This is a genomic window from Shewanella sp. 1180_01 (genome assembly GCF_052850535.1).
Genome location: NZ_VXCT01000016.1, coordinates 1 through 56,905 on the forward strand (window position 1 = coordinate 1; position 56,905 = coordinate 56,905).

A 56,905-nucleotide genomic window follows, 5' to 3' on the forward strand; every position below is an offset into this window, starting at 1 on the left:
GTCCTCAGGCCGCGGTGCACTCACCGGAAACAACACCCGCAACTTGCTAAACACACTGTCCACTATCGCCATGTCCATTGCCGTGGGTTCGGGTTGACTCACACGCCCCTGCCCAACCAGCGGCTGGCGGATTAAGGTCTGCAGTGATTTCATGCTCGTATTTTGGTTAGCCGTCATATCAAAGGGTCCTCAGGGTCATACACCGCATAACTCCAATCCACTTGCCCAACCGCGGCGGCCATCGGTCTTGGCAACGGCGTTAGCCAATGGCGTTCGCGGATAAACTTGGTAATACCGAGCACAAACTGGCCGTTCGCGCTAAAGCCCCAACTCGTATCCAGCGCCGCAGCGTCCTTCAACCAGCTCACCGCCAACACGCAATCGGCATCAGTCAGCTTTTCAGCCTTCCACGCTTTCCACGCAGCCGAATCCGAGCCGCCTTTGCGATGGGCGGGATACGCTTTGAAAAACGCATTGAAAACCGACTTAGCACTCGTTGCTGGACAACTATCTTTTAAAGATTCATTGATAGGTTCAAAAGAGTGACTGATTCTGGGTGCAGCTCCTGCACCCTCAGAGGGTGAATCTCCTGCACCCATGGGTGCATTTGCTGCACCCTCAAAATTGGCTAGGGGTGAATCTGCTGCACCCCCAATATTTTCTAGGGGTGAATATGCTGCACCCTCAGTATTTTCTAAGGGTGAATTTGCTGCACCCTCAGTAAAAGTTAGGGTTTGCGCAGGTTTATCACTCAGAACACACGATGAAAAGTCCAAAATATACAGGTTGGATGTATTGCGTTTATGCTCACTCTTGCGGGTAATTTTACGCACCAGTCCGACGTCAACCAGCGCGTTAATGTGGTTAATCGCCGACCGCTCGCTTATCTCACAAGCCTGCGAAATATACTCGTAACTCGGCCAGCATTCGCCTTGGTCATTGGCGTTATCGGCAAGCTTGATCAACACCAGCTTGCGCAGTGGATTACCCACCTTGGCCTTCATTGCTTTTACCATCAATTCCATACTCATAAGTCACCCCCAAACAGAGCAACCCACAAACTCGAATTGACGCAAACCCCATGCTTCAGTAACATGATATTGCCTCACTTAGGTATTAAGCCCGCATTCGTCGCCAAAACTTCAGCGGGCTTTCTTATGTCTACAACAACGGGATCAACTGCAATGCGCCCCGTTGCCCTCCGCTCGCTCGCCTTCACTGCCAAGCAAGTAAACCCTGTGCGCCAAGTTGCTGCGCAACTGGCTAAAAAAATCACGCCGCTTAATGTGCACGTTGCGGCTTTTCGCTATTGCACTCATATCAGCCGCGCCTACATCCAATAGCGCAATAGAACGCTCCGCGCGTTGTTCTTCCATTAGCAGATAATTCATAATCCAATCAATGCTCACCGTCGGCAGCAACAACTGCTTACCACTGCCCAGCAACGCCTTATCCACTATGTCGGTCGCGATAACCGCCCAACGCTCGGGGCGACTATGCTGCAATTCATCGCAGCGCCTTAATACCTCAACCATTCGGCCCACCTGCGTTCGCCTAAACAACTCCGCCGTGGTATGCCCATGAAAACAGGCAATGTCTTTGCCCATGTTCACGCCACTTAATGCTGCCCGTTCAGAGGTTGCCGCGCTAAGCTCAAAGACATTAAGTTCCTTGGCATTAAGTTTCTTGGCGTTACGCTCAGCCACATTAGGCTCAGTGCTATTAGGCATGTTCGACTTAGCTTTAAGCGCCATCGCCTTAAGCATTAACTGCTTTGCCTGCATCATGAGTAATGTCACTTGCGCGGTTTCCATCTCGGTTAGCGCGGCCACGGCGGGCCCATCATCACGGCCAACTTGCCCATGCACCGAACACGCGGTGCCGCCCTCCAAACAACAAATTAAACATTCAGGATCAAACATCGTTTATCCTCCTCACTGCCACTTAGGTATCAAGCCCGCATTCGTCGCCAAACTTTGGCGGGCATCGGGATAACGGCGCTTTTTACGCGCCCAGTTATCACTTAACTGATTTGTGAACATGTCATTCACTCCTTCTCTTATTTCAACAAGTCATTTCAACAACTGCCACTTATGCCCATTGGCACACACGGCGCGTTTCGAGCCAGACTTGGTTTGCTTTAAAGCCAAACCGCACTGGCCACACGGCACATCAGCCACCCGCTTAAGCATCACCGCATTAATCTGTGCGCTGTGATTAGCGCGTTTAGGCCGATAACCTAACGCCCGCGCCACTTTTACATACTCTTTCGCAATCCATTTGCCATCGGGTTCTAAATGCAAACCGTCGCCGATCATGTCGCCCAAGCGGATCAACTGCTGATGCAGCTCAGGCTTAGCGCGGGCGATAACATTGATGTTAAGGTTCGATTGCGGCATCGCTATCACTTCTCGGCCGCGTATTGCGCCGCCTTACCGCCATGACTCGCTAAATACGGATACGCCAGCTCTAACGCCGCCATGCTGGCTTGCGTGGTCGCCGCCGACTCTTTTAACTCACGGTGCGCCGCCACTAACTGCTCGCGCTTGGGCTCACAGCCCAAATGGATCACCGCCACTTGCGCCTCGGCGTTCTCTTTGGTGAGCGACGCCGCCATATCGGCCACATGCAACACATGGCCATCATTCATGCGGTCGGCAATCACCGTCACCCCAGCGCAACAAAACACATCGTTGAGATACTGCACCCGCAAATGCTCAGGCAATGCCGCCACCAGTGCTTGTTCAACATGAAACAAGCGATCAGCCTGCGGATGTTGACCCTCGTACTGGCCGAGCCAACGGAACAGCTTTTGCGCATTGATCCGCGCATCGTTGTGCACGTCTTGACTGCTGGCAAAGCTAATGCCCTCCGCCGCCAGCACCTCACTCAGCCCGAGGCGCTCAACCGCCGCAACAAAATCGATTGCCAATGCAAAGCGTGTCATCTTAGGTAACTCCAACACCCGATGAATCGTTTTCATCAACAAATTCAAACGGCTATCTTTTTTACGTGAATTGGTTTTCATGTGTACTTACCTCCTTCAACCTACAGTGAACCTAAGCCACACTCGCCGACTTAGGGATATCTAAAACTGAGTTATCCTGTTTATCGTTTGATTGATTTACAGCATGTGGATCACATTCCAACGGATCAGGAAAAACATCAGAAAATGAACATGAGGAACCTAAGCGATTGAGAGCGTTTACTACTTTCCAAGCCATGTCATAGCTAGGTTTTCTATTTCCATTGGCATAGTGGTTAACAGAACCTTGTGAGATCCCAACCTCGCTAGCCAAATCATCCTGAGACCTATTAATGGCTTTCAGTATTTTTTTGATGTTTGTCATATCGACTCCGTTTTGCCTTTAACACAGATATTACACAATGAAATATTAAACAGCAAACACTTATTACAAAATGGATATTCTGAAATCAATTACAATAGGTAATAATTGCTATATGAAAATAAGTTGGATTGATCTGGTTAAAACCAGAATGAAAGAGGCTGGGGTAACTCAGTCAATGCTTGCTGAAAAGATGGGAATGTCTCAGGGTGCCATCGCTCACTGGTTAGGTGGGAAAAGAAAGCCAAGCATTGAAGACATTGCATCCATGATGAATATCGTGGGGATTCGTCACATGACTTTAGGGGCTGATGGACTGATTGATTACCCTGATTCTGTGCTAGGTAACACTGAGGAATTACCAGCGAAGATATCCTATGTAAATTCATTCCCAGTTATCAGTTATGTCCAAGCTGGCGCTTGGACTGAGGCTGTTGAATCCTGTCCAGCCTCTGCATTGGATGAATGGCAAGACACCACAGAGCGCACGAGCGAAAACTGTTTTTGGCTACGCGTTCAAGGTGACTCTATGACGACACCGACAGGCATTAGTTTTCCTGAAGGCACGCTTATTTTAATTGATGCGGAAAAAGACTATCAAAATGGCTCATTCGTTGTTGCTAAGCTAACAGATATCAACGAAGCGACCTTTAAAAAACTAGTGATAGATGCAGGGCAAAAGTTTCTACGGCCATTAAATACTGCTTATCCAACTCTGCCAATCAATGGTAACTGTAAAATAATAGGCGTCGTTGTAGACGCAAAAATGAAAATTTTTTGACTCTACTAGCAAGCACAAACCGGACACTTTAGTTGAGAGCTTTCAAGCTCTTCAGGTGACAAGGCACTGTTAGCCAAATGAAGTCGTTCCGAGTTGCAGTATTCCATGTAAAGCAGTCACATATGGCTTTATAAATTCCCTTGTTACTTACAACGTTAAAAAACCATTCGTGTTTAAAACCGTCAAAAAATCGATCAACAACAGCATTATCCCAAAAAGCACCTACATCCTCATATTGGCTCAGATATCAAATCCGTAGTCATGTGTTTGTTTATGCCCCATCCACATCACTACCACCAAATACACCCTATTTTTAGATAGTTCACGTCACCAGCTCCAAGCTTGATTAGTCAATACTCAAGATTGCCTCCCTACGTTCTTCAGTTCTATAAACGCTTCTTGTCCTATTAAAACCATCAAATACTTATCCGTTTCTTCTTCCCAATCATTACCACCTCTAAAAATATCAACGCCAATTTGTTTAGTGGAAATATGTCAAAACAAAATATTATTCCATTTTGTAATTGACACATAAATTCCATTATGTAATATTCGTTGCATCAGCGACACGCCACACTCTTTAACAATCTGGCTCATGAACGACTGATAAATCTTTCGAGATTTACTCCCAATGGGTACTACCGAGGACAAGGAAATGATTCTAGCGAAAGTTCACACCACACCTAAGCAACGCGATGAGTTTCGTCTACTGGTTGCGATACGTTTTGCCTGTTTAATGGCGTTGGCCAAGGGCCACACTGACCCAATGGATTGCCTACGAGTGCAAGCCCGCTGCGCCGAACTGGTCAAGCATTTTGCCTATCACCACCCAAGCCCAGCATTTTACCGCCAGTTCATCCGCCACACGGGCGAACTCGGGCTCAACTTCTGCCTGCGCTTCATCGAGCCCCAACAAGGTTTGTACGGCAAGGTGATGGTGTGGCGTAACGACTCGCAAGCCGTCACTAATGTGCATCCGCTGCACACGATGACAACTGCCACGCCCGTCGGCCACTAAGCAGCAGAGCCGCCGCGCACATTCACGATTTAGGCTATCTAGGCAAAGCAACCAAGGGGTGATGGTCCATATCCCTGTAACGATAACGGCGACAGTTTCACCTTGTTGGAGGCAATTATGTTTTTTGTTTACGGCGTGTCCATGACCTTAGCGAAAAATCAAGCGGCCAAAAAGTGCAGCACCTCTGTAGGCGCACACCCTAACCGCCGTCAACTGAGCCCCGATGAGTACCAAGCCAAGTTGGATGATATGGCGCAGCATTTGTTTGAAACCATGAAGCCACAACGCCTGTCGCATTCGTTATCGACGCCCGCGCTGTGCCAGCAATATATCGTGTTAGCCATGACCCAAGAAGCCCACCGCGATGTGCATATTCGCTATCACAAGCTGTCGGACAAGGTGAACCCCAAAACCAAGAAACCCATCATCAATCTGGTGGTGTTTAACGGCGAAGCCGCAGCTTAGAACTGCTGATTCAAAAGGAAGGAATAGCGTATGAACCACCCAACGAGAGCAACATTTTTAAAAGATGTGGCCGAACATCAACTCACCATTCTTAAAGATGATGGGGTGTTCCGTCACATGGTACTCAGCCAAGGCAGCTTTGAGCATCGCTTTGAGATCACCACATGGCCGCAGCATCTGTGCATCAGTGGCGATATGGGCTGTTACGTATTTTCTCGGGTGCAGGACATGTTTTGCTTCTTTCGCCAAAGCGGTGATGACTGGGGCGTGAATGCGAGTTACTGGGAAGAAAAGGTACTGGCTGAGTGTAAAACCGACGGCACTCGCGAGTTTGATGCCAAGCAAGCCGATCAACGCCTTGAGCAGTTTTTGCAGTGGTTTGTCGAAGGGCAGGACCCAACAAACGAAGAAGAAGCAGAGGCGATTAACAGCGCGACCAATGCCGTTAAGGAGTTTACCCAAAACCGCGAAAACGCCGAGTGGGATGTGGTTTACCGACTCAATAATTGGGATGAAGAAGATGCAGGCGGCATGACGTTAGATGATTTTTGGGATGGCTGGAAAGACCCCTTCACCTATCGCTTTATCTGGTGCTGTTACGCGATTGTGTTTGCCATCCGCCAGTACGATGAAGCCACCCAAAGCAAGGAGGCAGCATGAGCAACGAACATGATTTTTATGCCAAACATTACCCTTGGCTCAATGCAGATCAACGTGAGTGTTTTGATTTCCTTTGTGACATTCACAACGGCGGCAATCACATGTTTGGCAAAATCCAAGCCTGTGGTGAGCACGGGTTATCAATCAATAGCACTAGCGCGCATTACATGTCTACTTTCGACTATAGCGCCCTCACGACTGCCGTCGTTCTTGCACATGACCGCATGATCCGCTTTCAAATCGAGCCATCGGGACCACGCATGTTAAAGCTCGTTGCCCATAAACGCCATCAACGTGAGGGCCGAATGCATGAACGCCATCCCAGCATGGAAGATGCGATGAGTAATGTAAGGAAGCAATACCCATGCGACGAGGTGGCAGCATGAAACAGCGCCCTATTATTTTCAACACCGAAATGGTGCAAGCCATCCTTGATGGCCGTAAAACCCAGACGCGCAGAATGTTTAAAGCTCAGCCGCATGATGATTGGGCGCCATTTTCTAAAAATGCCGAATGGTATACGCCGACAATCATTGATAAGCGCGGATTTTATCAAGCCGCAAATGATGATGTTTTTGGGGTTAGCAGCGAAGATTGCGCGTTTATTTCACCGTTCGGCACGCTTGGTGATCAGCTGTGGGTACGTGAGGCAATGACCAAAGCACACTGGCCTGATCTGCATTATGTCTGTGGCGGATTAACGGCAGGCACGGATGATGAAGACTTTGATTATCGTGGCGCTGAATATCGCGGGTTTATTCCCTCTATCCACATGCCACGCTGGGCGGCGCGCATTCTGCTGGAAGTCACTGCAATCAGGGTTGAGCGATTGAATGAGATCTCAGCAGACGATGCCATAAAAGAGGGTTTTGATCATTCACGCTCAGCCGCGGCGAAATCGACGGGCTGGTATGAGAAGCCGCGGGCGGCATTCCTGCGCACTTGGGAGCAAATCTATCACAACGTTGATGCTAACCCGTGGGTATGGGTGGTCGAGTTCAGGGTGATCAGCACCACAGGCGGTGAAGCATGAACCACTTACTCCCGGGCTTTGAATCACAAGAGCGCGTTGCGTTATTGCTGTCGCTCACCCGCATTAGTTCGCCCGAGGTGATTGCCGCGTTAACGCTGCATTACACCAGCGCCCTGCCCGCCGAACGCGCGGCAGCTCGCCACGGTATTGAACTGTCGAACTTTATGCGCGGGCAAAAGAAGTTAGAGCAAATCGCCGCCACGGTCGAGGCCATTAAAGCCATAGACTGGGCCAAGCTGCAATCAACTCATTTGCAATCAAGCCCTTTGCAACCGAAGCAGGTGGCATAAATGACTCAATCAGCGGCGTTTCGCCATCTGTTAAATCATTATCGCAGCCATAAGTTAAGCCTGTTACTCAAGGCCACAACGGGCGACAGCATCAAAATCGCGCTGGCACTGGGCGCGTTAGATTGCCTCTACTGGCAAGCATTGGGCAACGGCTTAACCAACCTCGCCAAGGGCATTAGCCGCACCGTAGTGTATTCGTACCGATATCACTCAATGCGTCTGCCCTGCCATTCGCCAGTCAGCCAAACCAGCGACAACCAAAACAAGGAGGCGGCATGAATGCGTTCAGTACCAAAGCGGGCGTGGTCACGCTATCTAAGCCCTACTTCACCTTGATGTGCGATCAGCAACAAATCGAAGTGAAGTACACCCCCAACAATTACCACGGCTGGGGCATTTGTAAGTCTTTTAACGCCATCGAGTGCAGCGACTTCGGCCAAGCCGACGCCGAAGTATTCGCACTCAACGCAGAATCAAAACTCAGGATAAAAGGAGAAGCAGCATGAGCACACCCAAGATTAAAGCGTTTCAAGTACAAGAACATTGCGAGGGCGCCGCGTGCATTGTGTTTCATCAACATGCTGCCGCCGCTCGCCGCATAGGTGCGGGCGAACTCAATCTGACCTTTGAAGATGATATGTCAGTTACTCGCTGCCCTGAATATGACCAATACGCTGCGCAAGGCAACGTGCCTTATCAAGTGTTACTGGCCGATGGTTGGTGTTTTACCTGTTACCACTGCGGCAACCCAATTAAAGCCGAAGACGATGAAGGCAATGCCACGGACATTGAAGCGGTGATCTGCATTGGCGAGGCGTTTTATTGCAACGCGGCGTGCCATTCACAAAAGCAAGCTGACATCACGGAACACAATGCTAAGGCCGAAGCCTTTAAGCAACAGCTGTTATCACTGCGCCCTGATCTGACCTTCACGGCGTTTAACGGTGCATATCCACAACTGTATTGCACAGCGACATTTACTTTTGAGGGTGCTCAATATGGCGGCTCAGTGGCCTATGACAAGGCTGGCGAGCTTGATTGGCGAGTATCAAACACTGATTTGCCCGCATGGCAAACATACCAAGCCCAGCGCCAAGGAGAAGCAGCATGAACCCGATACAAGCAGCAACAGTTGAACGTGAAGAAGGTTATTGGACCCATCCCGATTTGCCCGAGTGGGATGAAGGTGTGACCCGCGCAGAGTGTGAAGCATGGGCTGCACGCCAAGGCGGCGAGTTTGTGGCGATTTGGTTTGAACTCGATGCGCCTGAAAACCTCATCGAGCGTTACTTTGACGAGGGCGACAACGATATCAGCGATTGGCAACCCGTTTGCGACAAGGCCGGCTCATTCTTGCTGAGTATTCACGACACCGAAGATGGCCCCGTCGCACTGTTCTTCGCACCTAAGGATAAGGAAGCGGCATGAAGCAATCTGCAGTAATCAAAGACGCTTTGCGCCAGTGGTACACCCTGCCCCGCAAACAAGCCGGCAACTGCCAACAATTTTTAAAACAACTCGCCGAGGAATTGGCAAAGGAAGGTAAATGATGATTAAGTCTACTGCTAAACCCGTAATTAAAGGCTATTGGACCACTAAGGATTTAACTGCGCGCTATAGATGTTCAAGCCGCACAATTGTTCGGTGGATGCAGCGAGAAAAACATCCTTTCCCACTACCCAGAATATTAGCCATTGGAAGTTATAACCGATGGGCAATTGATGATATAGAGGAATGGGAAGCCGCCGGAATCGATACATCACAGCATGCAGCCTAATGCTAGGCCGTGATTTTACGTAGTCTTTCAACCCATCCACTATATGCGTTAGCTTGTTCTTCTAGATATTCATAGTGGTCATAAACTTGCCATTGCCCTGGCAGTTTATGGCCCAACATGATCTCGGCGACATGCGGCTCGGTTAAAGTTGAAAAGTTTGTCCGAGCCGTTTTACGCAAATCGTGTATTGACCAGTGTTCCATTTCATAGCTCATGTTCTTCTTAAGCCATTGGATAATGTTGTATGGCAGAGAAAGCGATGAAGAACGCCCCATTGGTTGATCTGTGCCTTCATTATTAAATAAAAACTCACCGTCACCACTCAAAAGTACTGCTTCTTCAATCAACTCCTTTGTCTCTGGAATGATTGGCCTTAGCAATGGTTTTTTAGTTACCTTACCTGTTTTATGATTTTCAGGTGGTACAGTCCACACCATAGTGTTGAAGTCAAAATCTGATTTTTTGCTTAGCCTCAATTCACCATTACGGCAGCCATAGATAAGATTGAGTTTGAGAAAGATTTTATTTTTTTGTGCAATTCTGGATCCTTCTATCGCTAACCAAAACAACCGAATTTCATCATTGTTAAGTGAGCGATCACCCACATTCTTAGTTATTTGTAGGTCGCTCTTGGCGCTGATATCAACCAATACGTTTGACTTAAGTAATTGCCGCTTGACGCCCCACTTGAGTAATTGCTTTCCATTTGTGAGTAATCTATCGGCAATTGAAGGTGAGGTTTTTGCTTTGGTCTCGATAACATCAAGCCAAATATGTAGCGAGACTTTATCTGCAGGCAAGTGACCTATCTTTGGCAGAACGTGTAATTTGAAGGACCTTAAAATTTCAGCGTGACTGGTTTTATTAGCCACACAATAACTCTCATACCACTGCATGAACAACTCAGACATTGTTAGTGCTGTAGAAACAGCTTTGTGCTCAAGTTCCTTTACGGTCTTCGGGTTATTGCCTTGCTCAAGCTCTGCACGCAATCTAACGCATTCAGTTCTTGCATCCTTAAGTGACATAAGTGGGTAAGAGCCTAAGTCAACTCGGCAGGCTTTGCCAACATAGCGGTATCTGATTTGGAAAGTAATCTTACCTTTCGGAGACACCCTAACACTCAGGCCATCACGGTCTGCGCGTTCAAAAGACTTGGGGTAACTTTTAGATAAATTAGCCTTTAACCATGTGTCAGATAAGGACATTTTAAACTCACTGTGTACAAAGTTTTTAAACCGAGTGTGTACAGTCTAAATTTGTACGCAAATTTGTACAAGTTTTTGGTGTCTATAGAGAAGAGAGGACGTCATGATGTGTCTAGCGTGAAGATGGTTAACTATTGATAATTATAGCTAAATTTAATAAAAATTAACTGTTTGTCATATCGAGTCAGTAGGGGCATCTTTTGGGTGCGATATGATCGCGAAGGTGCGACGTTTATCGACCTCTACTTTATTGCCTGACATGTTAACCTATGCACTAGTATCGCTAAAAAGGCGCAAATTATAGCGCCTCAGTTCGAGCTTGGCTAGGCAAAGCCCGAGATGAGCTCGGGCTGATGAGGGTTATTTTGTGGCTTCGAGCAAACCTTTGACTTTAGCGAGCTCAATCCGCGCATATCTATGTTCAACAAAATCATAAATATTGGTCGCCAGTGCGAGGCGGAAATAGTTAGCAGCATCTTGATATTGCTTGTTTTCTATTGCCATTTTCGCCAGGTAGAAATAAGCCTCACATAAACGTTCGGCATATTCTTTTGGATGAGTTAAGCCAACTTTCGCAGCAGCAAACACCTCATCATGGCTCTTTGTTCCTAAATAATAATCAACGATAACGGTCGCCCAAGCATCATTGTCTAAATTCTTACGGTTTTCAGCTAACTGTTTTTTAGCTTCAACTGCATCATCTTTAAAATCAATCAAATACAGCCACAATGCGCGATAACCATCTTTATTATCACCAGCATAAAATGCCTGCATATCTTTAGTGGCTAAATCGTTACGGTCGCCATAGTACAAGGCAATACCGCGATTCAAATAGGCATAATCGTAATTAGGAGCGAGTTCTAATACACCATCGAACGCTTCATAGGCACTAGCGTATTCGCCTTCTTGGGTGTAATAAATCCCAAGGAAATTATAAGCATCGGCGAGATCGGGTTGCAGCTTCAGCGCTTGCATAAAATCGATGCGCGCGAGCAGTCTTAAGCCCACACTGTCGTAAATCACACCGCGATCGTAATGAAATCTGGCTCTTTGCTCATTGGTTAATTCGACCGTAGCCAAAATCTCGTTGAGCTTCGCTAACGTCACTTCCACTTTATAATCGGGCATGACAGGTGCGATAACCAATTTACCTTCAACATCATTATGGTTATCTAAAGGAGACTGGGTGGTAGCGCATCCGGCTAACAACAGACTGGCGCCCGCCAGCACAGCAACGACAGCGGTTCTAATTTTAAGACTCATCCATTTCTACCTTTTTAGATTCCCAACATACGCAGAAGAATCTTCATGATAGCAATCCCACCACAGGACTGCTATTGGGGAATTAAGATTAATACTGACTTTCTTAATGCCAAAAACAAAAAAGGAGATCATTTGATCTCCTTTTGATGCAATCACTTAGAAAGTGTGTCCAATAATAAGTCAAAGACTCATTATTCAGCAGCGGCAGTTTCTTTAGCTTGTGCTTCTTTGATTGACAGACGTACGCGGCCTTGACGATCCACTTCCATTACTTTTACAGCAACTTCTTGGTTCAGTTCAAGGTGATCAGACACGTTAGCAACACGCTCATCACTGATTTGTGAAATGTGTACTAAGCCGTCTTTACCCGGCAGAATGTTCACGAACGCACCGAAATCAACGATACGGATAACTTTACCGTTGTAGATACGACCTACTTCAACTTCTGAAGTGATTTCTTCGATACGACGGATAGCTTCTTTGGTTGCTTCGCCGTTTGAAGAAGCGATCTTCACAGTACCATCATCTTCCAGTTCAATCGTAGTGCCGGTTTCTTCAGTAAGAGCACGGATAACTGCGCCGCCTTTACCGATAACGTCACGAATTTTTTCTGGGTTAATCTTGATAACAGTGATACGTGGAGCGTGGTCAGAAATATCATCACGGTGTGAACCAATCGCTTGATCCATCACGTTCAGGATATGTACACGTGCGCCATAGGCTTGTTGCAGTGCGATATCCATGATTTCTTTAGTGATACCTTCGATCTTGATATCCATCTGCAGTGCAGTAATACCATCACGCGTACCCGCAACTTTAAAGTCCATGTCACCTAAATGATCTTCATCACCTAAGATGTCAGAAAGAACAACGAAATCATCGCCTTCTTTCACTAGACCCATAGCGATACCCGCTACAGAAGTTTTGATAGGCACACCAGCATCCATCAGTGCTAATGAAGTACCACATACTGACGCCATAGAGCTTGAACCGTTAGATTCAGTGATTTCAGATACAACGCGCACGCTGTATGGGAATTCAGCAGCTGAAGGCATAACAGCATTGATACCGCGCCATGCTAACTTACCATGACCGATTTCGCGGCGCTTAGGTGAACCCACCATGCCTGTTTCACCAACAGAGTATGGAGGGAAGTTATAGTGCAGCATGAAACGGTTAGTGCGCTCGCCCATGATGCTGTCAATCTTCTGTGCATCACGTTCAGTACCTAAAGTACAAGTCACTAACGCTTGAGTTTCGCCGCGAGTGAACAATGCGCTACCGTGAGTACGTGGCAATACGCCCGCTAACACGCTTAATGCACGGATCATGTCTGGTTCACGACCATCGATACGTGGCTCACCACGGATGATGCGACCACGAACCACTTTCTTCTCTAAGCTACCCAGCAAGTTGTCTACTTCACGTAAATCAATGCTTGGATTGCTGGCTAACAAGGCTTCTTTTGTTGCTGCTTTAACAACAGAAACTTGAGCATAACGATCTTGTTTAACTTGGATTTTATACGCATCACCTAAACCAGCTTCAGCAAGCTCTTTGATTTGGGCAACTAAATCGGCATCTTGCGTTGGTGCAGTCCAATCCCAAGTAGGTTTACCGGCTTCTGCTTTAAATTCAGCAATCGCTTTGATAACCACTTGTTGTTGATCGTGACCGTAAACAACAGAACCTAACATCACTTCTTCTGGCAATGCTTGGGCTTCTGATTCCACCATTAATACTGCACCAGCAGTACCAGCAACCACTAAGTTCAGTTGGCTGGTTGCAAGTTGCGCAACACTTGGGTTCAACACGTATTCGCCATCAATGTAACCCACACGTGCAGCCCCTAAAGGACCGCTGAATGGAATACCAGAAATAGCCAGTGCCGCAGAAGTACCAATCATAGAGATGATATCTGGCTCGATTTGTGGATCGACAGATACTACAGTAATGATAACTTGAACTTCGTTTTTGAAACCATTAGGGAAAAGAGGGCGAATTGGACGGTCGATCAGACGAGCGATTAATGTCTCATCTTCTGAAGGACGGCCTTCACGCTTAAAGAAACCACCAGGAATTTTACCTGCTGCGTAGGTTTTTTCTTGATAGTTAACAGTCAGAGGGAAAAAGTCACGACCAGCATCTGCTTCTTTTTTACCGACAACAGTGACCAACACAGTCGTGTCACCCATACTCGCTAAAACGGCTGCATCTGCTTGACGCGCTATAACACCTGTTTCCAGGGTGACTGTATGTTGACCATACTCAAAACTCTTTACAATAGGATTCACGTGACCCATTCCTTAATTAATGACCTTGAATTACGCGCGTAAGTATACTGCAAATCGGATCAATAGATAAAGAGCAGATAATGATGACAAATACGTAACTTTTCACTAAAGTGGTTAAATCAACAAAGAGTTGCGGTTTACATTGATACGGAAATTCTCGCAGATGGTGAATAATTATCATAAAGGATGCGCCCGATGACAGGCCGTTTTAAGTCACTGACGTGGAAACAAACTAACCTAGTCGTATTTACTGCCCTATTTTTTGCCATTGCCATTTTTATTGTTGAAATCGCTTTAGTCGTTGTATCAACCAAACAACAACTCACGACTACACAGCAAGAACTCCTTGATTCAGTTGAACAACCTGCAGCAAATGCCGTCTGGGCATTAGATGATAATTTAGCCCGTCAAACCTTAGAAGGTGCCATTAAGGTTGAGCATGTCGGCTCGGCAGTGATCGAGCTAGACGATGGTTCCATGTTTGTATCAGTCAGCAATAATAAAAAGAATAACTCGCAAACTTTTATCAGCTTAAGTAACAAATTATTTGATGATCTCAAGGAAATATCTCGCCCACTCTATCGGCCTTTTTATTTCGAAGGCACTCAACAACAGCAACTCATTGGCACATTAACAGTTTTCTACGACACCCAAGAGCTGACAAACACCCTTTTCTCGCAGTTAAGATTTAGTTTTTTCGCCACGCTTGCCCGCGCACTCTTATTCACCTTGGTGCTTTCAGTGGTTTTCCATCGCTTCTTAACTCAACCTATCGCGCGTATTAGTGAGGCTATAGATAAGATTGAACCAGACTCACCGGACGAAAACCTCTTACCTATGTCGAATGCGCATAAGGATGATGAACTCGGCCTAGTGACCTCAAAATTCAACCAAATTCTTATCCAATTTAGCCAAACCCAATCCAAACTGCGCAAAATGGCGACCCGAGATCCGCTAACGGGTTTACCGAACCGCACACTATTGCTCGAAACCATCGCAGTCACTATCCAACGTTCGCGTGTACACAAGCGCAGTTTTGCCTTAATGTTTATCGACTTAGATCGATTTAAGAATATTAACGATTCCCTTGGCCATGCATTGGGCGATCAATTCCTCGCCCGTATCGCCCGTATTCTTGAACGCTTCGTTGGCGATAAAGGCACAGTGTCTCGCTTAGGTGGCGATGAGTTTGTAATTTTAGCCGACACAGTACAAACCCCAGATCAAGCCGCTGATTTTGTTGATAAGTTACTGATCCAGCTTAATGTGCCAATCCAATTAAATGAGCATGCGATTCATCCTGCGGCCTCAATTGGGATATCCATTTATCCTGAAGACGGTAACAGCGCCGAAGATTTAATACGTCATGCCGACATTGCCATGTACAGCGCTAAGGCTGCTGGTTCGAATCAATGGGCCTTCTTTAAACAGCAGATGACAGAGCGCGCCGCAGTGCGTTTACGCACCGAAGCATCCTTGCATGATGCGTTAAAAAACAACGAATTTTTGCTGTATTTCCAACCTAAACTCGATCTGCAAACGGGCAAAGTGATTGCCTGTGAAGCTCTGATCCGCTGGCAAAAAGACGGCCGACTCATCAGTCCGGTTTCTTTTATTCCCGTCGCCGAAGAAACGGGGATCATCATTCCAATTGGCCGCTGGGTGATAGAACAAAGCTGCAAAGTCTTAAGGGAGTGGCAGAAGAAATATAACTATGCCATCCCGATTGCGATTAATGTCGCCTCACAGCAATTCGCCGACGCCAGTTTAGTACCCGATATCAAACAGATGGCATTGCGTTATCAAATTCAGCCTGAGCTACTGGAAATTGAAATCACTGAAACCTCGCTGATGAACGACATTGAGCTCGCCATTGCTAAGCTTGAACAACTTAAATCAGCAGGGTTTGGTATTGCCGTCGATGACTTCGGCACCGGATATTCATCACTTTCTTACCTACGCCATTTGCCCATCACCACCATGAAAATCGACCGCTGTTTCGTGTCCGATTTACCAGGGGATAGCGCAATCGCATCGACCATTCTGATGTTAGGTAAGCAGCTTAATTTGACCATTGTGGCAGAAGGGATTGAAAACGAGCAGCAATTGGATTGGTTGAAGGAGAATCAGTGTCAAGTCGGCCAAGGTTTCTATTTTAGCCAACCCCTTCCCCAAGCGGAATTTGAAGCCCTGTATATAGCAACACAGACAGCAACGATAAGCAGTCTTGATGGCTTACGTGGAGCTTAGGTTACTTTAATCAGAGTCAAGGTTTAGGCGGCGTTAGCCAGCGTAATAGGCATAACACTATCGACATGCTCAGGCCTAAATCCTACACAGTTCACGCGATCATCTACTGAATTTTAGGCAATAAAAAAGGAGGCTTAAGCCTCCTTTTTTGCGTTAGTCGACGTGAAATTAACGACGTAGACCTAACTTTTGGATCAGTGCAGTGTAACGTGCTACGTCAGTACGTTTCAGGTAAGCAGTTAACTTACGACGTGAGCTAACCATACGTAACAGACCACGACGTGAGTGATGATCGTGAATGTGCTCTTTGAAGTGAGCTTGCAAATGGTTGATTTGCGCAGTTAACAAAGCAACTTGAACTTCAGTTGAACCAGTGTCGTTTTCACAACGGCCAAAATCAGCCAAAATTTTTGCTTTTACTTCAGTACTTAGTGACATGTATATCTCCAAATAAATAATATGAATCTCTAGCCGATCACTAACTCAGCCAGAGGGCGCGCTATTCTACCCAGAAACCCACCATAGCGCAATAAAAGGTGGAGACTAATCCATGAACTAATTTATTAATTTGTTCATGGATAGCGGGCTAATCAGTTTCTGCAGGCTCGTCATGGATCACTATGAGTCGTTTTGGCGCGAGTAGGCCGTCTTCGTTCATAGTGCCAATCCCCACAAATCGGCAAATGTCACCTAAAGTGATACGCACCAGTTCATCGGTTTTCAAGTCTGCATTAACGGGGACTCGAACAGCCTGACCTTGCATTAAGTAAGGGGCGATTGCATCTGGCACATTCACCTCAGGGAAATCGGCCACAGCCGTATCCATAGGTAATAACAGCGGATCAAGTAAGACACTCGGATCTATCTGTTGTTCATGTGCTTGAGCAACAAGCGCTTCAAGTTGTTCTAAGGTAACCATTCTTGCATAGGGATATTGTGCAACTTGAGTGCGACGCAACATGATGACATGGGCGCCACAACCGAGCATTTCACCGAGATCGTCTATGATAGTGCGAATATAAGTGCCCTTAGAACAATGAATGTCTAAGGTCAGCTCATCGCCTTCAAGACCGATGAAATTAAGCTCAAATACCGTAATAGGGCGAGATTCGCGCGGCACTTCAATGCCTTCACGGGCATATTTATACAGGGGCTGGCCCTGATATTTAAGCGCGGAATACATAGAAGGCACTTGCTGAGTCTCACCACGGAAGAAATCAAGCGCGGTTAATAACTGCGCCTCAGTAAAATCAATGGCGCGGGTTTGCACCACTTCGCCATCGGAATCACTGGTATCCGTTCGCTCGCCCAGCTTTGCGGTAACTAAATAGCGTTTATCGGCATCTAACAGATGCTGGGAAAACTTAGTCCCTTCGCCTAAGCACACAGGTAACATACCTGTCGCTAACGGATCGAGTGCGCCCGTATGCCCTGCTTTGTTCGCATTAAAAAAGCGCTTTACCCTTTGCAAAGCAAAGTTAGAACTCATGCCAGTGGATTTATCCAGCAGCACTATCCCATCGATAAAACGACCTTTTGGACGACGAGCCATTAATCTTTACCTTCCGTTTCATCTGCATCATCGGCAACATCATCACCTAAGACTTCATCTTCAACCGATGCGTCTTCGCTGCCAAATTGCTGCTGCTTCGCTTTGTCTTGGTTGATCACTTGGCTAACTAAGTTAGACATGCGCATACCTTCAACGAGCGAACTATCATAGATAAAACGCAGTTCAGGCATCACACGCAGCTTCATACGGCCCGCCACTAAAGTGCGGATATAAGGAGCGGCGCTGATCAAAGCGTTTAGCTTTTCTTGAACAACGGCTTTGTCTTCCTCAAAAAAAGTCACGAAGACTTTGGCATAGCTAAGGTCACGTGAGACATCGACGTCATTCACGGTTACAAAGCCAATACGAGGATCTTTCATGTCGCGCTGTAGCACTTGAGCAAGTTCTTGCTGAAGCTGCTGAGCGATTCGACGAGTACGACTGAATTCTTTTGCCATAATATTTCTTACCATAGCTTAAATTGATAAGGGCGGCTAAAGCCGCCCTTATTATCGTTACAGAGTACGAGCAATCTCGACGGTTTCGAATACTTCGATTTGGTCGCCTACGCGAACATCGTTGTAGTTCTTAACGCCAATACCACATTCCATACCATTGCGAACTTCAGCAACGTCGTCTTTAAAGCGACGTAGCGATTCAAGTTCACCTTCGTAGATAACAACGTTATCACGTAGTACGCGAATTGGTGCGCTACGCTTGATGGTACCTTCGGTAACCATACAGCCAGCAATTGCACCCAGCTTAGGTGATTTGAACACATCACGCACTTCAGCTAGACCAATAATTTGTTGTTTGAATTCAGGAGACAGCATACCTGTCATCGCTGCACGAACTTCATCAATCAAATTATAGATAACGCTGTAGTAACGTAAATCAACACTTTCGCTGTCGATTGTCTTACGCGCTTGTGCATCGGCACGCACGTTAAAGCCAACCAGGATAGCGTTAGACGCTGCCGCTAAGGTTGCATCCGTTTCAGTAAGAGCACCCACACCGCGAGCGATGATGTTCACTTTCACTTCGTCGGTAGACAGACCTGTTAACGAGTCAGTAATCGCTTCGAGTGAACCTTGTACGTCTGCTTTAAGAACGATGTTCAGTTCTTTCACTTCGCCTTCAGTCATGTTCGCGAACATGTTTTCTAGCTTAGATTTTTGCTGGCGTGCCAGTTTCACATCACGGAACTTGCCTTGACGATACAGGGCAACTTCACGCGCTTTACGCTCATCACGTACTACTGTTGCTTCATCACCTGCAGACGGAACGCCTGACAGACCCAGAATTTCAACAGGAATAGATGGACCCGCTTCAGTGATTGAACGACCGTTCTCGTCTTTCATTGCACGGATTTTACCGTACTCAAGACCACACAGAACGATATCACCTTGGCGTAGCGTACCTTCTTGAACCAGAATCGTAGCAACTGGGCCGCGACCTTTGTCCAATTGTGATTCAATGACCACACCGGCAGCCATACCATCACGTACCGCTTTCAGTTCGAGAACTTCAGCCTGCAGTAAGATACCTTCTAACAGTTCGTCAACGCCTTCACCTGTCTTAGCTGAAACGAAGGCAAACATGTTGTCTCCACCCCAATCTTCAGACATAACACCGTGTTGTGACAATTCGCTCTTAACGCGATCGATATCCGCTTCTAGCTTATCCATCTTGTTCACAGCCACGATTAATGGCACGTTACCAGCTTTAGCATGTTGAATTGCTTCGATAGTTTGCGGCATTACACCGTCATCGGCAGCAACAACTAACACAACGATATCCGTTGCCTTGGCACCACGGGCACGCATTGCGGTAAACGCGGCGTGACCAGGAGTATCAAGGAAAGTGATCATGCCGTTTTCAGTTTCAACATGGTATGCACCGATATGCTGAGTAATACCACCGGCTTCGCCAGCAGCCACTTTAGCGCGGCGAATATAGTCGAGTAATGACGTTTTACCGTGGTCAACGTGACCCATGATAGTCACAACAGGAGCACGAGACTCTTGCTTGATGCCATCTTCATCGTCACGATCTTTAAGCACTTGGTGCTCGAGTTCGTTTTCACGGATAAGTACAACTTTGTGGCCCATTTCTTCGGCAACCATTTGGGCAGTCTCTTGATCCAACACTTGGTTGATCGTGACCATAGAACCCATTTTCATCATCTGTTTGATGATTTCAGTCGCTTTAACTGCCATTAAATGCGCAAGTTCAGAAACAGTGACAGTTTCACCGATACGCACATCACGGCTTACTGCTGCAACTGGCTTGTTGAAGCCGTGCGCCATAGACTCAGGTGCTGTACTGCGGTTACGCATGTGTTTTTCACGGCCGTCACGGGCATCTTTACCGCCACGTTTTTTGGCGTTGCTCTTGTTACGAGCACGACGTCCGCGTTTTTCTTCATCCAGATCAGAAGTATCTTCAGCAGCACGAGCCACTTTAGAAGTTGTGATGTGGTGATCACCGTTTTTCTCGGCTTCTAGACGTTGGCGCTCTTCTTCGGCCCAACGCTTAGAATGTTCTTCAGCCAATAGGCGAGCAGTTTCTGCCGCTTTAGCCGCTTCTTCGTCTTGCTTACGTTTTGTCGCCGCTTCTTGTGCTGCTTTTAAACGTTCAGCTTCTAGACGAGCCGCTTCTGCTTCAGGTGACATATCTTTAACCACTTTAACTTCGGCTGCTGCTTTGGCTTTCGCCTTGGCTTCTGCATCCGCTTTTGCTTTCGCATCCGCTTTTGCTTTCGCATCTGCTTCAGCTTTCGCTTTTACTGCCGCAGCAGCTTCTGCTTCGGCCTTTGCTTTTGCCAAAGCTTCTGCTTCGACTTTCGCTTCTTCTTCAGCCTTCAGAGTAGCCTCATTAGCATCACGCTTGACGAAAGTTCGTGTTTTACGAACTTCAACTTTAACATCTTTAGATTGACCACCATTACCGGCCACACTCAGGGTCGATACGGTTTTACGCTGCAGCGTCATTTTCGTTGGCGCATTTTCGCCACCGTGCTGCTTTTTCAGATAATCCAGTAACTGCTGCTTTTCAGCTTCAGTCACATTATCAGCTTGGCCTTTCTTAATTCCAGCCTGAGAGAATTGCTCAATCAGACGTTCAACACTTTTACCCACTTCCGTGGCCAATTTCTCTACGGTAGTATCTGCCATCAGTTAAATCCCCCTGTTGATCGACTTATGCTTCTTCGCCAAACCAACAGATATTGCGGGCTGCCATGATGAGCTCACCTGCTTTTTCTTCTGTCAATTCTTCAATTTCGATCAAATCATCAATGCCTTGTTCAGCCAAGTCTTCTAGAGTCACAATACCTTTGCTAGCGAAAACATAGGCTAAGTGTCTATCAACACCTTCAAGTGCTAGTAACTCTTCACTTGGCTCCACACCATCCAGTGCTTCTTCAGTAGCGAGAGCTCGAGTTGAGATCGCTGCTTTTGCACGTTCACGTAAGGCTTCAACGAGATCTTCGTCAAAACCGTCAATCGCCAATAGTTCAGACACAGGTACATAGGCAACTTCTTCGAGCGACGTAAAGCCCTCGTCCGCCAGTACTTGTGCAAAATCTTCATCGACATCCAGTGAGTTAACGAATAATTCAACCACCTTGGCACTTTCTGCCTGGTGTTTCTTATTCATATCTTCCACTGTCATAACGTTCAGAACCCAACCTGTCAGTTGTGTCGCTAAACGTACGTTCTGGCCATTACGTCCAATGGCTTGTGCCAAACTATCGGCTTCAACGGCGATATCCATAGAATGGTTATCTTCGTCAACTATGATAGAGGCAACATCGGCTGGCGCCATGGCATTGATCACGTATTGCGCTGGATTATCATCCCACAACACGATATCAACACGTTCGCCACCCAGTTCATTCGACACGGCTTGTACACGTGCACCACGCATACCCACACACGCACCGATTGGATCGATACGACGGTCATTCGACTTAACGGCGATTTTAGCGCGCGCGCCTGGATCACGAGCTGCGCCCATGATTTCAATCAGTTCGTCAGCAATTTCAGGTACTTCAACACGGAAAAGCTCGATCAGCATTTCAGGTTTAGTACGGCTTAAGAATAACTGCGCGCCGCGAGCTTCTGGGCGTACTGAGTACAATAATGCACGTACGCGGTCGCCTGGACGGAAAGATTCACGTGAAATTAAATCTTCACGGAACAACACGCCGTCAGCGTTATTACCTAAGTCAACCACTACGCTTTCGCGAGTTGCTTTTTTGACTATACCAGTGATTAACTCACCTTCTTGATCTTGGAACTGTTCAACCACTTGAGCACGTTCAGCTTCACGTACTTTCTGTACGATCACTTGCTTAGCGGTTTGAGTGGTAATACGGTCAAACACCACTGACTCGATATCGTCTTCGATAAACTCGCCAGGTTGGATGTCTGGATTTTCGTATCGTGCCGCTTCTAACGTGATTTCGCGGTAAGGATTTTCTAACGCTTCACCGTGATCATCAACCACCATCCAACGACGGAAAGTATCATAACCACCGGTTTTACGGTCGATAGCAACACGAACGTCAATATCACCTTCGTATTTTTTCTTGGTTGCTGTGGCCAGAGCAATCTCTAGCGCTTCAAAAATTTTCTCGCGTGGAACGGCCTTTTCATTTGAAACCGCCTCAGCGACTAGCAGAATCTCTTTATTCATCTCGTCTTGCCTCGTTCACCTTGAAACCATCAAAACTTAGCGATTAAGTTGCCTTTGCGGATATTATCCAATGCGACAACTAACTCTTTACCATTCACTTTCAGTGAGAGCATTTGCCCGTCGACCGCAGTGATGGCGCCTTTTAAATTACGACTGCCGTCAACCGGCATAGTCAATTGAAGCTTTACATCCTCGCCCACATAGCCCGCATACTGCTCAGCAGTAAATAAGGGTCTATCAACGCCTGGCGAAGAAACCTCTAGGGTATATTCTGTAGAAATAGGATCTTCAACATCGAGTACAGCACTGACTTGGCGACTTGCATTGGCACAATCTTCAATATTGATACCATTCTCACCATCAATGAACACTCGCAGTGTGGAATGCTTACCCGCTTGAACATATTCAATGCCCCATAGCTGAAAGCCTAATGCTTCCACAGGTACTTTGAGCATTTCTGCCAGTCTGAATTCTAACGTTGCCAAGATTGACCCCCGAAAAAACAAAAAAGGGCTTAATAGCCCTAGTACAACGCCACATACGAAGCATGCGACAAATTTAAAAGTCCCAGATAACAAAAAACCCCGTAATCACGAGGTCATTAATTTCAAGAACCTGTAAACCATAACGAATTCAAAGACTATTCGTTACTAGGAGCTGGTTGCGGGGGCCGGATTTGAACCGACGACCTTCGGGTTATGAGCCCGACGAGCTACCATGCTGCTCCACCCCGCGTCAACTGTGTGCAAGTATATTGACTATCGTCATTTCTTGCAATAACTAAGAGAGAACTTATCTCGTCTTTCTTAGTTATATTTGGTGCCGAGAGCGGGACTTGAACCCGCACGACCGTTAGGTCACAGCCACCTCAAGGCTGCGCGTCTACCAATTTCGCCACCTCGGCGACACCTTTTACTAGTCAGGAATTTTCGTTTCTGACTTTTGGGTTCCTTGCTCAACAGGTTGTGTGACCTGTTCAGTGTCTGAACCTAAATTTTTCCATGAATCTTCATTTTTTGCGTGGTTTGCACTTAAGTTGCCAATCAGCAGACTTAAAGTAAAAAACGCAATGGCAAGAATCGCAGTAGTGCGTGTCAGGAAGTTACCTGAACCGCTTGAACCAAACAGAGTACCTGATGCACCGGCGCCAAAAGAGGCCCCCATGTCAGCTCCCTTACCTTGCTGAATTAATACTAAGCCGATCAGACCTAATGCAACCAACAAGTAAATAACTACTAGAACTTCATACATTTTATGCGCTCATCGCTATGGTACACAGACTTAAAAACTCGCTAGAGTTTAAGCTAGCACCGCCAATCAGTCCACCATCAACATCAGGTTGGGCAAATAAATCTGCAGCATTACTAGGTGTTACACTACCACCGTAGAGAATCCTGATATTTTCTCCGATAAACGGAGACACTTCAGAGAGGCGTTTGCGAATAAACGCATGAACTTCTTGTGCCTGCTCTGGTGTAGCGCTTTTACCTGTCCCTACAGCCCAAAGTGGCTCGTAGGCGATAATGGCGTTATCAAAAGCCATAGTGCCATTTTTCTGGATCACTATATCCAACTCTTCCGCAATCACCTCAAAGGTGCGTCTTGCTTCACGTGCTGGACCTGACTCACCCACACATAAAATGGGAGTTAAGCCATGCTTTTGTGCAGCGGCGAATTTCTCCGCTACGATATTACTCGTCTCTCCGTACATACGGCGACGTTCTGAATGCCCGATAATCACATATCGACATCCTGAATCTTTGAGCATCTGACCTGAAACTTCTCCGGTATAAGCGCCAAAGTCATGTTGACTCAGGTTTTGTGCGCCCATCCTAACAAGTGAACCGTCTAACGCTTCCTTGTTTGCTTCTAGCAGTTGCCTAACGCTCTCTAGATAGATAGAAGGCGGGCATAAAACCACTTCAGCTGAATCATTTTGGAGCTTAGAGGCAAATTTTTTGAACAACTCTTGGGCTAATGCCGCACTGCCGTTCATCTTCCAATTGCCAGCTACCATAGGACGTCTGAGTGCCATCACTGTCTCCTCTGAAAGCGGCGTGAATAATAGCGAACCACTTATTAAGTTACAATAGCTAAATTCGAATTTTTTCAGATATCAGGTTGGAATGCTTATTTTTTACACGCCAAAGCTGATTTCTGTTCATTTGTGCAGCTAACACCTTAATTTTAAATTGGTATCAGCCGCACTCATTACAAAATAAGCAAATATTAGCTTGCCGATTTTACCGCATCCGCAATCAAATTTGCGTGCGCCAATACTGCACTATGATCGTCACCTTCTACCATGACGCGGATCAAAGGTTCAGTACCTGACTTACGTAATAGTACTCGACCACGTACGCCAAGCTCAGATTCAACCTGTGCCTGCGCCGCTTTTACTTTATCTGACTTAAGTGGGTCATGCTCGCCCTCAAAGCGCACATTGACTAACACCTGTGGCAACATTTCCATCGCCGAAGTCAGTTCTTCTAGCGTGGCATTTTGGCGACGCATGGCCGCTAACACTAAAATCCCCGCGACAATACCATCACCGGTTGTGCCGTGGTCAAGATTAAGGATATGCCCTGAATTTTCACCGCCGATGCGCCAGTCGAGTTCTTTAAGTAGTTCCATCACATAACGGTCGCCCACTTTCGAACGCGCAAAGGGGATGTCTAATGCTTGCAAGGCGAGATCAAGCCCAAGGTTTGACATTAACGTACCAACTACACCACCGCGTAATACGCCACGGGATTTCGCATCACAGGCCAGAATATATAAAATTTGATCGCCGTCGATCACTTCGCCTTTGCTGTTGACCATCATAATACGGTCACCGTCACCGTCGAGAGCAATACCTAAATCGGCACTTTCGGCTAGAACGGTTTCACAAATTTTGCCCATGGACGTCGCGCCCACTTTATCATTGATGTTCATCCCGTTGGGTTTATCACCAATGGCAATCACCTCAGCGCCTAACTCACGGAACACGGCAGGCGCTATATGATAAGTTGCGCCATGGGCACAATCGACCACAATTTTTAACCCAGTTAACGTGTGTTCTGCAGGGAAGTTACCTTTGCAATACTCGATATAACGGCCACGGGCATCTTCAATACGCGACACTTTGCCAAGCAGATGTGATTCAACACAAACGAGGGGCTTTTCAAGCTCAGCTTCGATTTCTAGCTCTAAGTTATCGTCTAACTTACTGCCGTCGGTCGAGAAAAATTTAATGCCGTTATCGTAATAAGGATTGTGTGATGCGCTGATCACCACCCCTGCTTCGGCGCGAAACGTACGCGTCAAATAGGCGACAGCAGGCGTGGGCATAGGCCCCATTAACATCACATTAAGACCTGCGGCAGAAAGACCCGCTTCTAATGCCGACTCAAACATATAACCCGAAATACGGGTATCTTTACCTATGATCACCTTTTTGGTACCACTGCGGGATAATACGCGACCCGCTGCCCAACCTAATTTCAGTGCAAGCTCAGGCGTCATTTGACCTGAACCGACCTTTCCCCGAATACCGTCAGTTCCAAAAAATTTACGTTCTTTCATATCGCCCCACAAACTCAAATGTGTCCCAATGATTTGGGATCATAATATTAATTAAATGCTTAACGAGAGCATAACGATGCTTAAAAATACGCTTGTGTCGCTTGTAACACTTTGAGCATATCCACAGTTGCAGCAACGTCATGTACGCGAATGATATGAGCTCCCTTTTGGGCGGCTATCATAGCGCCAGCAAGGCTCCCAGCAAGACGCTCTGAGGTCGGTTTTGCTAAGAGGTTCCCTATCATGCTCTTACGAGACAATCCTATCAATACGGGTAAATCAAACTTGGTAAAAGAGTCTAGTTTTTCCAGTAATTCATAGTTATGCTCTAAGCTTTTACCAAAGCCAAATCCCGGATCAAGTATGAGTAATTCACGGGGGATCCCAGCTTGTATACAAGCGTCAATCCGCTCGATTAAAAAGCTAGAAACTTCTTCAATAACATCATAATACGTCGGCGAAGACTGCATGCTCTTCGGCTCGCCCTGCATATGCATTAGACATATCGGGACGTGCAACTCTGCGGCAGCTTCGAGCGCACCAGGTTCCATCAAGGCACGCACATCATTAATCAGGTGTGCACCCGCAGCGACAGCTTGGCGCATCACTTCAGCTTTACTGGTATCGACAGAAATCCACACATCATGGTGCGCCGCCACATATTTTACTAACGGGATCACCCGCGCAAGTTCATCGGCTAGGCTCACCTCGGCGGCGCCGGGCCTTGTCGACTCCCCACCAATGTCTATCATCCCTGCGCCTTGAGCCACCATGTCATCGGCATGCTGACAGGCAAGTTCATAGGAAGAATATTGACCACCGTCGGAAAAGGAATCGGGAGTGACATTCAAAATGCCCATCACAATGGGCGAAGATAACGCGAGGCGTTTAGTGCCAGCAATCAGTTCAAACACGCATTTACTCCAGTAATACGAACACTTACGATTTTACCTATAGGCATAACTTGCGTCATTAGTTTTAGCCTTCACTTTCTATCTGAGGCGACTGATGTCAGAGGCGAAATATCAGTAATGGCAAAGTGGATAAATGGCAGCACAGTCAAATTGCTAACAAGGTAAAACAAGAAAACCCCTTTACGGGGTTTTCTTTTATCTCACAACAAATTACTTAACAGGTGATTCATCAGGCTCTTTCAAGTCTGGTTCAACAGACATTGTAGTCACAGTATCTTCAGCTTTTTCAGCTGGCTCACCATGACCGCTGCCTTTGTCGTTAGAACCATGGTCATCCACTTGCCAATCGGCAGGTTGACGCACTTCACGACGCTTCATTAAATCGTCAATTTGAAGTGAATCAATGGTTTCATACTTCATTAAGGCTTCTTTCATCGAGTGCAGAATATCGAGGTTATCCGTCAATATCTGCCTCGCTCTCGCGTAGTTCTTGTCGATAAAGACTTTCACTTCAGCGTCGATGATAGTTGCAGTTTCATCGGACATGGCTTTGGCTTTACCCATACTGCGACCTAAGAACACTTCACCGTCTTCTTCGGCATACAATAATGGACCTAGCTTGTCCGAGAAGCCCCACTGAGTCACCATGTTACGCGCAATAGAGGTCGCGTATTTGATGTCCTGTGATGCACCAGTCGACACTTTTTCGCTACCGTAGATAAGCTCTTCAGCTAAACGACCGCCGTATGCGACTGAAATTTGGCTTTCTAACTTACGACGGCTCTGACTCACGGAGTCAGCTTCGGGTAAGAAGAAAGTGACACCCAGCGCACGGCCGCGAGGAATAATAGTGACCTTATGCACAGGATCGTGCTCTGGTACTAAACAACCCACAATCGCATGGCCCGCTTCGTGGTATGCAGTCATTTCTTTTTCAGCTTCAGACATCACCATAGAACGGCGCTCAGCACCCATCATGATTTTATCTTTTGCACGCTCAAATTCTTCCATGCCCACAACTCGGCGATTTCCACGAGCCGCAAACAGGGCCGCTTCGTTCACTAAGTTAGCTAAGTCAGCACCAGAGAAACCTGGTGTACCACGGGCAATTACACTCGCTTTCACATCTTCAGAAAGCGGCACTTTACGCATGTGCACTTTCAAAATCTGCTCACGACCACGCACGTCTGGTAAGCCAACGACCACTTGACGGTCAAAACGACCTGGACGCAGCAGTGCAGAATCGAGTACGTCTGGACGGTTAGTTGCCGCGATAACGATAACGCCTTCATTACCTTCGAAGCCGTCCATCTCAACCAGCATTTGGTTCAGTGTTTGCTCACGTTCATCATGACCACCACCTAAACCCGCGCCGCGTTGACGACCGACCGCATCGATTTCATCGATAAAGATAATACAAGGTGCAGACTTTTTCGCTTGTTCGAACATGTCACGCACACGGGATGCACCAACACCAACGAACATTTCAACGAAATCAGAACCCGAGATAGTGAAGAAAGGTACTTTAGATTCACCCGCAATGGCTTTCGCCAGCAAGGTTTTACCTGTACCTGGAGGACCCACCATCAGTACGCCCGTTGGAATACGGCCGCCCAATTTTTGGAATTTAGTTGGGTCACGCAGATAATCAACTAACTCTTTGACTTCTTCTTTTGCTTCGTCACAACCAGCAACATCGGCAAACGTCGTTTTAATCTGATCTTCGCTCATCAGCTTGGCTTTGCTCTTACCAAAGGACATAGCGCCTTTGCCACCGCCGCCTTGCATCTGGCGCATGAAGAAAATCCATACCCCGATAAGCAATAACATAGGGAACCAAGAGATGAAGATTTGGGTTAGGAACCCAGATTCTTCGGCTTCTTGGCCCTTCATGGTGATGCCCTTACGATCAAGATCATTAATTAAATCTTGGTCATATAACGGCATGATAGTCGTGAACTTTTCACCCGTTCGCTTAGCACCTTCAATAGTACGTTGGTCGCTTTTAACTTCAACAGTTGCGACCTGCCCATCACGGACATTATCTAAGAAGGTAGAATAATCCATCTTCTGCGATGACGAAGAAGAGGGGGAGTAACCCTGAAACACTGACATCAGCACAACGGCGATGACAACCCAGAGTATTAGATTTTTTGCCATGTCACTCAAATTACTAGACCTCATTAAGTCTTGCGATTATTAACGCTAGGTTACTACAACTTGTACCCAGTCGCCACAAGATAGACTTCACGGGAACGCGCCCGTGAAGAGTCTGGTTTACGTGTTTTAACGACTTTAAACACTGCTTTTACCGCTTTCATGTATTCGTCAAAGCCCTCCCCCTGAAAGACTTTTACCGCAAAACAGCCATTAGGAGCCAATACTTGATGGCACATATCTAACGCCAACTCCACTAAATACATGGCACGGGGTTGATCAACACTATCTGAACCACTCATGTTGGGCGCCATATCAGACAACACAACGTCAACCTTAGCATCACCGACGCGAGTAAGTAATGCTTGAAGGACTTTATCTTCACGAAAATCCCCTTGCAGAAAGTCTACCCCGACGATGGGATCCATAGGCAAAATGTCACAGGCGATGACTTTACCTCTATCTCCCGCTAATTTAACTGCCACTTGAGACCAACCTCCCGGAGCAGCACCGAGATCAACCACAGTCATGCCTGGGCGAATCAGTTGATCCTTTTGCTGGATCTCCTCAAGCTTAAACGCAGCGCGAGATCGCAAGCCCATTTTTTGGGCGAGTTTGACATAGTGATCATCAAAGTGTTCTAGCATCCAGCGATTAGAACTGGCCGTACGTTTTATACCTGACATTTAAAATCCGCAACAATTGAGAGTTACACAAAGGCTATATAAGGGTAGAATAGCCGTTTTTCAACAGTAACTCAGCAAAAGTTGGTAGAAATGAACTTAACAACCAAACAAAAACAGCATTTAAAAGGTCTAGCGCATCCGCTAAAGCCAGTGGTGCTGCTTGGTGCCAATGGATTGACTGAAGGTGTACTCGCTGAAATTGAAAGCGCACTCGCTTATCATGAATTGATTAAAGTGAAAGTAGCCTCTGCCGACAGAGAGCTAAAAAATGCCATCGTTGATGCCATAGTACGTGAAACTCAATCCGCAAAAGTGCAACTTATTGGTCATATTCTGGTGATTTATCGTCAATCACCAGAAATGAAGATTGCTTTGCCAAAGGCAAAGTAATTTTTCTTGATTTTTATTGTGTTAACAAAGAGGCCACTCAATTGAGTGGCCTCTTTGTTTTTACTACAAATTAAAATAAAGCACTAAGGCGTATCAGAAATCACTTGTTCCTTATAATGCTCAGGCGTTAAACCTAATAACTCAGGCAATGAGGTGCCAACAGAAATCGATGAGAATGTCCCAGTTAAAATACCGATAAACATCGCAATCGAGAATCCTTCCAGCGGCCCACCACCCATGATCCACAGCGCACCGACCGTCATTAAGGTTGTCCCTGACGTCACCATAGTACGGGAGAATGTCGCCACAATCGCTTGGTTATTAATTTCTTGAATCGCAAGCTTTGGCTTAGCAATCAATAATTCACGGATACGGTCAGCAATGATAATCGAGTCATTTAACGAATAGCCTAAAATCGCCAGCACAGCCGCCAGTACCGTTAAATTAAACTCCATCTGCGTCAGCGCAAAAAACGCCAGAACGAAGACAACGTCGTGCACTAGCGCAAACAAAGCACCCGATGCGAGTCGCCACTCGAAGCGATAACTTAAATAGCCTAAAATACACAGCATAGCAACTAACAGCGCTAACCCACCCTGCTCCGCCAGTTCTTGACCAATCTGCGGCCCAACAACGCTGCTGTTAAGGACTTGCACTTCAGAGTTAAGTGGCGCTAATGCCTGCTGAATATCGACATTGCTTTGCTCAGTATCAGCACTCTTTATATCACCATAGCGTAATACCCAACGGCCCGGCTCACTGGCCGAGATCACAGAGACTTCCTGCTGATAGGCAGCCTTAAGCAAAGGTTGTAACTCACTGCTGGTGATTTTTCTATCGAGCTGAACTTCAGTCACCACACCACCGGTAAAGTCTAATCCCCAGTTAAAACCCTTTACACCTATGATGGCTAATGACGTTATCATCAATAAAATTGAGATAGCACTGGAGACATAACGCCATTTTGTTAGATTGATATTTTTCATGCTTATACCCTCACATGACGACTAGCATCACGTCCGTAAACTAAGTTAATCAAGGCTCTTGAAGCAAAGATACCGGTAAACATGCTGGTCAACAGACCTAGACCTAAGGTCAAGGCGAAACCTTGAATTGGGCCATTACCGATGGAATACAGCACGACAGCCGTGATCATAGTGGTGAAGTTAGCGTCGAAAATGGTCGAAAACGCACTATCAAACCCCGTATCAATTGCCAGCGCAAAACTGCGTCCTTCTTTTAACTTGTCTTTTATTCGCTCAAAAATCAGCACGTTGGTATCGACAGCCATACCGACTGTTAACACCAAGCCAGCAATACCGGGTAAGGTCAGCACAGCACCAGGAATAAGCGCCAGTAGGCCGAACAAGATCACCATGTTAGAAATCAGCGCAATATTCGCCACCCAACCGAGACGATGATACCAAAGCGCCATAAACAACAAGGTAATGCCCATACCTAGACCAAGCGCTGCAAAACCGTTTTCAATGTTTTCAGCACCTAGCGTTGGGCCAATGGTGCGCTCTTCCACAATCGTTACTGGCGCCGTCATAGAGCCAGCTCGCAGTAACAAGGCTAATTGCTGCGCTTCTTGATAGGTGCCCGCACCTGTGATGCGAAAGCGATCGCCAAGCTGGGATTGAATGGTCGCAACGCTGATAATCTCTTGAGTTTGCTTGGCCTTACCTTGTTCATCACGACTGTACTCGCTGTAAGACGTCGCCATAGGTTTGCCGATATTAGTACGCGAAAACTCAGACATTTTCTGCCCGCCGACACGGTCGAGATTAATGTTCACCTCGGCCATGCCCATCTCCCCTAAACTCGCTCTGGCATCGACAATGTGATCGCCACCCAGCACTGGCGAGCGGCTCACATAAATAGGCTTGCCAGATTTATCCTTCAGCACTTGCGCATTCACAGAACCTGACTCTTTCACCTCAAAAAAAGCCAAACTCGCCGTAGCACCAATGACGTTTTTCGCGGCAGCAGGATCTTGTACGCCAGGTAATTCAATCCGGATTCGATGCTCGCCTTGACGCTGCACTAAAGCTTCAGTGATGCCGAGTTCTTCAATACGACTGCGCATAACTTGCAGGTTTTGCTGCACGGTCAAATTACGCAGCTTTGTTTGTTCCTCTTGGCTCAACTTAATCTGTAAACCCGCGCCATCGGCATTAGATAATTGCCAATTGGGATAAGACTGTTTCATCATCTGACGCACGGCGGCGCGAGCGTCATTATCGGGCAATGTCAGGTTTAACTGGCTAGCTTGGTCTAAATAGACGCTGGCACCACGGATCTTCTGCTCACGGATAAATTGACGTAGCGAATCAACCAGCGCCTCTGCCTGAGTTTGATACACAGGGTCAACATCCACATCGAGTAGAAACTGCACCCCACCACGTAAGTCGAGCCCTAGTTTAATCGGCTGAAAACCTAAGTTTTGCAACCAACTCGGCGCGGCACTGGCAAGGGATAAGGTCAACTCTTTGGGCTCTGTCACCATAGACGAAACCAAGGTTTTGACTAAGGTTTGTTGGTTATCCGCATCGAGGACAATCAGGGTTTCACCATTTTTTTGGTCGATGCGTTTTACCGTCACGCCTTCAGCTTGCAGCTTATCTCTAAGGGTTACGGGCGTCAGTGTTAGCCCCGCCTTAGCGCCCACTTGCACCGCGGCATCCTCACCATAAAATGTTGGCAAGGCACTGAATAACATCACTATGATGGTGACGATAAGGACTATATATTTCCAAGCTGAATAGTGATTTAGCAGCCGTTTATTGGGTTTTCTTTCCATGGGATTAACTCGCTATTTATCACCTAACTTTGAAATCAAAAGCTAAGCGAACATATTGATATCAGTCCGAAACCTATCATTGAGCACCAGCAAATTTAGCCAGTTAGACTCAAGTCATCACAGCGAATATAGCCGCGATAGAGATGATTTCGGTGAGAACAAAAATGCAATGGCATGCAAGTTCTACGGGAGCAGACTCCAGTAGATAGCACACCTAAATAGGTGGGTTAAGCGGCTTGTTGGCTAAATCGATATTGAAGATTTGAGACTTTCCAACCCGAAATTCGGGCGGGGGAAGATACAGCTGAAAGCGTCCAATCTGATGCGATATCTAGATCGGTCGGTTCAACGACATTGGGTGTCGGTTCAGCAGTAAAGTCTAACGCAAGTACATATACCGGCTTCACCTCACGCACATCGTGCTGGGCAAGACTGATAAAGCGCGGCGAATTTATTGGGGCAAAATTTAAGTCGTCCGAATGACTCACGTAATCTGAGCTTGGACAAGGTATTGGCTGGGATGCTGAGTCTGAATTGACGCGATTGGCATCATGAGTATTCAATGAGCAGCAACTTTCAACGATTTGCGCATCAGACTGTATATTAGATTGGGCATTGAGCTGTGCATTGTCTTGGGTGATAGCGTCGGCATCGGGCAAGCTTTGAGGCTCAGCGCTTGGCATTGCATGGTGAGTTGAGCTATCAAGTCCCACAGTATGCATCTGAACCGTTTGTTTCTGAGCCGTTTGCTTCAGAGTTGTGTGTTTCTGAACATAATGACGAGCGGCATCACTGCGTTGTACTGAGGTTTTTGGCGTATAGCTAGCCGAGTGCGCGATCAACATGATCGCCACGCAAACTAACATCAATCCTGTACGCCAATGTTTTACCAAAGCGTGCCCTCTTATAAAACGAAAGATAAACCCAGTCATACTTAGTTTTTGCTACATAACTGTGGGTTTATAAAGCGAAACTCGCGCTAAATCAATTACACAATACTGAGTTAATTCTGATAAAACTTTCTGATGAAGCTCTAGAGTTGCAGCTTAAGTAAAAGTGCACCAAGAGACAAATTAATCTTTATCCATCTTTCGAGTTCAACCCTGAAGCGCCTTCTCCATCCTTGGCTAAACCTTAAATTCGAAAGCAAAACACAAATCCTAAACACGTATACAAACTCAATTAGCAAATAACAAAAACCGCCCTAGGGCGGTTTTAGAACGAGCGAGAATCACACTCTCGGTAGGATTTAGCAGACTCGATAGCTAAATCGATTCGCTGATTATAAATACTGTACTGAGATGATTTCGTAATCAGTCATGCCACCAGGTGTGGTAATCGACACTTCATCACCTTCATTTTTACCCACTAAGCCACGGGCTATCGGTGAGTTCACTGAAATCAGGTTTTCTTTAATATTCGCTTCATCATCGCCGACTATGCGATAAGTCACTTCAACGTCGGTATCGAGATTCAAAATAGTTACAGTGGCGCCAAAAATGATACGACCGTTGTTCACCATCTTAGTGACGTCGATAATTTGCGCGTTAGATAACTTACCCTCAATATCACGGATACGTGCTTCACAAATACCTTGTTCCTCACGAGCCGCATGGTATTCCGCGTTTTCTTTCAGGTCGCCTAACTCTCTCGCTGAAGCAATGGCTTCAGTGATCTTAGGGCGACGGTCAAACTTGAGAATATCTAACTCTTTACGCAGCTGCTCTGCACCGACAACTGTCATAGGAACCTTAGTCATAACTTCTTTCGTCTCCTTTAAAACAAAAGCAACCCGTGCCAACGCTAAGGTCAACACAGTCAAATGAGGGTGGAATTGCGCTATTCTAATCGTTATGCGCCTTTGATGCATCAAGAACAATGCATTGACGCAGCTTACCCAACCTTAAGCAGAGTTACCAGCAATGAAATCTAAATCCGCGAGCCAGATAGAATCATAGTTACGGCATTGATTAATAGCCGTATAGATAAAGGGTTTTGAATACAAAAATGCCCACTCGCCGTAGAGGTTGTGGGCATTTAACGGTGAACATTACGTCATTTATAACGCTAAATCATTTATAACGAGTCACTTATAACGCTTACTCACTTGAGCGGAAGACTGAATCCTATTCAAGTCCAGCTTCAAACGTAAGGAAAATTTCACTAACGGTTTTATCGGCAAGGGAAGTGTCTGAGTTTGGACGTTCAATCGATGCATGTAAAAGATAACGTCCCGCCGCTGGCAAGGTCATGGCTACTTTACCGTCTTTATCTGAGGTTAAGGCGATTTCTTCAGGCTTGTTTCGGTATAGGCTGCCGTCTTTCATAATCGCAACACTGACGCCTGCAACGGGTTTACCATCATAAACAAACTGCAATGTGGCGGGTTCATTTTCAACGATATCGGCAGGATGGGTCACAGGGACTAATTCCAAATACTCGCCCTTAGGAGCCAAAACCTTATCTGTCGGCTTATTTCGAGTCACGTAGGTTTCCACTCGCGATACATTTAAAGAACCTTCTAATTCAGAGGCTCCCTTTGGCATGACAGCGGCGGTCGCTTTTTTATCTAAACGACTGCGGACAAAGCCTTCTTTGCCTTTCACTTTATAGCGGGAGAAATAACGCGGCGTAACTTCTTTCTCGAACTTATAGGTGCCATCTTGCAGCAACTGCACATCAAAAACCGACTTACGGCCGCCGGTATAACTTGAGCTTGGAGAGCTTGACTCACCATTAGGCAGTAACACACGTACGTCACTGGCGCTGAAAGGTTTATCCATCATAAACACTTGATTGCTGGCAGACACATCAGAGGTTATCCACACGGCTTCTTGCCTTTCGGCCGAAACGTTAAAGTGGCTAGGTAAAATCCATCTGTCGTGGCTGCTTGCCAACGGGCTAATACAAAGTGTGCCGAGTAATGCAATAAGACGTAATTTCATGCCTTTTCCTTAAGTTTAACGAGTAATGTACGGGCAATATATTCAGTAGCAGGCTCAGCGAGCCATGCCGCTTAAGCGTATGTCGATAACGCCGGTTTCAGTGGTGGCGGGTAACTGCACAGAGAAGTCCCCCGCAGCTAAATCGATGTTTTGTCGAACGAGATCGCGGCCGCCATGCTCACGCACCACTTCTATAAACACAGTGTAGCGAGCAGGCTCGAGCGCTTTGCCTGCCTCATCTTTTAAATCCCAATCGATTTTGTAATGACCCGCAGGACGTGTGGCAGATGCAATACCATCAACAAAACTCATATCGTCACGACCCGCTTTACGCCACCAACGACGGATGTCTTTAAGCCATTTATGGCCTTCATCCCAAACCCAAAGGCTTAAGGTTTTTACCGGTTGCCCTTGGGTATTTTCAACCCACACGGCCACATAGGGTCTGTGGTATTGGCCTTCGGTAATTTCCGGCAAGGTTAAATTAACAGTCATTTGCGGCGCCGCAAATGCAGCAGAACTCACAAACAAAGCACTCACCGCAATGGTACGAATAAGATGACGCATACTCGGTCTACACTCCTTATGGAACGAAATAAACATACACAAGTCCGCAACTACCGCTGACAAGTACCATGTATAACAATGACTTTTTGAGGCGCTTGGTTTGAGGCAATAATAAGTAAGCCCCAGTAAGCGAAAACAAAATAATCAGCACGGCGCTAAGATCGAGTATCCAAGCCCATGCTGTGCCTGTGTTACGGCCCTTATGCAAATCATTCACTACAGCAACAACACCGTACTCTAAGGTTTCGACATAGGCTTGGCCGTCGAGTAAGTCCAACGTCAGGCTGCGGTAAGTGCCGGGCCCTTTGCTGACTAAGCTAATTTCGTCTTCATCTATGTCAGCAGTGGCCATATCCATCGCCCATTCACTTTTCAGCCAATGGCCCGTTGCCAAGCGCCACTGTGCATCTTGTGTATCAACGGGTAATAAATAGGCAGGGATGGGCACTTGCTCCCGTTTAGGTTCCTGATCCGCTTGAGAAAACCAATTAGGGTGATTTAACGTTATGCCTGTCACCGCAAAAAACAGCATCAGCAGCAACAACGCCATAGACACATAAACATGGATAATTCGAGCAAAGGACAAAGACGACTTACTGACTCTTAATTTCAATGGTGCACTCTCAAAAGCAACCCGAAGAGAAATGCCTCCAGAATCGGCTTTCCCTATGCAGCCTAAAACTGAAATGAGCTGCATTAAACTAATTTAATGTGCGAGATTAAATGAGATCAATTATCAAATAGAACAAAGTTTACAAACTTTACATATTCAATACTGCAAAAGAAGCTGAAATGTAGGATTGAAGAATAAGACTGAAAAATAAACCGCTTACAGGCAAATCTGCATTTAACACTCAAAAGCCATTATCTTTGATTAAATTAGCAGCAAGTCATTTACGGTATCATCTGTAAATACTCATTGGATTCATAGGGATAAAATCCAACATTCACGCTAACTTTTTGGCATAAAATTTACTTTACGCCCCCTCTCGTTTACCTCATTACAATCGGCTACAATCCGCCGCCGGCGACTTGCTGGTACTCCCAAGGAAATATCATCTTGAGTACATCTCTGCTCAAAAAAATGCGCTGCCTGCATATTCTGTGGCTCGCGTTAATGCTCAACGCCTGTGTTGCTCCACTCTTATTAATGTCACCCCAAGGTCAACTGATGTGGGCCCTGCTCAAACCCCTGGTCGGTTTAGATCCAAATGATGTCGGCTTATTCGAACAGCCACTCATCAAAAACCGTATGCAGGAATTGCTGGGTAAAAATTACGATACCACTCTGTCGCTGCTCAAAACGGCCGATAAGATCCAGCAGGAAGGTCCACTTATTTATTTAGTGTCAACTTATACTCCTGTACCTGAGATGGCAGAAAAAGCGGGTCTAGTTTGGAACTCAGAAACCAACCAAATGGCAGTCATGCTAATGAAAGGCGGCGCGCCCTTAGTGATCTCTGAGCAATTCAGTAATCAGACAGAAAAACGGGTGCCAAGTTGGCCGAAGGAATTAGCCGACTATACCGATCCACAGAAGTTACAACAAAAAGCCTTAGATGCGGGCGCGAACCAAGTGCAGCAACAGTTAGCAGTGCCTAATGCCGTCAAAGCGGTTGCCACGGGTGAGGTTAACGCGGTTCAAAGTGCTGTCACTGAGCATGCTGTATTGCCAGCAACTATCACTGATGCGGCAGCAAAAGTAGCCACACCTGCAATGCCAGCAGTTCCAGCGGAAATAAAATCGCTGCCTGTCGTGCCAGAAGTCAAAAAGCAATAACACAGCTCACCACAGTGCCTAATCAACTGGCACTGTGGTATTCACTGTCGTTATATAACAGTGCCAACTCCCCTTCTTAGATATCCTGATTCAAGCCCTGCTTCTTATGCCTGCTATTATGCTGGTGCTTATGTTGGAGCTTATGCTCACTCATAGATTAGTTATGCTTGCTAACTCTAAACTTCACTCCACGCTCTGCATCCCAGCACTAAACGGATAAGGCTTATTCAGCTCGCTGACGACTTAAAATCCAATACATCATTATTGAGTTACCCAACCTATAAACGGCTAGATAAAAACAAACGACAGAAATTCAAGCCAGCTATAGCAAGGACATTGATAGAAAAGGGAAATGGTAAACGAAGAAAACGAAAGAAACCAAACTGCGAATAATGCGAAAGCAGATAGAGAGTGAAAACGAATAGTAAGGATATAGTGAAAAGCTAGAAAGCAAAAAGCCTGTCCGAAGACAGGCTTTTTAACTTTTGGCTGGGGTACAAGGATTCGAACCTTGGAATGCTGAGATCAAAACCCAGTGCCTTACCACTTGGCGATACCCCAATAAACTTGTTTAATCTTCTATCGAAGATTGCATTTTGATGGTACGGGAAGAGAGACTTGAACTCTCACACCTCGCGGCACCAGAACCTAAATCTGGCGTGTCTACCAATTTCACCATTCCCGCATCAAAATGTACCAAAATTGTCTATTCAACAGCTTTGGATTTTTCTCTGATAAATCACTTTAACAGAGTTAAATATGGTAGCAATGGCGGGACTTGAACCTGCGACCCCAGCATTATGAGTGCTGTGCTCTAACCAGCTGAGCTACATTGCCATGGCTGGGGTACAAGGATTCGAACCTTGGAATGCCGAGATCAAAACCCGGTGCCTTACCACTTGGCGATACCCCAATCAACTTGGAAACTGAGAAAAAATGGCTGGGGTACAAGGATTCGAACCTTGGAATGCCGAGATCAAAACCCGGTGCCTTACCACTTGGCGATACCCCAACTAACTCTGTTTCAAACATCCGCTATTGCCGATGCTTCTAAATTCATATGTCAAACTTATATTTTAAATATAATGGTACGGGAAGAGAGACTTGAACTCTCACACCTTGCGGCACCAGAACCTAAATCTGGCGTGTCTACCAATTTCACCATTCCCGCACAGCTTCATATTTACATCTTGAACAGATGCTAGCAATCAATGCTAGAGTAAAATCGACGTCTATTTTATATAAGAATATGCTTCTTAAATAAAATGGTAGCAATGGCGGGACTTGAACCTGCGACCCCAGCATTATGAGTGCTGTGCTCTAACCAGCTGAGCTACATTGCCACTTCGATATTACGCGCCCCTCTCAGCGAGGAACGGGGCGTATTATGCTTATTCGAGGTATCTAGGTCAACAGCTTTTTTTCGCTATTTCCCTTGGGCCAAGCTGTTCGGCTATTACTTCACCAAAGTGAGCAACAGATGTGCTAAATAACACACTATTGCTCGTACTTAGCTTAATTTATCGAGACTGACTACTTGGATAATCCTTGTTATACGTTAAATAAGAAATGCATCACATCGCCATCTTTAACGATATAGGTTTTACCTTCCACACGTAACTTACCGGCTTCTTTCGCGCCAGCTTCACCTTTGTGGGCAATAAAATCTTCATAGGACATGACTTGTGCACGAATAAAGCCGCGTTCAAAATCGGTATGGATAACACCCGCCGCTTGTGGAGCACTTGCACCTACTGGCACAGTCCAAGCACGCACTTCTTTCACGCCTGCGGTGAAATAAGTTTGCAGATTCAGTAATTGGTAACCAGCACGAATAACGCGATCTAAACCAGGCTCTTCGATACCCAGATCTGCCATAAACTCATCGCGATCGGAGATTTCCATCTCAGCCAGTTCAGATTCAATCGCGGCACACACAGCAACAACGATAGCGTTTTCTGTCGCTGCAATGGCGCGAACAGCGTCTAAGTGTGGGTTGTTCTCAAAACCATCTTCCGCCACGTTAGCAATATACATGGTCGGTTTTAAGGTTAAGAAGTTAAGGTAAGCAACCGCTTCCAGTTCTTCTTTAGATAATTCCATTGAGCGCAGCATTTTCGCTTCGTCTAGAATTGGACGCATTTTTTCTAATACTTCCACTTCAAACTTAGCGTCTTTATCGCCGCCTTTAGCACGTTTTTGCTGGCGTTGAACCGCGCGCTCTAAGCTGTCTAAGTCAGCTAAGGCTAATTCAGTGTTGATGACTTCGATATCGCCAGCTGGATCAACCTTGTTAGCAACGTGAACAATATTGTCATCATCAAAACAACGCACTACGTGACCAATAGCATCGGTTTCACGGATGTTAGCTAAGAACTTGTTACCTAAACCTTCGCCTTTAGATGCGCCAGCTACGAGGCCTGCGATATCCACGAACTCCATAGTGGTCGGTAACACACGTTGTGGATTCACAATCGCAGCTAACGCATCCAGACGTGGATCCGGCACAGGTACAACACCTGTGTTAGGTTCAATGGTACAAAACGGGAAGTTAGCCGCTTCGATGCCAGCCTTAGTTAACGCATTAAAAAGCGTTGATTTACCTACGTTAGGAAGACCAACAATGCCGCATTTAAAACCCATATGCTTACCTTTCTCTCGATTATTGGCTAACGAGTCACACTCATCAGCGAGGTTTAGTCGTCCTGCCCTATGGCAGCACATTACTGAATTAATTAGTTAATTAACTTGAGTCTCGCCAAAGGCAAAACCTACTCCGCTTTAAAGGAGTGTAATCTGTTCATGGCTTTCACCATGTCTTGCTTAAACAAAATTTCGGTAGAACGCACGGCTTCATCTATCGCCGCATCGATAAGCTCTTGCTCTTTAGCAGGTGCTTTTCCCAGTACGTAACCACTCACTTGGTTTTTATCACCGGGATGACCGATACCTAAGCGTAAACGGTAGAAGTTTTTATCGTTAGCCAGTTTAGCAATAATATCTTTCAAACCATTGTGGCCGCCATGGCCGCCACCGAGCTTGAACTTAGCCACTCCGGGCAGCAGATCGAGTTCATCGTGAGCGACCAGAATCTCTTCCGGTGTGATACGAAAAAAGTTCGCCAAAGCACCGACGGCTTTACCACTTAGATTCATATAAGTCGTCGGGATCAATAAGCGGACATCTTTTCCGTGCAATACGGCTCTGGCGGTCAAGCCAAAATACTTACTGTCGGCCACTAAAGTCACGCCGCAAATTCGAGCTAACTCTAGTACGTACCAAGCCCCCGCATTATGGCGAGTGTGCGCATATTCAGCACCAGGGTTAGCCAGACCAACTATTAATTTTATTTCGCTCATGACACTCAATATCGTTATTTCGTCGATGGCAGCCGCGCAAAGCGCCGACTGAACTGACCATAGCTGCTAAAAACGCGGCATTTTAGCACTCAAAGCCCAAGTCAACAAATGCCACGTCATCACACTGAGTCAGAACGCAGAACAACTCAGGATTAATTAAGCCCCATTGCATATTTAAGGACGGTCTTTTTGATTGGAGAATCGATGTTTGCCAACTTTAACGCGCCATTACGCAGCAGCTTTAACGGCAGGATATCGTTGCTAAAACCTGCGTAAAACAAATCCATCGCCGTCATCATCAGCTGGTTATCGCGATAGCGTTTGCGCTGATATTGGGCCAGCACTTCATTTGACCACCAGATATTATCTTGGGCCAATGCATCCTTGATGACCGCCAAAAACGCTTCAACATCCTTAAACCCAAGGTTCACCCCTTGGCCAGCGAGCGGATTAATAGTGTGGGCGGCATCCCCTAAAATCACCACGTTCTGGCTATAGTAGCGCTGGGCATGGCGACGAGTGAGGCCAAAACTGCCTTTATTCTCAACGGTGAAATCGGCATCTAAGCGCGCAGGGAAATGCAAACGTATCTGTTCGGCCAACTGTTTGTTGTTAAGCTGCATTAACTGTTTTATTCGGTTGGCATCGTCGTACCACACCAGCGACGCGTTGTTGCCGGGCAGAGGTAATAATGAACGCGGTCCTTTAGGCGTAAACTGCTGCCAAGTGACATCTTGCTGGCCCTGTGCGGTGTTGATATTGATCAGCATCGCCGATTGAGCATAATCCCACCCTGAAATACCGATCCCCGCCCATTGGCGTACCTGCGAGTGCGCACCATCGGCACCGACCAATAACTTAACGTTAAGTTTACTATTCGATTGTAAGTGCACACTGACGCCATCACTATTACGGCTAAATGCCGCCACTTTATCGGGACAATATAAGGTGATTCCCGCCAATTGCGCCATTTGTTGCCACAGGGCAAGTTGGATTAAACGGTTTTCAACTATATGACCTAAATGACTAGCGCCAATTTGCGAGCTGTGGAATTGGGTGATGCAGCCATCGAGCTCCCAAGTTTCTAAGCCAAGATAAGGCACATTGCGCATCTTCAGCAGTGAGTCCAAGGCGCCAAGACGTTCAAGCAGCGTTTCAGAGGCCACACTGATGGCCGAGACTCGCACATCTAACGGCTGCTCGGCTTGATAAGCCTCTGGCGCAAATGATTCAATCACCGCCACTTGCAAACCCTGCTGGGCCAATCCAATAGCAGTGGCCGCACCGACCATACCGCCGCCGACGAGAATGACATCGAACTCAGCGTCTTTAACATCAGTGCCTTTAACATCAGTGCCTTTAACATCAGTGCCTTTAACATGAGTGACGTCTGAATGAATCACATCAACATGAGTCACGTCAGAATGAGTTGTATCGGATGTCATCGGTGCACTTGTTTCATCAATTTGGCTCATCTTACTTACCACCTTAGTTACCACCTTTATTGCCTTGTTTATTGCTGCCCAAGCACGTCTTTACACTTTCTATCCGCCAGCTATTTTACCCAGATAGCATTGGTTAAACCTATGCAGAAGAAAGCCACGAACTTTGTATCAAAAGTATGTCTCTTAGCACTCAAACGTGAGCAAATGTTGCTATCAGCCCGTCTGCTCACAGTTGCTTACAAAGACAAGATTTACCCGTTTCAACACTGACTAAACTCAAGTGGCACGGGCATCATAGCCAAAATCACTTAATCGAGATTTTGTGATTTGGCTGGCGTTATCCGTGCTGAACACTCTCACTTAACTAGCACCTAGCCCTAAGCCGTATTGGACGAGTTAACAAGTGAATCCACCGTATAGATTAGCGAGGATGTCATGAAAACACTGACTCTTTTACCCATAGCCAGTCGCTTATTAATTTGCAGCGCACTTACACAAGGCACAGCATTTACATTGGGCACTGCACTCATATTAGGCATTACACCGCTAGGCCAAGCCATCGCGGCTAGCTCAGCAACTAACTCTGCCGCGAGCCCAAACATTGAAACCATCACAGTGACCTATCGCGACCCGCTCGATTATGCCTTATATCAACATACCACGGAAATGTTGAGCGCATTTCGACTCGAAATTCGTGAAGACATCGGCATTCAAGCGCGTAATAGCTTGATGGAAATGGCCAAAGCTCAGCATGTTAACCGTCTTAACCTCGCCCAACTACAAGCCAGTAATAAAAAACTAGCATTTGTACGGGTATCGCCCTCAGCAAAAGCCAACAGGTAAAAGTGAGGACAAAGCTGGTCAGCAGCCATAACAGCAGGTAAAATGTCGCGCTATTTTTATTGGTCATCTTAGGGCGACACAACTGATGAGTAAGAAACTCCATATCAAGACTTGGGGCTGTCAAATGAATGAGTATGACTCATCCAAGATGGCTGATCTGTTAGGCGAATACCAAGGTTATACCTTGACTGAAGAAGCGTCTGAGGCAGACATTCTCCTGCTGAACACTTGTTCAATCCGTGAAAAAGCGCAGGAAAAAGTGTTCCATCAGCTAGGGCGCTGGAAGACGCTTAAAGATAAAAATCCCAATTTGATTATTGGCGTGGGCGGCTGCGTTGCTTCACAAGAAGGCAAAGCGATTAAAGACAGAGCCCAATGTGTCGACATTATTTTTGGCCCACAAACGTTGCACCGTCTGCCCGAGATGATCGAGCAAGTGCGCCGTGGTGACAAAGCGGTTATCGATATCAGCTTCCCTGAAATCGAAAAATTTGACCGTCTGCCAGAGCCCCGTGCCGAAGGTCCAACCGCGTTTGTATCTATCATGGAAGGTTGCAGCAAGTATTGCTCGTTCTGTGTGGTACCTTATACTCGCGGCGAAGAAGTCAGCCGTCCATCGGACGACATCATCCTTGAAATAGCCCAATTGGCGGAGCAAGGTGTGCGCGAAGTGAACCTGCTAGGCCAAAACGTGAATGCCTATCGCGGCGCAACTCACGATGGCGCTATCTGTACCTTTGCGGAATTACTGCGTTTCGTGGCGGCCATCGACGGTATCGACCGTATCCGCTTTACGACCAGTCACCCGATTGAATTTACACAAGATATTATCGACGTTTACGAAGATACCCCAGAGCTAGTGAGCTTCTTACACTTGCCAGTACAATCGGGATCTGACCGTATTCTCACGGCGATGAAGCGTGGCCACATGGCGATTGAATATAAGTCAATTATCCGCCGCCTGCGTAAAGCCCGTGAAGGCATTCAAATCAGTTCAGACTTTATCATTGGCTTCCCAGGCGAAACCAAAGAAGACTTTGCCGATACCATGAAATTAATTGAAGACATAGGTTTCGACCACAGCTTTAGCTTTATCTATAGCGCACGTCCGGGCACGCCAGCGGCGGATTTACCCGATAACGTCGATATGGAAGAGAAAAAGCAACGTCTGGCGATTCTGCAGGACCGCATCACCCAGCAAGCCATGCGCTACAGCCGCCACATGATGGGCACAGTGCAACGAATTCTGGTTGAAGGTCCATCGGTGAAAAATCCAATGGAACTGCGCGGCCGTACTGAGAACAACCGAGTAGTGAACTTCGAAGGTCAGCCAAAACACATTGGTACTTTCGTGGATGTCGAAATCGTCGACGTTTACACTAACTCACTGCGCGGTGTCTTTATCCGCGGCGAAGATGAAATGGATCTACGTCGTAGCCTGCGTCCGGCTGAAATTCTGGCCAAGCGCAAGCAAGATGATGAACTGGGCGTGACTCAATTTAAGCCATAAGCTTTAAATCGGCTTAAACAGTACCTCTATAGAAAAGGGCGACTTAGTCGCCCTTTTGCTTTCACGCACTTTTATTTAAGTCTACCGAGGCAATTGCTATTTTCCGTTAGCAATTATCGGCCATGGCTCGTAAACTGAAATTATCTTGCAAGGATTTAGCGACATCAACCTTGCTTTCTTATTCGCTATTTGGAGTGCTATTTGTCCAGTAAATTAACTACCATGAATCTGTATCTCGAACCCGCAGAAACACGCCGTTTGGCTTCACTGTGCGGTCCATTCGATGACAATATCAAGCAGATAGAACGTCGCGTTGGCGTTGAAATCGTCCGCAAGAACAATCATTTCCAGATCACCGGACTGCCACGCAATTGTTTAAGCGCCAACAACTTACTCAAAGAACTCTATATCGAGACCCAAACGGTCAAAGGCAGCACGCCCGATCTTGAGCCTGAACAAGTCCATATCGCCATTCAAGAAGCCATCGCCCTAGAGCAAGAAGACGCGAACGACGACAGCAGCATTAATATCAAAACCCGCCGCGGCGTCATTAAGCCACGCAATCCAAACCAAAGCCTATATGTGGCCAATATTGTGCGCCACGACATTACCTTTGGTATCGGCCCTGCGGGAACCGGCAAAACCTACCTTGCGGTAGCAGCGGCAGTGGATGCGTTAGAACGCCAAGAAGTACGCCGAATTTTGCTGACTCGCCCAGCGGTAGAAGCGGGTGAAAAACTTGGTTTCTTACCCGGTGATTTGAGTCAAAAGGTCGATCCTTATTTACGTCCACTCTACGACGCACTATTCGAAATGCTCGGCTTTGAAAAAGTGGAACGCTTAATTGAGAAAAATGTCATCGAAGTGGCGCCGCTTGCCTATATGCGCGGTCGCACCTTGAACGATGCCTTTATTATTCTCGATGAAAGCCAAAACACCACAATCGAGCAAATGAAGATGTTCCTTACCCGTATCGGCTTTAATTCCCGCGCCGTGATCACCGGCGACATCACGCAAACCGACTTGCCTAAACATCAAAAGTCCGGCCTACGCCATGCGATTGAAGTGTTAAGCCAAGTAGAAGAAATCAGCTTTAACTTTTTCGTCTCCCAAGACGTCGTGCGCCATCCTGTGGTTGCTCGCATCGTCGAAGCCTATGAGGCCTTTGATTTAAAAGAGCAAACCTTAAAGGCCAAGAAAGAAAGCCAATACCAGAAACAACAGGAAGCCGCAGCACATGAGTCTTGATTTAGCCTTAGATATTCAACATGCCACCACCTGCGACTGGTTGCCAACGGACGAGCAATTCGCCCTTTGGGTCACAACCGCGATTGGCAATAGCATGGATGAAGCTGAATTAACCATACGTATCGTCGACAGCCGCGAGAGTCAGATGCTCAATAGCACCTACCGCGGCAAAGACAAACCGACCAATGTGTTGTCATTTCCCTTTGAGGCACCGCCAGAAATTGAACTTCCTTTACTAGGAGATCTTGTCATTTGCGCGGCAGTCGTTGAAAATGAAGCACGTGAGCAACAAAAAACCTTAGAAGCGCACTGGGCACACATGGTTGTACATGGTTGCTTGCATCTGCTAGGGTATGATCACATCGAAGATGAAGAAGCTGAAGAGATGGAGTCGTTAGAGACCCAACTCATTGAAGGCTTAGGCTTTACTGACCCATATAAGGAACAATAGTTAGCTAAGATAATCCCTATCAAAAGCTAATGAGAAAACTATGAGTGACGATATCCCCCCGAGTACTAACGCCCACAAGAAAGGTTGGTTTGATAGAGTAAGTCAGCTATTTCAGGGCGAACCTCAAAATCGCGAAGATTTAGTCGATGTGATTGATGGTGCAGAACAGCGCGATCTGATCACTCAAGACACCCGCGAGATGATAAAAGGTGTATTAGACGTTTCTGATATGCGTGTTCGGGATATCATGATCCCAAGAGCTCAAATTGTCGCCCTCCAGATAGACAACTCGGTCGAAGAATTACTCGCCACTGTGATTGGTTCAGGTCACTCGCGCTTCCCCGTCGTTAACGAAGATAAAGACCATATCGAAGGCATTTTGCTTGCTAAAGATTTGATCCCTTACGGTTTCTCCAACAGTGATGAGCCCTTCTCACTGGACCGCGTGATCCGTCCTGCTGTGGTTGTACCCGAAAGCAAACGCGTCGATGTATTGCTAAAAGAATTCCGCTCACAACGCTACCATATGGCGATTGTGGTCGATGAATACGGCGGCGTGTCAGGTCTGGTGACTATCGAAGATATTTTGGAAGAAATTGTCGGTGAGATTGAAGACGAATTCGACCACGATAGCACGGAAGAAACCGAGATCCGCAAAGTCGGCAACACGGTTTATATGGTTAAGGCCTTGACGCCAATCGAAGATTTCAACGAAGAATTCAATACTGAATTCAGCGATGAAGAGTTTGATACCGTCGGTGGCTTAGTCTCACACGCCTTTGGCCATCTGCCAGAACGCAACGAGAGCATCATCATTGAAGGCATTGAATTTAAAGTTATCAATGCTGACACAAGGCGTTTAATCCAACTCAGAGTTAAACTCCCCGATCCTAATACTGGCGAAGACGTAGAATAATCACTCGTGCTAAAACAAATCCGGGCTTTTGCCCAACAAAAGTCCCGACCTAGTGCTTTGAGACTCGTACTGGCATTTGCCCTTGGCGCCAGTACGGCGCTTTCATTTGCGCCCTATTCCATTTGGATCATCTATCCGTTTGCCATGGCAATTGCCCTCTGGCATAGCCGAGCGCTTGACGCTAAGGCGAGCTTTTACTATTGGTTAAGCTTTGGGTTTGGCTGCTTTGCCGTAGGGATTAGTTGGGTACACGTGAGTATGGATACCTTTGGTGGTATGCCGCTCATCGCCTCCGTTGGCTTAATGGCCTTGTTGGCTTTGTATTTAGCCTTATATCCGGCACTAACAGGTTTAGCGCTGGCTTGGTTAACTAAAACACTCTGTAAAAATGGCGAAACCACGTTTAGCCTTTGGCGTAATCTCGCCCTCTTCCCCGCCCTGTGGACCTTGACCGAATGGGCTCGTGGCTGGGTGATGACAGGTTTCCCCTGGTTATGGGCAGGTTACTCTCAAACCCAAGGGCCGCTTAAACCCCTTGCCAGTATCATAGGCGCACTCGGGTTAAGCTTTGTGCTGGCCATGCTAGCAGGTGCATTAGCCCTTTGTTTTACTAAGCGTTATAAGAGTTTACTGCTTTTATTGCCACTCAGTATTCTGGCAGTTTGGGCTGCACCTAAGGTTTCCGACATTCATCCTACGGGTGAAAATGTTAAAGTGGCACTGGTGCAAGGTAATATTCCCCAAAGCATGAAGTGGGAACCCGACGCCCTGTGGCCGACCCTATTAAAATACATGGATTTATCCCGCGAACATTTTGATGCCGATATCATTATTTGGCCAGAAGCGGCAGTTCCCGCGCCAGAATCTATGGTGCAGGACTTTTTAGATAACGCCAATAAAGTCGCCAATCTAAACCATACCTCAATCATCACTGGCATTATCAGCCATCAAAATAACGAGTTTTATAATTCATTGATTGTGCTTGGTAATCATAATCAGAAACAACAAGCTGGCCCTGACTATGAGGGCGATGGTAGCAATCAATTTAAGAAACATCATCTGTTGCCGATTGGCGAGTTTGTGCCCTTTGAGGCGCTGCTGCGCCCGATTGCGCCTTTCTTTAATTTGCCTATGTCCTCCTTTGCCAGAGGCGAATATCAACAGCCAAATCTAAGTGCCCTAGGCCATAAAATCGCGCCCGCGATTTGTTATGAAATTGCCTTCCCAGAGCAATTACGCGACAGCGTTAATCAAGGAACAGATATACTGTTAACTGTCTCTAACGATGCTTGGTTTGGTAGTTCAAACGGCCCATTACAGCATATGGAAATCGCCCAAATGCGCGCAGTTGAATTGGGGCGCCCTCTATTGCGGGCAACCAACAACGGCGTGACAGCGGTAGTCGATGAACAGGGCAATATCACCGCATCCCTACCCCAGTTTGAAACAGGTGTACTAAGCGCAACCATTCCCTTGGTGACAGGCCAAACTTGGTTCGCAATATTAGGCCAAACACCCCTGCTACTGCTCTGTGGTTTAATCGTTCTGCTTGGTCTTGCCCGACGTTTTAAAGCGCAATAGGATAGAGACCATGCATTACCCAATCAATAAACAAGATGCGGCTGGCTTTACCTTGATTGAACTGGTTGTGGTCATTATTGTGCTTGGGATCTTGGCTGTCATTGCCGCGCCTAAATTTATCGGTTTGAGTAAAGAAGCTCGGGTACAAACCTTGAGCCAATTACAGGCCAGCGTAAAAACTGCCAACACGCTGGCCTACTCAAAAAACCAAATGCCCAGCCTGCGAAGCCAAGCCGTTGCAGGCCGCGATGATATTATTGATATCGACCTCAATGGCGATGGCACGCCAGATACCAGATTAAAATGGGGTTATCTCGATAATACCGACGTGGAAAAATGGATCACCTCAGATGAAAAGCTCATCATTCAATATCAAGGCGTTGATATCACTTACATAGGATATGATCTTAACGGGGACACCTTAGTGAATGACGGTCAATGTTATTTCCGCTACACCCAAGCTAGCGACGCCAGCACTGCTCCGCAATACGATATCAACTCCCAAGGTTGTTAGGCTGAAACTCAGTTAACCTGTGTTATCCCACAATTATCTGCGAATAGATTAGGCTGATTGCGCGTTACACGTTAAGGTGAACGATTAGACGTGGCCTTATACCAATCATAGTTACTGTTGCTGTTACTGTGTCTGCATAGCCAATAGATTGGTACCATTACCTCGTTCCTTAACCAAGGTACACATCAAGGCAACTCTATGGCACTGCTTCGCGTGCGCTACCAAACCCACGAGTTTGGCGATCTCGATATTCATGTCAGAACCCTAAGAGACAATCAGGAATTTGACGACATAGATGGCGAAGCCGAAAAGCTCGGTATTTCCTCCGCAACTTGGCCGTTATTTGGCATAGTCTGGCCATCGAGCCAAGTGCTCTCGCACCACATGGCAGACTACAAAATTGGCAATAAACGTATTCTTGAAGTGGGCTGTGGTATTGGGCTCGCGAGTCTAGTGCTCAACCATAGGCACGCCGATATCACAGCAACCGACTATCACCCAGAATCAGGAAATTTCCTTAAGCAGAATGTCGATTTAAATCATGGTCGGGCGATCCCGTTTGTGCGCACTGGCTGGGCTGATGCAGAAACGAATTTAGGCTTATTTGATCTGATCATTGGTAGCGATCTCTTGTACGAACAAGAACATGCCGATCTGTTGTCACAATTTATTGAGCAGCATGCTAAACCGGTTTGCGATGTGGTCTTGGTTGATCCCGGTCGTGGTAATCATGCCAAATTCAGTAAACGTATGGTCACCTTAGGTTACGAACACACACAACATAAACCCATTCACACTGAATTCTTATTGGCGCCTTTCGGTGGCCAAATCCTCAGTTACTGTCGTACGAACAGTTGATATTGTCTGATTAACTAAGATAGCGGTGATTTCGGTTTAATTGATCAAAAAAAAACGACGCAGATGCGTCGTTTTAACGAAATAAGATCGTTAACGCGACTAAGGCGTTAGCGGCTCACGGGTAAATTCTTCGTGATCACACTCTGGGCAATCAGGGATGGGACTCGGAAATTCAATACTCATTTCATTGCCACAGTTAGTGCATACCATGATGCCCTGACTTACTATGTCGCCACTTTTGTAATAACCATTTTGCTTAAAATCTTGCGTTAATTCATGCCATTCCACTTGGCTGCGATCGGTTATTTCACCCAACCAATGCCAAAGCGTATTCTCCAAAGTAATCACAGTTTGGCTGTGGCTCAGACTATCGGCGTTCTGCTCGCGAAGAAAACTGGTAATATCACGTTTTAAGAATTGTTCTACTAAAGCGAGCTCATCTTCTCCAGCCTGTTGTTTAAGACGTAAAAACTCCTTACCTTGAGTGACAGAGTTAAATAAGTTCTTTACAGTCAGCGTGTTATCTTCTGCAAATTGAGCTTTCACTTCGGTAATTAAGGCTTGATACAGTCCTAGTAACACGTTACTTCTATCATTCATAACCAATACTCCTTCATACGAACCTTTTTAATGCATCGCTTCTAGTTTATTCTATGCAGATCTTACTCGCGCTGATATGGCGTTAGATCAAATAATAGGCGGCACTGCCGGAAATAGAGTGATGCAAGAGCAATATAATCCCTCAGAAATTGAAGCCTTAGTGCAAAAGCACTGGCATGACAACAAAACCTTCGAAGTCACTGAAGACGCAAACAAAGAAAAGTTTTATTGCCTTTCGATGTTTCCGTACCCTTCTGGCAGACTCCACATGGGACACGTACGCAACTATACCATAGGTGACGTAGTTGCACGCTTTCAACGTCTTCAAGGCAAAAACGTGCTCCAGCCTATCGGTTGGGACTCATTTGGTCTGCCCGCAGAAAATGCCGCGATTAACAACAAGACTGCGCCTGCGCCATGGACCTATGAAAACATAGAGTACATGAAGAACCAGCTGAAACTGCTGGGTTTTGGTTACGATTGGAGCCGTGAAATCGCCACTTGTACCCCAGAATATTATCGCTGGGAACAATGGTTCTTCACTAAGTTGTACGAGAAAGGCCTAGTCTATAAAAAGACAGCTTCAGTCAACTGGTGTCCAAACGATGAAACTGTACTGGCGAACGAGCAAGTTCAAGACGGTTGCTGCTGGCGCTGTGATACCCCTGTGGAACAAAAAGAAATTCCACAGTGGTTCATTAAGATCACTGCCTATGCAGAAGAATTATTAAACGATATCGATACCTTAGATGGCTGGCCTGATCAGGTCAAAACCATGCAACGTAACTGGATTGGTCGCAGCGAAGGTGTAGAAATGACCTTCGGCGTCGCAGGCCACGATAAAAGCTTCGATATCTATACCACGCGTCCTGATACCTTAATGGGCGTGACATATGTGGCGATTGCCGCAGGTCATCCATTGGCTGAAATCGCCGCGCAGACTAATCCTGAACTTGCCGCCTTTATCGATGAGTGCAAAAACAGCACAACATCAGAAGCCGAACTCGCGACCATGGAAAAACGCGGTGTCGCCACAGGGCTTTTCGCCATTCATCCTATCACTGGTAAGCAAGTCCCGATTTGGGCAGCTAACTTTGTGTTGATGAACTATGGCACAGGCGCTGTGATGTCAGTTCCTGGCCACGATCAACGTGACTTCGAATTTGCGAAAAAATACGGCCTGGCGATTGAAGCTGTGATCAAGCCAGTTGATGGCGACGTTGATATCAGCGAAGCCGCATATACCGAAAAAGGCGTACTGTTTAACTCGGGGGAGTTCGACGGCTTAGACTTTGAAGCGGGCTTTAATGCCATCGCTAACAAGTTAGTCGCCGAAGGTAAAGGCAAGCGCCAAGTCAACTATCGCCTACGCGATTGGGGTGTTTCACGTCAGCGTTATTGGGGCGCACCCATCCCTATGGCGACCTTAGCCGACGGCACTGTGATCCCAACGCCAGCAGATCAACTGCCAGTATTGCTGCCAGAAGATGTGGTGATGGACGGTATTCAAAGCCCAATCAAGGCCGATAAAGAATGGGCAAAAACCCAAGTCAACGGTCAAGATGCGCTGCGCGAAACCGATACCTTCGATACCTTTATGGAATCGTCTTGGTATTACGCCCGTTACTGCAGCCCGCATGCAGACGAAATGTTAGATCCTGCTAAAGCCAACTACTGGCTACCTGTGGATCAATACATTGGCGGTATCGAACACGCGTGTATGCATTTGTTATATTTCCGCTTCTTCCACAAGTTACTGCGTGATGCAGGTCTGGTTAACTCTAACGAGCCAGCCAAACAACTGCTAACCCAAGGCATGGTGCTGGCCGATGCCTTCTACTACATCAACGAAAAAGGAGCCCGTGTGTGGGTTTCTCCTTTAGATGTAGCGACCACAGAAAAAGACGACAAGGGCCGTATTACTAAGGCTATCGACAAAGACGGCAACGAGCTGGTTTATACCGGCATGAGCAAGATGTCTAAGTCGAAAAACAACGGTATCGATCCTCAAGTCATGGTTGAAAAATACGGCGCCGATACCGTTCGCCTATTTATGATGTTCGCCTCACCACCAGAATTAACTCTGGAATGGCAAGAGTCTGGCGTTGAAGGCGCACACCGCTTCATTAAACGTCTGTGGAAACTGGCAAACGAGCATGTGAACCAAGCTAACAGCGAAGCCTTAGATGTCAGCACGTTAACAAGTGACCAAAAAGCGCTGCGCCGTGAAGTCCACAAGACGATTGCTAAAGTGACCGACGATATCGGCCGCCGTCAGATGTTCAACACTGCGGTTGCGGCCGTGATGGAACTGATGAACCATCTGCAAAAAGCGCCACAAACCACAGGTCAAGACAACGCCATTATCGGCGAAGCCTTATCAGCCATAGTGCGTTTGCTGTACCCTATCATTCCGCATGTGAGCTTTAACCTGTGGAACGAGTTAGGCAATGCTAGCAACATCGAAGACAGCCAATGGCCAGTCGTTGATGAAGCTGCGCTAGTTGAAGACAGCAAACTCATAGTTGTGCAAGTTAACGGTAAAGTTCGCGCCAAAATCACAGTGGCCGCCGATGCTGATAAAGAATCAGTAGAAGCCTTAGGCATGAGTGATGAGCACGTGATCAAATACCTAGACGGCCTGACTGTGCGTAAAGTGATCTATGTGCCGGGCAAACTGCTTAGCATAGTGGCCAATTAACCGCTGCTAATAACTAACTATACCCTAAGTTATTGAAGTGGTGGCAAGGCGGCAATTAAGAACAGCCCATGAGCTTAAGTATTCTAAGTGATTGGGTTACTTGAAGGCCGCCAACAAAGCTGCCGCTTCAAACCAGCAGGTATACAACGAATAGGAAACCGCGAAATCTATGCTAATCAAACGCATATGCTTCGCAATCATGGCGCTAGTGATTATGGCCAGCGCCGGTTGCGGTTTTAAGCTTCAACGCAGTTATCAAATCCCCGATGTCCTCAATCATTTGAGTTTGAGCAGCGCGGATGAATACAGCGAACTCACCCGTTTGGTTCGTGAACGCCTGCGCTTGAACAATATCCAAGTTGTCGACGCCGCCGATGACGTTCCAGTATTAAGGTTAATCACCGACTCCCTAGAACGCTCGACCTTATCTTTATACCCCACAGGTAACGTCGCCGAGTATGAGCTGATTTATTTAGTCGAATTTGCTGTGGCATTGCCGGGCAAAGAAGCGCAGCCTTTCAAGGTTGAAATTCGCCGCGACTACTTAGACGATCCACGTACCGCATTGGCAAAGAGTCGTGAAATGGAATTGCTGACGAAGGAAATGCGTATCCAAGCTGCGGATCGTATTCTGCAAGCGATGGCCAGTACTGAGGTGAATTAATGCGGGTCATCAATTAAATGCGGATAATCTACTAAATGCGGATAATCAACTAAATGAGAGTCTATCCCGATCAACTCTCCCGCCACCTTAACCAGTTATTTCCTTGTTATCTGATTTTTGGTGATGATCCTTGGTTGATTGAAACCACCAAAGATCAGATCCGCCAATTTGCCAAGCGTCAGGGTTTCGATGAAAAAGTCCAACTCATTCAAGAGACGGGCTTTAATTGGAACGACTTGACTCAGGAATGGCAGGCCATGAGCCTATTTTCCAGTAAGCGTCTGATTGAGTTAACCCTTCCACAATCTAAGCCCGGTGCCGAAGGCTCAAGCACACTGCAAGCCCTATTGCAGACGCCCAATCCCGATATGCTGTTGATTATCGAAGGGCCAAAGCTCGCCAACGAGCAAACCAACAGCAAATGGTTTAAGACCTTAGATGCCCATGGCATGTATCTGCCCTGCGCTACGCCAGAGGGCGATCAGTTTATGCGCTGGCTCGATGGCCGCATCAAGCACTTTAAGCTCAATCTGCAGCCGGATGCCCGCGCTATGTTGCATTCGCTATATGAAGGCAATTTACTGGCCGCCGATCAAGCCATGCAGTTGCTGCAACTCCTGAGTCCAACAAATCCCGTCAGTGCCGATGAACTGAGCCACTATTTTGAGGATCAGTCACGCTTCACCGTATTCCAACTCACGGATGCATTACTGAATAATAAACAAGATAGCGCGCAGCACATGCTGGCCCAGCTCAATGGCGAAGGCACAGCCTTACCTATCCTGCTGTGGGCCTTGTTTAAAGAGCTCGGCTTGTTATTCAATTTGAAATGCGAGCAAGCCCAAGGCGTCGCGCTGAGTGCGCTCTGGAGTAAACATCGAATTTGGGATAAACGTAAGCCTCTGTATCAAGCGGCGCTGCAACGACTCAGCCTCGAGCAGCTAGAACACATGCTCGCCCTCGCTTCGAAACTTGAGCTCAACTTAAAGCAGCAAGGGAAAGAGGATTGGACTGGGCTCAGCCACCTGTGTCTGTTATTTGATCCTCGAGCCCATCGGCATCTGGCACATATAGCCATAGACTAATCATAGGTTAACCAAAGAGTTGATATGCGCATTGGTATTTTAGGCGGCACCTTCGACCCGATACACTATGGTCATATCCGTCCGGCGATTGAAGTGAAACACGCATTAGCCTTGGATAAAATCCTGCTGATGCCGAACCATATTCCGCCCCATAAACAGCAGCCTAACTTAACCACAGCGCAGCGGCTTAACATGGTTGCCGATGTCTGCTCACAGCTTGATGGCTTTGAGCTGTGTGACATCGAAGCCAAACGCGACACGCCTTCCTATACAGTTATCACCCTTGAGCAACTGAAAAGCTTACATCCTGAAGATGAGCTGTTTTTTATCATGGGGATGGACTCTTTCCTCCAATTAAAAAGCTGGTATGAGTGGCAACGCCTATTCGACTTTGCCCACCTCGTTGTCTGCCAGCGCCCGGGTTGGCAGCTCGATGCTGCGCATCCTATGCAGCAGATATTGACGGCCCGCAGTCAAGCGCCCCAAGAAACACAGGAAGGGCATGCTAAAAGTACCCATAAAAACAGTGGGCAGATTTTCCCTGTGACAATTACGCCACAGGATATTTCCTCGACTCAAATCCGTGAACAACTAGCAAAAGGCGAAATTCCCGCCGATTTACTCATGCCCGTCACGCTAGATTACATCCAAAATCAACGACTTTACTTACCTTAGCTCGAAC

Annotated in this window: 59 protein-coding genes, 9 tRNA genes and 2 pseudogenes; 28 read left to right on the top strand and 42 right to left on the bottom strand. The window is 46.7% G+C overall.

Annotation, left to right across the window (positions count from 1 at the left end):
• The 6 genes and pseudogenes from FW758_RS10625 to FW758_RS10650 form a co-directional block, all read right to left on the bottom strand.
• Positions 1–177 (bottom strand): annotated as a pseudogene (locus tag FW758_RS10625) (replication protein P); the annotation flags it as partial.
• Positions 174–1,031, bottom strand: coding sequence for a helix-turn-helix domain-containing protein (locus FW758_RS10630; protein WP_446445359.1), 858 nt, complete (start codon positions 1,029–1,031; stop codon positions 174–176). The gene FW758_RS10630 and the pseudogene FW758_RS10625, both read right to left, overlap by 4 nt.
• A 144-nt stretch (positions 1,032–1,175) precedes the next feature.
• Positions 1,176–1,922 (bottom strand): hypothetical protein, encoded by a 747-nt coding sequence (locus tag FW758_RS10635; RefSeq protein WP_446445360.1) that lies wholly within the window; start codon positions 1,920–1,922, stop codon positions 1,176–1,178.
• A gap of 150 nt (positions 1,923–2,072) precedes the next feature.
• A complete protein-coding gene (locus FW758_RS10640; protein ID WP_310802978.1) occupies positions 2,073–2,399 on the bottom strand; it encodes a hypothetical protein in 327 nt (108 codons plus the stop codon).
• Positions 2,400–2,404: 5 nt separating this feature from the next.
• The gene (locus FW758_RS10645) at positions 2,405–3,028 is read right to left on the bottom strand and encodes a hypothetical protein (RefSeq protein WP_446445361.1); all 624 of its coding nucleotides are present in this window, start codon (positions 3,026–3,028) and stop codon (positions 2,405–2,407) included.
• Positions 3,029–3,059: 31 nt separating this feature from the next.
• Entirely contained in the window at positions 3,060–3,350 is a 291-nt protein-coding gene (locus FW758_RS10650) for a helix-turn-helix domain-containing protein (RefSeq protein WP_173243297.1), read from the bottom strand.
• Between the two features lie 112 nt (positions 3,351–3,462).
• Here FW758_RS10650 and FW758_RS10655 point away from each other — a divergent pair, with 112 nt between their 5' ends.
• The gene (locus tag FW758_RS10655) at positions 3,463–4,128 is read left to right on the top strand and encodes a LexA family protein (RefSeq protein ID WP_173243294.1); all 666 of its coding nucleotides are present in this window, start codon (positions 3,463–3,465) and stop codon (positions 4,126–4,128) included.
• A 5-nt stretch (positions 4,129–4,133) separates the two neighbouring features.
• Here the strand turns inward: FW758_RS10655 and FW758_RS10660 are convergent.
• Positions 4,134–4,357: pseudogene (locus FW758_RS10660) on the bottom strand (IS3 family transposase); the annotation flags it as partial.
• Between the two features lie 426 nt (positions 4,358–4,783).
• Between FW758_RS10660 and FW758_RS10665 the strand changes: the two are divergent.
• The 12 genes from FW758_RS10665 to FW758_RS10720 all read left to right on the top strand — a co-directional run bounded on the left by FW758_RS10665 (position 4,784) and on the right by FW758_RS10720 (position 9,371).
• Positions 4,784–5,146, top strand: coding sequence for a hypothetical protein (locus tag FW758_RS10665; protein WP_446445362.1), 363 nt, complete (start codon positions 4,784–4,786; stop codon positions 5,144–5,146).
• Between the two features lie 117 nt (positions 5,147–5,263).
• The gene (locus tag FW758_RS10670) at positions 5,264–5,611 is read left to right on the top strand and encodes a hypothetical protein (RefSeq protein WP_006082041.1); all 348 of its coding nucleotides are present in this window, start codon (positions 5,264–5,266) and stop codon (positions 5,609–5,611) included.
• A 30-nt stretch (positions 5,612–5,641) separates the two neighbouring features.
• On the top strand, positions 5,642–6,271 hold the full coding sequence (locus FW758_RS10675; protein WP_446445363.1) for a hypothetical protein: 630 nt from the start codon (positions 5,642–5,644) through the stop codon (positions 6,269–6,271).
• Entirely contained in the window at positions 6,268–6,657 is a 390-nt protein-coding gene (locus FW758_RS10680) for a hypothetical protein (RefSeq protein ID WP_446445364.1), read from the top strand. The genes FW758_RS10675 and FW758_RS10680 overlap by 4 nt, the downstream gene beginning before the upstream one ends.
• A complete protein-coding gene (locus FW758_RS10685; protein ID WP_446445365.1) occupies positions 6,654–7,304 on the top strand; it encodes a hypothetical protein in 651 nt (216 codons plus the stop codon). The genes FW758_RS10680 and FW758_RS10685 overlap by 4 nt, the downstream gene beginning before the upstream one ends.
• Positions 7,301–7,594, top strand: a complete 294-nt coding sequence (locus FW758_RS10690) for a hypothetical protein (protein WP_446445366.1) — start codon at positions 7,301–7,303, stop codon at positions 7,592–7,594. Before FW758_RS10685 ends, FW758_RS10690 begins: the two co-directional genes overlap by 4 nt.
• On the top strand, positions 7,595–7,873 hold the full coding sequence (locus FW758_RS10695; protein ID WP_446445367.1) for a hypothetical protein: 279 nt from the start codon (positions 7,595–7,597) through the stop codon (positions 7,871–7,873).
• Positions 7,870–8,100: a hypothetical protein gene (locus FW758_RS10700; RefSeq protein WP_259565146.1), complete on the top strand. Its 231-nt coding sequence runs from the start codon at positions 7,870–7,872 to the stop codon at positions 8,098–8,100. Before FW758_RS10695 ends, FW758_RS10700 begins: the two co-directional genes overlap by 4 nt.
• A complete protein-coding gene (locus FW758_RS10705) occupies positions 8,097–8,705 on the top strand; it encodes a hypothetical protein (protein ID WP_446445368.1) in 609 nt (202 codons plus the stop codon). The genes FW758_RS10700 and FW758_RS10705 overlap by 4 nt, the downstream gene beginning before the upstream one ends.
• Complete coding sequence (locus tag FW758_RS10710; RefSeq protein WP_432335809.1) at positions 8,702–9,022, top strand: hypothetical protein; 321 nt, start codon at positions 8,702–8,704, stop codon at positions 9,020–9,022. The genes FW758_RS10705 and FW758_RS10710 overlap by 4 nt, the downstream gene beginning before the upstream one ends.
• Entirely contained in the window at positions 9,019–9,144 is a 126-nt protein-coding gene (locus tag FW758_RS10715) for a hypothetical protein (RefSeq protein ID WP_446445369.1), read from the top strand. Before FW758_RS10710 ends, FW758_RS10715 begins: the two co-directional genes overlap by 4 nt.
• Positions 9,141–9,371, top strand: coding sequence for a hypothetical protein (locus FW758_RS10720; RefSeq protein WP_446445370.1), 231 nt, complete (start codon positions 9,141–9,143; stop codon positions 9,369–9,371). The genes FW758_RS10715 and FW758_RS10720 overlap by 4 nt, the downstream gene beginning before the upstream one ends.
• A 2-nt stretch (positions 9,372–9,373) precedes the next feature.
• On the opposite strand, the gene FW758_RS10725 is transcribed toward FW758_RS10720, so the two are convergent.
• The 3 genes from FW758_RS10725 to pnp form a co-directional block, all read right to left on the bottom strand.
• Entirely contained in the window at positions 9,374–10,579 is a 1,206-nt protein-coding gene (locus FW758_RS10725) for a tyrosine-type recombinase/integrase (RefSeq protein ID WP_173243273.1), read from the bottom strand.
• A gap of 360 nt (positions 10,580–10,939) precedes the next feature.
• A complete protein-coding gene (nlpI, locus tag FW758_RS10730; protein WP_006086937.1) occupies positions 10,940–11,842 on the bottom strand; it encodes a lipoprotein NlpI in 903 nt (300 codons plus the stop codon).
• 191 nt (positions 11,843–12,033) lie between these two features.
• Positions 12,034–14,136 (bottom strand): polyribonucleotide nucleotidyltransferase, encoded by a 2,103-nt coding sequence (pnp, locus tag FW758_RS10735; RefSeq protein ID WP_446445371.1) that lies wholly within the window; start codon positions 14,134–14,136, stop codon positions 12,034–12,036.
• Between the two features lie 195 nt (positions 14,137–14,331).
• Here pnp and FW758_RS10740 point away from each other — a divergent pair, with 195 nt between their 5' ends.
• On the top strand, positions 14,332–16,386 hold the full coding sequence (locus FW758_RS10740; protein WP_446445372.1) for an EAL domain-containing protein: 2,055 nt from the start codon (positions 14,332–14,334) through the stop codon (positions 16,384–16,386).
• Between the two features lie 168 nt (positions 16,387–16,554).
• Here the strand turns inward: FW758_RS10740 and rpsO are convergent, their stop codons facing one another.
• The 14 genes from rpsO to rlmE form a co-directional block, all read right to left on the bottom strand.
• Entirely contained in the window at positions 16,555–16,824 is a 270-nt protein-coding gene (rpsO, locus tag FW758_RS10745; RefSeq protein ID WP_006082713.1) for a 30S ribosomal protein S15, read from the bottom strand.
• A 148-nt stretch (positions 16,825–16,972) separates the two neighbouring features.
• The gene (gene truB, locus FW758_RS10750) at positions 16,973–17,938 is read right to left on the bottom strand and encodes a tRNA pseudouridine(55) synthase TruB (RefSeq protein ID WP_446445373.1); all 966 of its coding nucleotides are present in this window, start codon (positions 17,936–17,938) and stop codon (positions 16,973–16,975) included.
• On the bottom strand, positions 17,938–18,396 hold the full coding sequence (rbfA, locus tag FW758_RS10755) for a 30S ribosome-binding factor RbfA (protein ID WP_014620813.1): 459 nt from the start codon (positions 18,394–18,396) through the stop codon (positions 17,938–17,940). The genes truB and rbfA overlap by 1 nt, the downstream gene beginning before the upstream one ends.
• Before the next feature lie 57 nt (positions 18,397–18,453).
• Positions 18,454–21,114 carry a translation initiation factor IF-2 gene (gene infB, locus FW758_RS10760; protein WP_446445374.1) on the bottom strand — a complete coding sequence of 887 codons (2,661 nt, stop codon included), beginning with the start codon at positions 21,112–21,114 and terminating at the stop codon, positions 18,454–18,456.
• 25 nt (positions 21,115–21,139) lie between these two features.
• On the bottom strand, positions 21,140–22,639 hold the full coding sequence (gene nusA / locus FW758_RS10765; RefSeq protein ID WP_006082717.1) for a transcription termination factor NusA: 1,500 nt from the start codon (positions 22,637–22,639) through the stop codon (positions 21,140–21,142).
• A gap of 29 nt (positions 22,640–22,668) precedes the next feature.
• Positions 22,669–23,124, bottom strand: coding sequence for a ribosome maturation factor RimP (rimP, locus tag FW758_RS10770; protein WP_006082718.1), 456 nt, complete (start codon positions 23,122–23,124; stop codon positions 22,669–22,671).
• A gap of 173 nt (positions 23,125–23,297) precedes the next feature.
• Positions 23,298–23,374, bottom strand: a tRNA-Met gene (locus tag FW758_RS10775).
• Positions 23,375–23,456: 82 nt separating this feature from the next.
• Positions 23,457–23,543 (bottom strand) — tRNA-Leu (locus FW758_RS10780).
• An 11-nt stretch (positions 23,544–23,554) separates the two neighbouring features.
• On the bottom strand, positions 23,555–23,890 hold the full coding sequence (gene secG / locus FW758_RS10785; protein ID WP_006082719.1) for a preprotein translocase subunit SecG: 336 nt from the start codon (positions 23,888–23,890) through the stop codon (positions 23,555–23,557).
• 1 nt (position 23,891) lies between these two features.
• The gene (gene tpiA, locus FW758_RS10790) at positions 23,892–24,674 is read right to left on the bottom strand and encodes a triose-phosphate isomerase (RefSeq protein ID WP_006082720.1); all 783 of its coding nucleotides are present in this window, start codon (positions 24,672–24,674) and stop codon (positions 23,892–23,894) included.
• A gap of 194 nt (positions 24,675–24,868) precedes the next feature.
• Positions 24,869–26,206, bottom strand: coding sequence for a phosphoglucosamine mutase (gene glmM, locus FW758_RS10795; protein ID WP_037392637.1), 1,338 nt, complete (start codon positions 26,204–26,206; stop codon positions 24,869–24,871).
• Between the two features lie 80 nt (positions 26,207–26,286).
• Complete coding sequence (gene folP, locus FW758_RS10800) at positions 26,287–27,120, bottom strand: dihydropteroate synthase (protein WP_446445375.1); 834 nt, start codon at positions 27,118–27,120, stop codon at positions 26,287–26,289.
• 210 nt (positions 27,121–27,330) lie between these two features.
• Positions 27,331–29,304 (bottom strand): ATP-dependent zinc metalloprotease FtsH, encoded by a 1,974-nt coding sequence (gene ftsH / locus FW758_RS10805; RefSeq protein WP_446445376.1) that lies wholly within the window; start codon positions 29,302–29,304, stop codon positions 27,331–27,333.
• A 29-nt stretch (positions 29,305–29,333) separates the two neighbouring features.
• Positions 29,334–29,963, bottom strand: a complete 630-nt coding sequence (gene rlmE / locus FW758_RS10810; protein ID WP_006082724.1) for a 23S rRNA (uridine(2552)-2'-O)-methyltransferase RlmE — start codon at positions 29,961–29,963, stop codon at positions 29,334–29,336.
• A gap of 90 nt (positions 29,964–30,053) precedes the next feature.
• Here rlmE and yhbY point away from each other — a divergent pair, with 90 nt between their 5' ends.
• A complete protein-coding gene (gene yhbY, locus FW758_RS10815) occupies positions 30,054–30,353 on the top strand; it encodes a ribosome assembly RNA-binding protein YhbY (RefSeq protein WP_006082725.1) in 300 nt (99 codons plus the stop codon).
• Positions 30,354–30,436: 83 nt separating this feature from the next.
• Here the strand turns inward: yhbY and secF are convergent, their stop codons facing one another.
• From secF to FW758_RS10850, 7 genes are all read right to left on the bottom strand, one after another.
• Positions 30,437–31,339 (bottom strand): protein translocase subunit SecF, encoded by a 903-nt coding sequence (gene secF, locus FW758_RS10820; RefSeq protein WP_446445377.1) that lies wholly within the window; start codon positions 31,337–31,339, stop codon positions 30,437–30,439.
• A 2-nt stretch (positions 31,340–31,341) separates the two neighbouring features.
• The gene (gene secD, locus FW758_RS10825) at positions 31,342–33,156 is read right to left on the bottom strand and encodes a protein translocase subunit SecD (RefSeq protein WP_446445378.1); all 1,815 of its coding nucleotides are present in this window, start codon (positions 33,154–33,156) and stop codon (positions 31,342–31,344) included.
• Between the two features lie 227 nt (positions 33,157–33,383).
• Positions 33,384–34,022, bottom strand: a complete 639-nt coding sequence (locus tag FW758_RS10830) for a hypothetical protein (protein WP_446445399.1) — start codon at positions 34,020–34,022, stop codon at positions 33,384–33,386.
• Between the two features lie 416 nt (positions 34,023–34,438).
• Positions 34,439–34,915 (bottom strand): transcription elongation factor GreA, encoded by a 477-nt coding sequence (gene greA, locus FW758_RS10835; protein ID WP_028761461.1) that lies wholly within the window; start codon positions 34,913–34,915, stop codon positions 34,439–34,441.
• A gap of 367 nt (positions 34,916–35,282) precedes the next feature.
• A complete protein-coding gene (locus FW758_RS10840; protein WP_446445379.1) occupies positions 35,283–36,101 on the bottom strand; it encodes a DUF4198 domain-containing protein in 819 nt (272 codons plus the stop codon).
• 54 nt (positions 36,102–36,155) lie between these two features.
• Positions 36,156–36,668 (bottom strand): DUF2271 domain-containing protein, encoded by a 513-nt coding sequence (locus tag FW758_RS10845; protein WP_347098891.1) that lies wholly within the window; start codon positions 36,666–36,668, stop codon positions 36,156–36,158.
• A gap of 16 nt (positions 36,669–36,684) precedes the next feature.
• Complete coding sequence (locus FW758_RS10850) at positions 36,685–37,281, bottom strand: PepSY-associated TM helix domain-containing protein (RefSeq protein WP_006086949.1); 597 nt, start codon at positions 37,279–37,281, stop codon at positions 36,685–36,687.
• Between the two features lie 471 nt (positions 37,282–37,752).
• Between FW758_RS10850 and FW758_RS10855 the strand changes: the two genes are divergently transcribed.
• Positions 37,753–38,448: a hypothetical protein gene (locus tag FW758_RS10855; protein WP_446445400.1), complete on the top strand. Its 696-nt coding sequence runs from the start codon at positions 37,753–37,755 to the stop codon at positions 38,446–38,448.
• 486 nt (positions 38,449–38,934) lie between these two features.
• Here the strand turns inward: FW758_RS10855 and FW758_RS10860 are convergent.
• The 10 genes from FW758_RS10860 to FW758_RS10905 form a co-directional block, all read right to left on the bottom strand.
• Positions 38,935–39,009: transfer RNA gene (locus FW758_RS10860), tRNA-Gln, on the bottom strand.
• A gap of 39 nt (positions 39,010–39,048) precedes the next feature.
• A tRNA-Leu gene (locus FW758_RS10865) sits at positions 39,049–39,133 on the bottom strand.
• A 75-nt stretch (positions 39,134–39,208) separates the two neighbouring features.
• A tRNA-Met gene (locus FW758_RS10870) sits at positions 39,209–39,285 on the bottom strand.
• A gap of 1 nt (position 39,286) precedes the next feature.
• Positions 39,287–39,361 (bottom strand) — tRNA-Gln (locus FW758_RS10875).
• Between the two features lie 24 nt (positions 39,362–39,385).
• Positions 39,386–39,460 (bottom strand) — tRNA-Gln (locus tag FW758_RS10880).
• A 74-nt stretch (positions 39,461–39,534) separates the two neighbouring features.
• Positions 39,535–39,619 (bottom strand) — tRNA-Leu (locus tag FW758_RS10885).
• A gap of 95 nt (positions 39,620–39,714) precedes the next feature.
• Positions 39,715–39,791 (bottom strand) — tRNA-Met (locus tag FW758_RS10890).
• Positions 39,792–39,999: 208 nt separating this feature from the next.
• Positions 40,000–41,091: a redox-regulated ATPase YchF gene (gene ychF / locus FW758_RS10895; protein WP_006082735.1), complete on the bottom strand. Its 1,092-nt coding sequence runs from the start codon at positions 41,089–41,091 to the stop codon at positions 40,000–40,002.
• A gap of 128 nt (positions 41,092–41,219) precedes the next feature.
• The gene (gene pth, locus FW758_RS10900; protein ID WP_446445380.1) at positions 41,220–41,807 is read right to left on the bottom strand and encodes an aminoacyl-tRNA hydrolase; all 588 of its coding nucleotides are present in this window, start codon (positions 41,805–41,807) and stop codon (positions 41,220–41,222) included.
• A gap of 152 nt (positions 41,808–41,959) precedes the next feature.
• Entirely contained in the window at positions 41,960–43,282 is a 1,323-nt protein-coding gene (locus FW758_RS10905; protein WP_446445381.1) for an FAD-dependent monooxygenase, read from the bottom strand.
• A 405-nt stretch (positions 43,283–43,687) separates the two neighbouring features.
• Here FW758_RS10905 and FW758_RS10910 point away from each other — a divergent pair, with 405 nt between their 5' ends.
• The 8 genes from FW758_RS10910 (at position 43,688) to FW758_RS10945 (ending at position 51,173) form a co-directional block, all read left to right on the top strand.
• Positions 43,688–44,095, top strand: coding sequence for a hypothetical protein (locus tag FW758_RS10910; RefSeq protein ID WP_446445382.1), 408 nt, complete (start codon positions 43,688–43,690; stop codon positions 44,093–44,095).
• An 85-nt stretch (positions 44,096–44,180) separates the two neighbouring features.
• Positions 44,181–45,605, top strand: a complete 1,425-nt coding sequence (gene miaB / locus FW758_RS10915; RefSeq protein WP_006082739.1) for a tRNA (N6-isopentenyl adenosine(37)-C2)-methylthiotransferase MiaB — start codon at positions 44,181–44,183, stop codon at positions 45,603–45,605.
• Positions 45,606–45,806: 201 nt separating this feature from the next.
• A complete protein-coding gene (locus FW758_RS10920; protein WP_446445383.1) occupies positions 45,807–46,853 on the top strand; it encodes a PhoH family protein in 1,047 nt (348 codons plus the stop codon).
• Complete coding sequence (ybeY, locus tag FW758_RS10925) at positions 46,843–47,304, top strand: rRNA maturation RNase YbeY (RefSeq protein ID WP_107948754.1); 462 nt, start codon at positions 46,843–46,845, stop codon at positions 47,302–47,304. The genes FW758_RS10920 and ybeY overlap by 11 nt, the downstream gene beginning before the upstream one ends.
• A 40-nt stretch (positions 47,305–47,344) precedes the next feature.
• Positions 47,345–48,220, top strand: a complete 876-nt coding sequence (corC, locus tag FW758_RS10930) for a CNNM family magnesium/cobalt transport protein CorC (protein WP_006082742.1) — start codon at positions 47,345–47,347, stop codon at positions 48,218–48,220.
• 6 nt (positions 48,221–48,226) lie between these two features.
• Positions 48,227–49,801, top strand: coding sequence for an apolipoprotein N-acyltransferase (gene lnt / locus FW758_RS10935; RefSeq protein ID WP_446445384.1), 1,575 nt, complete (start codon positions 48,227–48,229; stop codon positions 49,799–49,801).
• Between the two features lie 10 nt (positions 49,802–49,811).
• Positions 49,812–50,315 carry a pilus assembly FimT family protein gene (locus FW758_RS10940; protein WP_347098883.1) on the top strand — a complete coding sequence of 168 codons (504 nt, stop codon included), beginning with the start codon at positions 49,812–49,814 and terminating at the stop codon, positions 50,313–50,315.
• 198 nt (positions 50,316–50,513) lie between these two features.
• Positions 50,514–51,173: a class I SAM-dependent methyltransferase gene (locus FW758_RS10945; RefSeq protein WP_006082745.1), complete on the top strand. Its 660-nt coding sequence runs from the start codon at positions 50,514–50,516 to the stop codon at positions 51,171–51,173.
• 99 nt (positions 51,174–51,272) lie between these two features.
• On the opposite strand, the gene FW758_RS10950 is transcribed toward FW758_RS10945, so the two are convergent.
• A complete protein-coding gene (locus FW758_RS10950; protein WP_006082746.1) occupies positions 51,273–51,773 on the bottom strand; it encodes a zinc ribbon-containing protein in 501 nt (166 codons plus the stop codon).
• Between the two features lie 121 nt (positions 51,774–51,894).
• Here FW758_RS10950 and leuS point away from each other — a divergent pair, with 121 nt between their 5' ends.
• From leuS to nadD, 4 genes are all read left to right on the top strand, one after another.
• Entirely contained in the window at positions 51,895–54,474 is a 2,580-nt protein-coding gene (gene leuS / locus FW758_RS10955; protein WP_446445401.1) for a leucine--tRNA ligase, read from the top strand.
• Positions 54,475–54,643: 169 nt separating this feature from the next.
• On the top strand, positions 54,644–55,138 hold the full coding sequence (locus FW758_RS10960) for an LPS-assembly lipoprotein LptE (RefSeq protein ID WP_427648566.1): 495 nt from the start codon (positions 54,644–54,646) through the stop codon (positions 55,136–55,138).
• 53 nt (positions 55,139–55,191) lie between these two features.
• A complete protein-coding gene (gene holA, locus FW758_RS10965) occupies positions 55,192–56,223 on the top strand; it encodes a DNA polymerase III subunit delta (RefSeq protein WP_012587018.1) in 1,032 nt (343 codons plus the stop codon).
• A gap of 24 nt (positions 56,224–56,247) precedes the next feature.
• Positions 56,248–56,898 carry a nicotinate-nucleotide adenylyltransferase gene (gene nadD, locus FW758_RS10970; RefSeq protein WP_446445385.1) on the top strand — a complete coding sequence of 217 codons (651 nt, stop codon included), beginning with the start codon at positions 56,248–56,250 and terminating at the stop codon, positions 56,896–56,898.
• The last annotated feature ends 7 nt before the right edge of the window (positions 56,899–56,905 follow it).

Coding starts and splice junctions, on each gene's coding strand:
- nadD (WP_446445385.1), top strand. CDS start 56,248: ATGCGCATTGGTATTTTAGGCGGCACCTTCGACCCGATACACTATGGT.
- FW758_RS10685 (WP_446445365.1), top strand. CDS start 6,654: ATGAAACAGCGCCCTATTATTTTCAACACCGAAATGGTGCAAGCCATC.
- rbfA (WP_014620813.1), bottom strand. CDS start 18,396: ATGGCAAAAGAATTCAGTCGTACTCGTCGAATCGCTCAGCAGCTTCAG.
- FW758_RS10715 (WP_446445369.1), top strand. CDS start 9,019: ATGAAGCAATCTGCAGTAATCAAAGACGCTTTGCGCCAGTGGTACACC.
- FW758_RS10680 (WP_446445364.1), top strand. CDS start 6,268: ATGAGCAACGAACATGATTTTTATGCCAAACATTACCCTTGGCTCAAT.
- secG (WP_006082719.1), bottom strand. CDS start 23,890: ATGTATGAAGTTCTAGTAGTTATTTACTTGTTGGTTGCATTAGGTCTG.
- FW758_RS10695 (WP_446445367.1), top strand. CDS start 7,595: ATGACTCAATCAGCGGCGTTTCGCCATCTGTTAAATCATTATCGCAGC.
- ychF (WP_006082735.1), bottom strand. CDS start 41,091: ATGGGTTTTAAATGCGGCATTGTTGGTCTTCCTAACGTAGGTAAATCA.
- FW758_RS10905 (WP_446445381.1), bottom strand. CDS start 43,282: ATGAGCCAAATTGATGAAACAAGTGCACCGATGACATCCGATACAACT.
- FW758_RS10830 (WP_446445399.1), bottom strand. CDS start 34,022: ATGTTAGTTTGCGTGGCGATCATGTTGATCGCGCACTCGGCTAGCTAT.
- leuS (WP_446445401.1), top strand. CDS start 51,895: ATGCAAGAGCAATATAATCCCTCAGAAATTGAAGCCTTAGTGCAAAAG.
- tpiA (WP_006082720.1), bottom strand. CDS start 24,674: ATGGCACTCAGACGTCCTATGGTAGCTGGCAATTGGAAGATGAACGGC.
- FW758_RS10640 (WP_310802978.1), bottom strand. CDS start 2,399: ATGCCGCAATCGAACCTTAACATCAATGTTATCGCCCGCGCTAAGCCT.
- FW758_RS10655 (WP_173243294.1), top strand. CDS start 3,463: ATGAAAATAAGTTGGATTGATCTGGTTAAAACCAGAATGAAAGAGGCT.
- glmM (WP_037392637.1), bottom strand. CDS start 26,206: ATGAAAGAACGTAAATTTTTTGGAACTGACGGTATTCGGGGAAAGGTC.
- FW758_RS10700 (WP_259565146.1), top strand. CDS start 7,870: ATGAATGCGTTCAGTACCAAAGCGGGCGTGGTCACGCTATCTAAGCCC.
- FW758_RS10635 (WP_446445360.1), bottom strand. CDS start 1,922: ATGTTTGATCCTGAATGTTTAATTTGTTGTTTGGAGGGCGGCACCGCG.
- ftsH (WP_446445376.1), bottom strand. CDS start 29,304: ATGAGGTCTAGTAATTTGAGTGACATGGCAAAAAATCTAATACTCTGG.
- yhbY (WP_006082725.1), top strand. CDS start 30,054: ATGAACTTAACAACCAAACAAAAACAGCATTTAAAAGGTCTAGCGCAT.
- truB (WP_446445373.1), bottom strand. CDS start 17,938: ATGGCTCGTCGTCCAAAAGGTCGTTTTATCGATGGGATAGTGCTGCTG.
- FW758_RS10645 (WP_446445361.1), bottom strand. CDS start 3,028: ATGAAAACCAATTCACGTAAAAAAGATAGCCGTTTGAATTTGTTGATG.
- FW758_RS10720 (WP_446445370.1), top strand. CDS start 9,141: ATGATGATTAAGTCTACTGCTAAACCCGTAATTAAAGGCTATTGGACC.
- pth (WP_446445380.1), bottom strand. CDS start 41,807: ATGAGCGAAATAAAATTAATAGTTGGTCTGGCTAACCCTGGTGCTGAA.
- FW758_RS10940 (WP_347098883.1), top strand. CDS start 49,812: ATGCATTACCCAATCAATAAACAAGATGCGGCTGGCTTTACCTTGATT.
- infB (WP_446445374.1), bottom strand. CDS start 21,114: ATGGCAGATACTACCGTAGAGAAATTGGCCACGGAAGTGGGTAAAAGT.
- secD (WP_446445378.1), bottom strand. CDS start 33,156: ATGGAAAGAAAACCCAATAAACGGCTGCTAAATCACTATTCAGCTTGG.
- ybeY (WP_107948754.1), top strand. CDS start 46,843: ATGAGTCTTGATTTAGCCTTAGATATTCAACATGCCACCACCTGCGAC.
- nusA (WP_006082717.1), bottom strand. CDS start 22,639: ATGAATAAAGAGATTCTGCTAGTCGCTGAGGCGGTTTCAAATGAAAAG.
- FW758_RS10690 (WP_446445366.1), top strand. CDS start 7,301: ATGAACCACTTACTCCCGGGCTTTGAATCACAAGAGCGCGTTGCGTTA.
- greA (WP_028761461.1), bottom strand. CDS start 34,915: ATGACTAAGGTTCCTATGACAGTTGTCGGTGCAGAGCAGCTGCGTAAA.
- FW758_RS10675 (WP_446445363.1), top strand. CDS start 5,642: ATGAACCACCCAACGAGAGCAACATTTTTAAAAGATGTGGCCGAACAT.
- rpsO (WP_006082713.1), bottom strand. CDS start 16,824: ATGTCACTAAGTACTGAAGTAAAAGCAAAAATTTTGGCTGATTTTGGC.
- FW758_RS10845 (WP_347098891.1), bottom strand. CDS start 36,668: ATGCGTCATCTTATTCGTACCATTGCGGTGAGTGCTTTGTTTGTGAGT.
- FW758_RS10945 (WP_006082745.1), top strand. CDS start 50,514: ATGGCACTGCTTCGCGTGCGCTACCAAACCCACGAGTTTGGCGATCTC.
- holA (WP_012587018.1), top strand. CDS start 55,192: ATGAGAGTCTATCCCGATCAACTCTCCCGCCACCTTAACCAGTTATTT.
- FW758_RS10840 (WP_446445379.1), bottom strand. CDS start 36,101: ATGAAATTACGTCTTATTGCATTACTCGGCACACTTTGTATTAGCCCG.
- FW758_RS10740 (WP_446445372.1), top strand. CDS start 14,332: ATGACAGGCCGTTTTAAGTCACTGACGTGGAAACAAACTAACCTAGTC.
- FW758_RS10910 (WP_446445382.1), top strand. CDS start 43,688: ATGAAAACACTGACTCTTTTACCCATAGCCAGTCGCTTATTAATTTGC.
- FW758_RS10725 (WP_173243273.1), bottom strand. CDS start 10,579: ATGTCCTTATCTGACACATGGTTAAAGGCTAATTTATCTAAAAGTTAC.
- FW758_RS10670 (WP_006082041.1), top strand. CDS start 5,264: ATGTTTTTTGTTTACGGCGTGTCCATGACCTTAGCGAAAAATCAAGCG.
- FW758_RS10710 (WP_432335809.1), top strand. CDS start 8,702: ATGAACCCGATACAAGCAGCAACAGTTGAACGTGAAGAAGGTTATTGG.
- FW758_RS10650 (WP_173243297.1), bottom strand. CDS start 3,350: ATGACAAACATCAAAAAAATACTGAAAGCCATTAATAGGTCTCAGGAT.
- miaB (WP_006082739.1), top strand. CDS start 44,181: ATGAGTAAGAAACTCCATATCAAGACTTGGGGCTGTCAAATGAATGAG.
- FW758_RS10960 (WP_427648566.1), top strand. CDS start 54,644: ATGCTAATCAAACGCATATGCTTCGCAATCATGGCGCTAGTGATTATG.
- nlpI (WP_006086937.1), bottom strand. CDS start 11,842: ATGAGTCTTAAAATTAGAACCGCTGTCGTTGCTGTGCTGGCGGGCGCC.
- secF (WP_446445377.1), bottom strand. CDS start 31,339: ATGAAAAATATCAATCTAACAAAATGGCGTTATGTCTCCAGTGCTATC.
- FW758_RS10950 (WP_006082746.1), bottom strand. CDS start 51,773: ATGAATGATAGAAGTAACGTGTTACTAGGACTGTATCAAGCCTTAATT.
- FW758_RS10665 (WP_446445362.1), top strand. CDS start 4,784: ATGATTCTAGCGAAAGTTCACACCACACCTAAGCAACGCGATGAGTTT.
- FW758_RS10705 (WP_446445368.1), top strand. CDS start 8,097: ATGAGCACACCCAAGATTAAAGCGTTTCAAGTACAAGAACATTGCGAG.
- rlmE (WP_006082724.1), bottom strand. CDS start 29,963: ATGTCAGGTATAAAACGTACGGCCAGTTCTAATCGCTGGATGCTAGAA.
- corC (WP_006082742.1), top strand. CDS start 47,345: ATGAGTGACGATATCCCCCCGAGTACTAACGCCCACAAGAAAGGTTGG.
- FW758_RS10855 (WP_446445400.1), top strand. CDS start 37,753: ATGCGCTGCCTGCATATTCTGTGGCTCGCGTTAATGCTCAACGCCTGT.
- FW758_RS10630 (WP_446445359.1), bottom strand. CDS start 1,031: ATGAGTATGGAATTGATGGTAAAAGCAATGAAGGCCAAGGTGGGTAAT.